The 55,396-nt window shown below is 73.1% G+C and carries 56 protein-coding genes and 1 tRNA gene (1 of these 57 cut by a window edge); 30 read left to right on the top strand and 27 right to left on the bottom strand.

Annotated features, from left to right (window positions below; genetic code table 11):
• The 4 genes from ACFY60_RS06815 to ACFY60_RS06800 all read left to right on the top strand — a co-directional run.
• Positions 1 to 10: the 3' end of an NADP-dependent oxidoreductase gene (locus tag ACFY60_RS06815; RefSeq protein ID WP_388608401.1), read on the top strand. 1,010 nt of this gene lie to the left of the window's left edge; 10 of the gene's 1,020 nt are visible here — the last part of the coding sequence; its start codon lies beyond the left edge, outside the window; it ends in the stop codon at positions 8 to 10.
• A gap of 64 nt (positions 11 to 74) precedes the next feature.
• Positions 75 to 506, top strand: a complete 432-nt coding sequence (locus ACFY60_RS06810; protein WP_345283565.1) for an organic hydroperoxide resistance protein — start codon at positions 75 to 77, stop codon at positions 504 to 506.
• A gap of 101 nt (positions 507 to 607) precedes the next feature.
• Complete coding sequence (locus ACFY60_RS06805) at positions 608 to 1,480, top strand: EI24 domain-containing protein (protein ID WP_388608399.1); 873 nt, start codon at positions 608 to 610, stop codon at positions 1,478 to 1,480.
• A gap of 8 nt (positions 1,481 to 1,488) precedes the next feature.
• Positions 1,489 to 2,358: a pectate lyase gene (locus tag ACFY60_RS06800; RefSeq protein ID WP_388608397.1), complete on the top strand. Its 870-nt coding sequence runs from the start codon at positions 1,489 to 1,491 to the stop codon at positions 2,356 to 2,358.
• Between the two features lie 100 nt (positions 2,359 to 2,458).
• Here the strand turns inward: ACFY60_RS06800 and ACFY60_RS06795 are convergent, their stop codons facing one another.
• Both ACFY60_RS06795 and ACFY60_RS06790 read right to left on the bottom strand, forming a co-directional pair.
• On the bottom strand, positions 2,459 to 3,172 hold the full coding sequence (locus ACFY60_RS06795) for a carbon-nitrogen hydrolase family protein (protein ID WP_388608395.1): 714 nt from the start codon (positions 3,170 to 3,172) through the stop codon (positions 2,459 to 2,461).
• Positions 3,173 to 3,224: 52 nt separating this feature from the next.
• Positions 3,225 to 4,145 carry a LysR family transcriptional regulator gene (locus tag ACFY60_RS06790; protein WP_388608393.1) on the bottom strand — a complete coding sequence of 307 codons (921 nt, stop codon included), beginning with the start codon at positions 4,143 to 4,145 and terminating at the stop codon, positions 3,225 to 3,227.
• A gap of 58 nt (positions 4,146 to 4,203) precedes the next feature.
• Here ACFY60_RS06790 and ACFY60_RS06785 point away from each other — a divergent pair, with 58 nt between their 5' ends.
• Positions 4,204 to 5,037: an NAD(P)-dependent oxidoreductase gene (locus tag ACFY60_RS06785; protein ID WP_388608391.1), complete on the top strand. Its 834-nt coding sequence runs from the start codon at positions 4,204 to 4,206 to the stop codon at positions 5,035 to 5,037.
• A gap of 16 nt (positions 5,038 to 5,053) precedes the next feature.
• Here the strand turns inward: ACFY60_RS06785 and ACFY60_RS06780 are convergent, their stop codons facing one another.
• Positions 5,054 to 5,635, bottom strand: a complete 582-nt coding sequence (locus tag ACFY60_RS06780) for a TetR/AcrR family transcriptional regulator (protein WP_388608390.1) — start codon at positions 5,633 to 5,635, stop codon at positions 5,054 to 5,056.
• Between the two features lie 141 nt (positions 5,636 to 5,776).
• Between ACFY60_RS06780 and ACFY60_RS06775 the strand changes: the two genes are divergently transcribed.
• Positions 5,777 to 8,254: a glycoside hydrolase family 3 protein gene (locus ACFY60_RS06775; protein WP_388608387.1), complete on the top strand. Its 2,478-nt coding sequence runs from the start codon at positions 5,777 to 5,779 to the stop codon at positions 8,252 to 8,254.
• Here the strand turns inward: ACFY60_RS06775 and ACFY60_RS06770 are convergent.
• Positions 8,251 to 9,189: an SGNH/GDSL hydrolase family protein gene (locus tag ACFY60_RS06770; protein WP_388608385.1), complete on the bottom strand. Its 939-nt coding sequence runs from the start codon at positions 9,187 to 9,189 to the stop codon at positions 8,251 to 8,253. The two genes, ACFY60_RS06775 and ACFY60_RS06770, sit on opposite strands and share 4 nt — an antisense overlap.
• Positions 9,190 to 9,448: 259 nt before the next feature.
• Here ACFY60_RS06770 and ACFY60_RS06765 point away from each other — a divergent pair, with 259 nt between their 5' ends.
• Positions 9,449 to 9,943, top strand: coding sequence for a DUF3145 domain-containing protein (locus tag ACFY60_RS06765; RefSeq protein ID WP_345283581.1), 495 nt, complete (start codon positions 9,449 to 9,451; stop codon positions 9,941 to 9,943).
• Positions 9,944 to 10,016: 73 nt separating this feature from the next.
• Here the strand turns inward: ACFY60_RS06765 and fabF are convergent, their stop codons facing one another.
• The 5 genes from fabF to fasR all read right to left on the bottom strand — a co-directional run bounded on the left by fabF (position 10,017) and on the right by fasR (position 14,920).
• Positions 10,017 to 11,279 (bottom strand): beta-ketoacyl-ACP synthase II, encoded by a 1,263-nt coding sequence (gene fabF, locus ACFY60_RS06760; RefSeq protein ID WP_388608383.1) that lies wholly within the window; start codon positions 11,277 to 11,279, stop codon positions 10,017 to 10,019.
• A gap of 79 nt (positions 11,280 to 11,358) precedes the next feature.
• Positions 11,359 to 11,625: an acyl carrier protein gene (locus ACFY60_RS06755; protein ID WP_309052053.1), complete on the bottom strand. Its 267-nt coding sequence runs from the start codon at positions 11,623 to 11,625 to the stop codon at positions 11,359 to 11,361.
• 56 nt (positions 11,626 to 11,681) lie between these two features.
• Positions 11,682 to 12,713, bottom strand: coding sequence for a ketoacyl-ACP synthase III (locus ACFY60_RS06750; protein WP_388608381.1), 1,032 nt, complete (start codon positions 12,711 to 12,713; stop codon positions 11,682 to 11,684).
• 18 nt (positions 12,714 to 12,731) lie between these two features.
• Positions 12,732 to 13,649: an ACP S-malonyltransferase gene (locus ACFY60_RS06745; protein ID WP_388608379.1), complete on the bottom strand. Its 918-nt coding sequence runs from the start codon at positions 13,647 to 13,649 to the stop codon at positions 12,732 to 12,734.
• 89 nt (positions 13,650 to 13,738) lie between these two features.
• Positions 13,739 to 14,920, bottom strand: a complete 1,182-nt coding sequence (gene fasR / locus ACFY60_RS06740; RefSeq protein ID WP_309053172.1) for a fatty acid biosynthesis transcriptional regulator FasR — start codon at positions 14,918 to 14,920, stop codon at positions 13,739 to 13,741.
• 228 nt (positions 14,921 to 15,148) lie between these two features.
• Here fasR and ACFY60_RS06735 point away from each other — a divergent pair, with 228 nt between their 5' ends.
• The 4 genes from ACFY60_RS06735 (at position 15,149) to ACFY60_RS06720 (ending at position 18,848) form a co-directional block, all read left to right on the top strand.
• Positions 15,149 to 15,823 (top strand): pirin family protein, encoded by a 675-nt coding sequence (locus ACFY60_RS06735; RefSeq protein WP_388608377.1) that lies wholly within the window; start codon positions 15,149 to 15,151, stop codon positions 15,821 to 15,823.
• A gap of 225 nt (positions 15,824 to 16,048) precedes the next feature.
• Positions 16,049 to 16,732: a response regulator gene (locus ACFY60_RS06730; RefSeq protein ID WP_388608375.1), complete on the top strand. Its 684-nt coding sequence runs from the start codon at positions 16,049 to 16,051 to the stop codon at positions 16,730 to 16,732.
• On the top strand, positions 16,729 to 18,225 hold the full coding sequence (locus tag ACFY60_RS06725) for an ATP-binding protein (protein ID WP_388608372.1): 1,497 nt from the start codon (positions 16,729 to 16,731) through the stop codon (positions 18,223 to 18,225). Before ACFY60_RS06730 ends, ACFY60_RS06725 begins: the two co-directional genes overlap by 4 nt.
• Entirely contained in the window at positions 18,222 to 18,848 is a 627-nt protein-coding gene (locus ACFY60_RS06720) for a hypothetical protein (RefSeq protein ID WP_388608370.1), read from the top strand. Before ACFY60_RS06725 ends, ACFY60_RS06720 begins: the two co-directional genes overlap by 4 nt.
• 35 nt (positions 18,849 to 18,883) lie before the next feature.
• Here the strand turns inward: ACFY60_RS06720 and ACFY60_RS06715 are convergent, their stop codons facing one another.
• Positions 18,884 to 19,717, bottom strand: coding sequence for a serine hydrolase domain-containing protein (locus ACFY60_RS06715; protein ID WP_388608368.1), 834 nt, complete (start codon positions 19,715 to 19,717; stop codon positions 18,884 to 18,886).
• Between the two features lie 52 nt (positions 19,718 to 19,769).
• Between ACFY60_RS06715 and ACFY60_RS06710 the strand changes: the two genes are divergently transcribed.
• Complete coding sequence (locus tag ACFY60_RS06710; protein ID WP_388608366.1) at positions 19,770 to 20,189, top strand: MerR family transcriptional regulator; 420 nt, start codon at positions 19,770 to 19,772, stop codon at positions 20,187 to 20,189.
• Entirely contained in the window at positions 20,186 to 21,265 is a 1,080-nt protein-coding gene (locus tag ACFY60_RS06705) for an aldo/keto reductase (protein ID WP_388608364.1), read from the top strand. Before ACFY60_RS06710 ends, ACFY60_RS06705 begins: the two co-directional genes overlap by 4 nt.
• 53 nt (positions 21,266 to 21,318) lie before the next feature.
• Here ACFY60_RS06705 and ACFY60_RS06700 read toward each other — a convergent pair whose 3' ends face one another.
• From ACFY60_RS06700 to ACFY60_RS06670, 7 genes are all read right to left on the bottom strand, one after another.
• Positions 21,319 to 22,515: an acyltransferase gene (locus tag ACFY60_RS06700; protein ID WP_388608361.1), complete on the bottom strand. Its 1,197-nt coding sequence runs from the start codon at positions 22,513 to 22,515 to the stop codon at positions 21,319 to 21,321.
• Positions 22,512 to 23,525, bottom strand: a complete 1,014-nt coding sequence (locus ACFY60_RS06695; RefSeq protein ID WP_388608359.1) for an alpha/beta hydrolase — start codon at positions 23,523 to 23,525, stop codon at positions 22,512 to 22,514. Before ACFY60_RS06695 ends, ACFY60_RS06700 begins: the two co-directional genes overlap by 4 nt.
• Positions 23,526 to 23,714: 189 nt before the next feature.
• Complete coding sequence (locus ACFY60_RS06690) at positions 23,715 to 24,398, bottom strand: response regulator (protein ID WP_388608357.1); 684 nt, start codon at positions 24,396 to 24,398, stop codon at positions 23,715 to 23,717.
• On the bottom strand, positions 24,395 to 25,762 hold the full coding sequence (locus ACFY60_RS06685; RefSeq protein WP_388608355.1) for a sensor histidine kinase: 1,368 nt from the start codon (positions 25,760 to 25,762) through the stop codon (positions 24,395 to 24,397). Before ACFY60_RS06685 ends, ACFY60_RS06690 begins: the two co-directional genes overlap by 4 nt.
• 178 nt (positions 25,763 to 25,940) lie before the next feature.
• Positions 25,941 to 26,822 carry a DUF4429 domain-containing protein gene (locus ACFY60_RS06680; protein WP_388608352.1) on the bottom strand — a complete coding sequence of 294 codons (882 nt, stop codon included), beginning with the start codon at positions 26,820 to 26,822 and terminating at the stop codon, positions 25,941 to 25,943.
• 74 nt (positions 26,823 to 26,896) lie between these two features.
• The gene (locus tag ACFY60_RS06675) at positions 26,897 to 28,078 is read right to left on the bottom strand and encodes an alpha/beta hydrolase (protein ID WP_388609198.1); all 1,182 of its coding nucleotides are present in this window, start codon (positions 28,076 to 28,078) and stop codon (positions 26,897 to 26,899) included.
• Between the two features lie 250 nt (positions 28,079 to 28,328).
• Complete coding sequence (locus ACFY60_RS06670; RefSeq protein ID WP_388609196.1) at positions 28,329 to 29,003, bottom strand: TetR family transcriptional regulator; 675 nt, start codon at positions 29,001 to 29,003, stop codon at positions 28,329 to 28,331.
• A 180-nt stretch (positions 29,004 to 29,183) separates the two neighbouring features.
• Here ACFY60_RS06670 and ACFY60_RS06665 point away from each other — a divergent pair, with 180 nt between their 5' ends.
• Together ACFY60_RS06665 and ACFY60_RS06660 are read left to right on the top strand one after the other, a co-directional pair.
• Positions 29,184 to 30,809 carry an MFS transporter gene (locus ACFY60_RS06665; RefSeq protein ID WP_388608349.1) on the top strand — a complete coding sequence of 542 codons (1,626 nt, stop codon included), beginning with the start codon at positions 29,184 to 29,186 and terminating at the stop codon, positions 30,807 to 30,809.
• Between the two features lie 156 nt (positions 30,810 to 30,965).
• Entirely contained in the window at positions 30,966 to 31,445 is a 480-nt protein-coding gene (locus tag ACFY60_RS06660; RefSeq protein WP_388608347.1) for a peptidase inhibitor family I36 protein, read from the top strand.
• Here ACFY60_RS06660 and ACFY60_RS06655 read toward each other — a convergent pair.
• Entirely contained in the window at positions 31,426 to 32,199 is a 774-nt protein-coding gene (locus tag ACFY60_RS06655) for a potassium channel family protein (RefSeq protein ID WP_388608345.1), read from the bottom strand. The two genes, ACFY60_RS06660 and ACFY60_RS06655, sit on opposite strands and share 20 nt — an antisense overlap.
• A gap of 219 nt (positions 32,200 to 32,418) precedes the next feature.
• A complete protein-coding gene (aceE, locus tag ACFY60_RS06650) occupies positions 32,419 to 35,151 on the bottom strand; it encodes a pyruvate dehydrogenase (acetyl-transferring), homodimeric type (protein ID WP_388608343.1) in 2,733 nt (910 codons plus the stop codon).
• A gap of 418 nt (positions 35,152 to 35,569) precedes the next feature.
• Here aceE and ACFY60_RS06645 point away from each other — a divergent pair, with 418 nt between their 5' ends.
• The 6 genes from ACFY60_RS06645 (at position 35,570) to ACFY60_RS06620 (ending at position 40,150) form a co-directional block, all read left to right on the top strand.
• Positions 35,570 to 35,992, top strand: coding sequence for a DUF3052 domain-containing protein (locus ACFY60_RS06645; protein ID WP_309051592.1), 423 nt, complete (start codon positions 35,570 to 35,572; stop codon positions 35,990 to 35,992).
• A 137-nt stretch (positions 35,993 to 36,129) separates the two neighbouring features.
• Positions 36,130 to 36,588 carry a peroxiredoxin gene (locus ACFY60_RS06640; protein WP_309051593.1) on the top strand — a complete coding sequence of 153 codons (459 nt, stop codon included), beginning with the start codon at positions 36,130 to 36,132 and terminating at the stop codon, positions 36,586 to 36,588.
• A gap of 172 nt (positions 36,589 to 36,760) precedes the next feature.
• Complete coding sequence (locus ACFY60_RS06635) at positions 36,761 to 37,336, top strand: TerD family protein (RefSeq protein WP_309051594.1); 576 nt, start codon at positions 36,761 to 36,763, stop codon at positions 37,334 to 37,336.
• Positions 37,337 to 37,553: 217 nt separating this feature from the next.
• Positions 37,554 to 38,129, top strand: coding sequence for a TerD family protein (locus ACFY60_RS06630; protein ID WP_388608341.1), 576 nt, complete (start codon positions 37,554 to 37,556; stop codon positions 38,127 to 38,129).
• A gap of 29 nt (positions 38,130 to 38,158) precedes the next feature.
• A complete protein-coding gene (locus ACFY60_RS06625; protein ID WP_388608339.1) occupies positions 38,159 to 39,307 on the top strand; it encodes a DUF475 domain-containing protein in 1,149 nt (382 codons plus the stop codon).
• Positions 39,308 to 39,412: 105 nt separating this feature from the next.
• A complete protein-coding gene (locus ACFY60_RS06620; protein ID WP_345283631.1) occupies positions 39,413 to 40,150 on the top strand; it encodes a Tellurium resistance in 738 nt (245 codons plus the stop codon).
• Between the two features lie 10 nt (positions 40,151 to 40,160).
• Here the strand turns inward: ACFY60_RS06620 and ACFY60_RS06615 are convergent, their stop codons facing one another.
• On the bottom strand, positions 40,161 to 41,069 hold the full coding sequence (locus ACFY60_RS06615) for a TerD family protein (RefSeq protein WP_388608337.1): 909 nt from the start codon (positions 41,067 to 41,069) through the stop codon (positions 40,161 to 40,163).
• Positions 41,070 to 41,277: 208 nt separating this feature from the next.
• Here ACFY60_RS06615 and ACFY60_RS06610 point away from each other — a divergent pair, with 208 nt between their 5' ends.
• From ACFY60_RS06610 to ACFY60_RS06600, 3 genes are read left to right on the top strand one after another with little or no spacing between them, the layout of a single operon-like run.
• Positions 41,278 to 42,483, top strand: coding sequence for an HpcH/HpaI aldolase/citrate lyase family protein (locus ACFY60_RS06610; protein ID WP_388608335.1), 1,206 nt, complete (start codon positions 41,278 to 41,280; stop codon positions 42,481 to 42,483).
• 18 nt (positions 42,484 to 42,501) lie between these two features.
• Entirely contained in the window at positions 42,502 to 45,255 is a 2,754-nt protein-coding gene (locus ACFY60_RS06605; protein WP_388608333.1) for a phosphoribosyltransferase domain-containing protein, read from the top strand.
• Positions 45,252 to 46,106, top strand: a complete 855-nt coding sequence (locus ACFY60_RS06600) for an HAD family hydrolase (RefSeq protein ID WP_388608331.1) — start codon at positions 45,252 to 45,254, stop codon at positions 46,104 to 46,106. Before ACFY60_RS06605 ends, ACFY60_RS06600 begins: the two co-directional genes overlap by 4 nt.
• A 29-nt stretch (positions 46,107 to 46,135) precedes the next feature.
• Here the strand turns inward: ACFY60_RS06600 and ACFY60_RS06595 are convergent, their stop codons facing one another.
• The 3 genes from ACFY60_RS06595 to ACFY60_RS06585 all read right to left on the bottom strand — a co-directional run bounded on the left by ACFY60_RS06595 (position 46,136) and on the right by ACFY60_RS06585 (position 48,571).
• Positions 46,136 to 46,351 (bottom strand): zinc ribbon domain-containing protein, encoded by a 216-nt coding sequence (locus tag ACFY60_RS06595; RefSeq protein WP_309052266.1) that lies wholly within the window; start codon positions 46,349 to 46,351, stop codon positions 46,136 to 46,138.
• 55 nt (positions 46,352 to 46,406) lie between these two features.
• Positions 46,407 to 47,711 (bottom strand): hypothetical protein, encoded by a 1,305-nt coding sequence (locus ACFY60_RS06590; protein ID WP_388608329.1) that lies wholly within the window; start codon positions 47,709 to 47,711, stop codon positions 46,407 to 46,409.
• A 197-nt stretch (positions 47,712 to 47,908) separates the two neighbouring features.
• On the bottom strand, positions 47,909 to 48,571 hold the full coding sequence (locus ACFY60_RS06585) for a DUF4097 family beta strand repeat-containing protein (protein WP_388608327.1): 663 nt from the start codon (positions 48,569 to 48,571) through the stop codon (positions 47,909 to 47,911).
• 262 nt (positions 48,572 to 48,833) lie between these two features.
• Here ACFY60_RS06585 and ACFY60_RS06580 point away from each other — a divergent pair.
• From ACFY60_RS06580 to ACFY60_RS06565, 4 genes are all read left to right on the top strand, one after another.
• Positions 48,834 to 48,908, top strand: a tRNA-Val gene (locus tag ACFY60_RS06580).
• A 214-nt stretch (positions 48,909 to 49,122) separates the two neighbouring features.
• The gene (locus tag ACFY60_RS06575) at positions 49,123 to 49,608 is read left to right on the top strand and encodes a DUF6650 family protein (protein ID WP_388608326.1); all 486 of its coding nucleotides are present in this window, start codon (positions 49,123 to 49,125) and stop codon (positions 49,606 to 49,608) included.
• 400 nt (positions 49,609 to 50,008) lie between these two features.
• Entirely contained in the window at positions 50,009 to 50,404 is a 396-nt protein-coding gene (locus ACFY60_RS06570) for a DUF6083 domain-containing protein (RefSeq protein WP_388608324.1), read from the top strand.
• Positions 50,405 to 50,435: 31 nt separating this feature from the next.
• Entirely contained in the window at positions 50,436 to 50,975 is a 540-nt protein-coding gene (locus tag ACFY60_RS06565) for a DUF4231 domain-containing protein (RefSeq protein ID WP_388608322.1), read from the top strand.
• An 80-nt stretch (positions 50,976 to 51,055) separates the two neighbouring features.
• On the opposite strand, the gene ACFY60_RS06560 is transcribed toward ACFY60_RS06565, so the two are convergent.
• Complete coding sequence (locus tag ACFY60_RS06560) at positions 51,056 to 51,505, bottom strand: lamin tail domain-containing protein (protein WP_388608320.1); 450 nt, start codon at positions 51,503 to 51,505, stop codon at positions 51,056 to 51,058.
• Positions 51,506 to 51,902: 397 nt separating this feature from the next.
• Here ACFY60_RS06560 and ACFY60_RS06555 point away from each other — a divergent pair, with 397 nt between their 5' ends.
• Complete coding sequence (locus ACFY60_RS06555) at positions 51,903 to 52,127, top strand: hypothetical protein (RefSeq protein ID WP_388608318.1); 225 nt, start codon at positions 51,903 to 51,905, stop codon at positions 52,125 to 52,127.
• A 262-nt stretch (positions 52,128 to 52,389) separates the two neighbouring features.
• A complete protein-coding gene (locus ACFY60_RS06550) occupies positions 52,390 to 52,650 on the top strand; it encodes a DUF2277 domain-containing protein (protein WP_388608316.1) in 261 nt (86 codons plus the stop codon).
• Here the strand turns inward: ACFY60_RS06550 and ACFY60_RS06545 are convergent.
• The 3 genes from ACFY60_RS06545 to ACFY60_RS06535 form a co-directional block, all read right to left on the bottom strand.
• Positions 52,610 to 53,224, bottom strand: a complete 615-nt coding sequence (locus ACFY60_RS06545) for a DedA family protein (protein ID WP_388609195.1) — start codon at positions 53,222 to 53,224, stop codon at positions 52,610 to 52,612. The genes ACFY60_RS06550 and ACFY60_RS06545 overlap by 41 nt on opposite strands.
• Positions 53,225 to 53,600: 376 nt before the next feature.
• Positions 53,601 to 54,017: a DoxX family protein gene (locus ACFY60_RS06540; RefSeq protein WP_388609193.1), complete on the bottom strand. Its 417-nt coding sequence runs from the start codon at positions 54,015 to 54,017 to the stop codon at positions 53,601 to 53,603.
• Between the two features lie 345 nt (positions 54,018 to 54,362).
• A complete protein-coding gene (locus tag ACFY60_RS06535) occupies positions 54,363 to 55,013 on the bottom strand; it encodes an HNH endonuclease family protein (protein WP_388608314.1) in 651 nt (216 codons plus the stop codon).
• Between the last annotated feature and the right edge of the window lie 383 nt (positions 55,014 to 55,396).

Genomic DNA, 55,396 nt, shown 5'->3' with positions numbered 1-55,396 from the left:
GACCCGCTAGTCTTCCCTCAGCCGCCGCGATCGTGGGCGCGAGTCGCGGCGAACCGAAGAAGGAAGACATCCGTATGTCCAGCACTGCCATCAGCCGTTCCGACGTCCTCTACACCGCCGTGGCCACCGCCGAGAACGGCCGTGACGGCCGGGTCGCCACCGACGACGGCAAGCTCGACGTCGTGGTCAACCCGCCCAAGGAGATGGGCGGCTCCGGTGAGGGCACCAACCCCGAGCAGCTGTTCGCGGCCGGCTACAGCGCCTGCTTCCAGGGCGCGCTCGGCGTCGTGGCCCGCAACGAGAACGCCGACATCTCCGGCTCGACGGTCACCGCCGAGGTCGGCATCGGCAAGAACGACGACGGTTTCGGCCTCATCGTGAAGATCTCGGCGACCATCCCCAACGTGGACGCCGAGACCGCCAAGAGCCTGATCGAGAAGGCGCACCAGGTCTGCCCGTACTCCAAGGCGACCCGGGGCAACATCACGGTCGAGCTCGCCGTCTGAGTCACGGACGGGCAGACTGGTGAAGGGCCGCACCCCGACCGACCGGGGTGCGGCCCTTCGCCGTTCCGGCGCACGGCGGGCCCCCGGATAGGGTGACCCCCATGCGTGATCTCGGGGTGGGTTTCAAGTACCTGGTACAGGGCCAGAAGTGGGTCGGCCGGCACGGACGGTGGTTCGGATTCGGGCTGCTGCCCGGACTGGTGACGCTCGTCCTCTACGCGGGCGCGCTCGTCGGACTCGGCTACGGAGCCGACGACCTCGCCGCCTGGGCGACCCCGTTCGCCGACGACTGGGGCTCCCCCTGGCAGGGCTTCTTCCGGGGCACCCTCACCGCCCTGGTGTTCGTCTTCGGCCTCTTCCTCGCCGTCGTCACCTTCACCGCCGTGACCCTCCTGGTCGGCCAGCCCTTCTACGAGTCGCTCTCCGAGGAGGTCGACCGCAGCCAGGGCGGTGAGGTGCCCGAGTCCGGGCTGCCCCTCTGGCGCGAACTGTGGATCTCGGCGCGTGACAGCCTGCGGATCGTCCTGCGCGTCGCCTTCTACGGTGTGCTGCTGTTCGCCTGCGGGTTCATCCCCGTCGTCGGCCAGACCGTCGTCCCCGTCGTCGGCTTCTGCGTGTCCGGCTTCTTCCTCGCCGAGGAGCTCACCGCCGTCGCGCTCCAGCGCCGGGGCGTCGAGGTGAAGGAACGGCTCACGCTGCTGCGCGGCCGCCGCCTCGCCACCCTCGGCTTCGGCGTGCCGCTGACCCTCGCCTTCCTCGTCCCCTTCGTGGCCGTCTTCCTGATGCCGGGAGCCGTCGCCGGCGCCACGCTCATGGTCCGCGACCTGCGCGGCGAGACCGGTGGCCCCGACGGGGCGGGCCGCACCGGCGAGCCCGGGGACACGCACGCCCGGCAGAACGACCGGCACGGCGGCAACCTTTCCTCCTCCGGCGGCGACCAGGGGGTGCACGACATCCCCCACCTGAGGAAGTAAGAAACGCGATGACCTCCCACAAGCGGAAGACGGGGCGCCGGCGGGCGATCGCCGGCGCCCTGAGCGCCCTCGGCATCACCGGCGCGGCCGTGCTCACCACCAGCCTGCTGGCCCCGGCCGGCGCCGCCACGCACAGCGGCTCCGGTACGGGCGCGGCCCCGGCGACGGCGCGGGCCGCGGCGGCGCCCGCCGCCTGGCCCCGCGCCAAGGGCACCGAGCCGGTCCCGGCCTCCATCCCGGTCTCCGGGACCTACGACGGCAAGCTCAAGCGCTTCCACGGCACCGGCGAGCTGGGTTCGGACGGGCAGGACGAGAGCCAGAAGCCGCTGTTCGTCCTCGCGGACGGCGCCGTCCTCAAGAACGTGATCATCGGCACCCCGGCGGCCGACGGCGTCCACTGCCTGGGCAGCTGCACCCTTCAGAACGTCTGGTGGGAGAACGTCGGTGAGGACGCCGCCAGCTTCAAGGGCACGTCGAAGTCGGCCGTGTACGCGGTGTACGGCGGTGGCGCGCGCGGCGCCTCCGACAAGGTCTTCCAGTTCAACGGCGCCGGCAAGCTCGTCGTGACCAAGTTCCAGGTCGCCGACTTCGGCAAGCTGGTCCGCTCCTGCGGCAACTGCAAGAAGCAGTACCCCCGCACGATCCTCGTCAACGACGTCGACATCACCGCCCCCGGTACGTCGATCGTCGGCGTGAACGCCAACTACGGCGACACCGCGACCCTGCGGAACGTCCGGATCCACGGGGACGCCAAGAAGAAGATCAAGCCGTGCGTCCGCTTCACCGGCAACAACACCGGCAAGGAGCCCAAGGAGATCGGCACCGGTCCCGACGGCACCACCTGCCGCTACTCCGCCGGGGACCTCTCCTACGACTGACCCCTGACACCGAGGCCGGGCGGCTCCCCGCCGCCCGGCCTACCGCGGAACCCGCCGACCGCGTGACCCGCCGACCGTGTGACCCGGTCCGCTCCGCCCCTCAGGCCACCGCGGCGAGCGCGAACCCCGGCTTGTCCGGGCCCGCGTCCGCGATCCGCTCGCCGTCCGGGCCCCAGGCGCCCGCCCGTCCGCCGCCCGTGCCGTCCTCGTTGGGCCCCAGGACGTTGCCCAGCACCACCGTGAGGCCGAACTCCCCGGCCCGTACCGGATACACCGTCTCGAAGGAATCGTTGTCCGCCGCCAGCACCGAACTGGCCAGGTACACCGCGCAGTCGTCGGCCGCCGCGCGTCGCGCGAGGGCCGGGAAGCGGTTGTCGTAGCAGGTGGCCAGGGCGAAGCGGACCCCGTCGAGAACGAACCGCCCGTCGGCGGTGCCCGGCGCGAAGACCTCCGCCTCGATCCCGTACAGGTGCTGCTTGTCGTAGCGGGTGAGGAGCGAGCCGTCCGGGCCGATCACCAGCGTGGTGATGCCGGGGCGTGCGCCGCCGGCCGCCACCGGCCCGTTGACCACGGCCGCGATGCCGGCCGCGCGGCACGCCTCCCGTACGGGGTCGAGCCGGGGATCGTCCTCGGTGAGGACCAGGTGGGGGACGTCCCGGATCAGGCTCGGCTCGTAGCCGGTCAGGCAGAGCTCGGCGAAGACGGCGACCCGCGCCCCCGCCGCCCCGGCCTCCCGGAGGAGCCCCGCGACCGTACGGACGTTGGCGTGGACGTCCCCGGCGACCGGGGCGAACTGGGTGGCGGCGACGATCATGACGGCCATCATCCCCCGCCCGGGGGTGAGGGGGAAGGGGCGGGTGGAGTCCTCAGCTGTCCGGGCGGGCGGGCCAGGCGGCGGACAGCTCCGCCGCCGTCACCCGCAACAGCTGGAGGAAGGCGCCCGCCGCCACGGTCGGCGTCGCGGGCGCGGCCCCGTGCACCGCCCGGCAGGGCACGTCCCCGGGATCGACCGCCACCAGCGCCACGTCCGGCCGCACCGCCGCCGCCGCGAGCGCCGGCACCAGGGTGACCCCGAGCCCGGCGGCCACCGCCCCCAGCTTGGCGATCCAGTCGTGCGCCAGGAGCCCCGTACGCGGGCGGAAACCGGCGGCCACCACCGGCCGGAACAGCGTGTCCTCCAGGCGCTCCCGCCCCACGATCCACTCCTCCTCCGCCAGCTCCGCGAGCCGTACCGCCGGCCGCCCCGCGCACGGGTGGTCCCGGCCGAGGGCCACGAGCATCGGCTCGTCGAGCAGGTGGTGGAGCGTCACGCCCGGCGGCGGGGGAGTGCCGGGCGGCGGGCTCACCACCGCCAGGTCCTCCTCCCCGGCCCCGACCAGCCCCAGGTGCTTGACCGAGGGCCCCTCGATCCGGGTCACCACCACACCCGGGTGCCGCTCCCGGAACACCGCCTGCGCCCGGGGGACCAGGGCGGCGGTCGCGCTGGAGAAGGCCCCGAGCCGCAGCAGCCCCCCGTCCAGGGTGCGCAGCGCCTCCAGTTCGGCCCGCGCGGCGGACAGCCGGTCCCGTACGGCCTCGGCGTGCGGGAGCAGTACCCGGCCCGCCTCGCTCAGCCGCACCCCGCGCGGCAGCCGCTCGAACAGCTCCGCGCCGACCTCCGCCTCCAGCGCCTGGACCTGCCGGGAGACGGCCGACTGCGTGTAGCCGAGCGCCTGGGCGGCGGCCGTGAACGACCCGGCACGGGCGACGGCGAGGAACACCTCGTACAAGCCATGAGGGAACGGCATGACGGTCATGCTAGACATTCGCTGGTGGCATGCCGGGGGCGGCCCTAGCGTCGGGGGCATGGACCTCACCGCCACCAACGGCCCCACCGACCAGCCCTCTTCGCAGCGGATCGCCTTCCTCGGCACCGGCTCCATGGGCCTGCCCATGGCCCGTCGCCTGCTCGACGCCGGACACGCCCTCACCGTCTGGAACCGTACGGCCGACAAGGCCGACGACCTGGTCACCGCGGGCGCCGTCCGCGCCGCCGGTCCCGCCGAGGCCGTGCGGGACGCCGACGTCGTCCTGACCATGCTGGCGGACCCGGCCGCGGCCCTCGCCGTCGCCGACGCCTTCGTGCCGGCGCTGCGTCCGGGCACGATCTGGGTCGACACCTCCACCATCGGCCCCGGGGCGGTCCGCGAACTCGCCGGCCGCCTCCCCACCGGGGTCACCCTGATCGACGCCCCGGTGATGGGCAGCGTCGACCGGGCCGCCTCCGGTGACCTGCTCATCCTCGCCGGCGGCGACACCACGCCGGTCGCGGGGATCCTGGAGCGGCTCGGCACGGTCACCGCCTGCGGCGGGCCCGGCACCGGCGCCGCGCTCAAGCTGGTCCTCATCAACGCCGCGATCGGCGGGGTCGCCCTGGTCGGCGAGGCCCTCGCGCTCGCGGGAGCGCTCTCCCTGCCCCGGGACCTGGCCCTGCGGACGCTCGGTCAGGGCCCCCTGGCGGGCGCGGTCGCCCGGGCCACCGCCACCGGCTCGTACTTCCCGGTCGCGCTCGCGGCCAAGGACGTCGCCCTCGCCACCGGCGCCACCGCGGCGGAGCTTCCGCTCCTGGAGGCCGTCCACGCCGCCCTGACCGCCGACCAGGCCCTCCTCGCGGAGGACCTCGCCGCCGTCGTCCGCTGACCCGCCCCGGGGCGCGTCACCCGTGTCCGCCGCGCCCCTTCCCGTACAGCAGCCCCAGGAAGTCCCGGAAGGCGGCGGGCATGTCGACGGCCGAGGGGTCCAGGAGCCACTGGTACTGGAGTCCGTCCATCACGGCCGTCAGGAGAGGGGCGGCGCGCTCGGGGGTCAGGCCGCCCGGCAGGCGCTCGCCGAACTCCAGGCGCAGCACCCGGGCCATGTTCTCCCGCACCTGCGCGTACCGCTCGGTGAAGAACTCCCGGGCCGGGTGGCCGTCCGTCACGCTCTCCCCGAGCAGCGCGGAGAAGGTCTGCACGATGCCCGGCCGCATCGCGTTGTACTCGACCAGCGAGTCCAGCAGTTCGAGCCGCCAGCCGTCCCGCCCCGGCCCGCCGCTGGTGTCCCAGCGGTCGCGCTCCGCCAGGACGGCGACGAGCAGCGTGTCCTTGGTCGGGAAGTAGTGCAGCAGCCCCTGCTGGGTCAGGCCGACGCGCTCGGCCACCGCCCCGAGGGTGGCGCCCCGGTAGCCCCGCTCGGCGATCACTTCGAGCGTGGCGCGCAGGATCTCCGCGCGCCGCTCCTCGCTCCTGGCCCGCACCATCGTCCCGGCCCCCTCTCGCAGCTCCGTCGACAGGACCGTACTCCCCTCCCGGAAGGTAACGAAAAGGTCTCATCGCCTACCGGTTCACCGGTCGCCGGGTGCACCATGACGCCACCGGTACGTCGACGAGGAGGTACGGCCATGGCGCGGACCGACACAGGGGCCCCCGCGGACGCGGAGGAGCCGGACGCGGCGGCGGAAGCCGCGCGGGAGGCGGCCGTCGACGCCGCCCTGGGAAAGCTCGACCTGGACACCAAGGCCCGGCTGCTCGCCGGGCAGGACATGTGGTCCCTGCCCGCCGTCCCCGGCATCGGACTGCGCTCCCTGGTCATGTCCGACGGACCCGTCGGCGTCCGCGGCGTCCGCTGGACCGCCGACGACCCCTCCGTCGCCCTGCCCTCGCCGACCGCGCTCGCCGCCGCCTGGGACCCCGGCCTCGCCCGCCGCGCCGGCCGCCTCCTCGCCCAGGAGGCCCGCCGCAAGGGCGTCCACGTCCTCCTCGCCCCCACCGTCAACCTCCACCGCTCCCCGCTCGGCGGACGCCACTTCGAGGCCTACAGCGAGGACCCCCACCTCACCGGGGCGATCGGCACCGGCTACGTCCTGGGCGTCCAGGACGGCGGCGTCGCCGCCACCGTCAAACACTTCGTCGCCAACGACGCCGAGTCCGACCGCTTCACCGTGGACAACCGGGTCGCCCCGCGGCCACTGCGCGAGCTCTACCTCGCGCCCTTCGAAGCCATCGTCGAGCAGGCCCGCCCCTGGGCCCTCATGACCGCCTACAACCAGGTCAACGGCGTGACCATGACGGAGCACGGCCCTCTCGTCGACGGCGTCCTGCGCGGGGAGTGGGGCTTCGACGGCGTCAACGTCTCCGACTGGCTGGCCGCCCGCTCCACCGCCGGAGGCATCACCGGCGGCCTCGACGTCGCCATGCCCGGCCCCGCCACCGTCCACGGCGAGGCCCTCGCCGCCGCCGTCCGGGCCGGCGAGGTCCCCGAATCCACCGTCGACAGGGCCGTACGGAACGTCCTGCGGCTCGCCGCACGCGTCGGCGCCCTCGACGGCGTCCCCCCGGCCGTCACCACCCACCCGGCCCCGGTCGACGGTGCCGCCCTCGCCCGCGAGATCGCCCGCCGTGGTTTCGTCCTCGTACGGAACGAGAACGACGCCCTGCCGCTCGCACCCGGCACCACCGTCGCCCTCTGCGGCGCCGCCGCCCGCGACGCCCGCGTCCTCGGCGGCGGCTCCGCCCAGGTCTTCCCCGACCACGTGGTCTCCCCGCTCGACGGACTCACCGCCGCCCTCCCCGAGGGGACGCTCACCTTCTCGATCGGCGCCGACCCGGGCGACGAACCCGCCCCGGCCGGGGCGGGCTTCACCCTCCGCGCGGTGTGCCGCGACGCCTCGGGCACCGTCATCGGCGAGGGCGGCCTGCCCACCGGCCAGGTCCAGTGGATCGGTGACGACCTGCCCGCCGGCGTCACCCACGAGAACCTCGCCTCCGTCGAGATCACCGGCACCTTCACCCCGCGCGAGAGCGGTGCGCACTCCTTCGGGACCAGGGGACTCGGCGCCTTCACCCTCACCGTCGCCGGCCGCGTCCTCTTCGAGGGCGTCCAGGGCATGGGCCCCGAGACCGACCCCTTCGAGGCCTTCCTCGGCTCCCCGGTCGAGCGCGGCACCGTCGCCCTCACCGAGGGCGGGACGGTCGACGTGTCCCTCCTGCACACCCTCGACAAGGAGTTCGCCGCCCCTCTCCCGGCGGTCATGTTCTCCCTCGTCCACCTCGGTCCCCGCCGCGACCCCGGCGAACTGATCACCGAAGCGGCCGAGGCCGCCCGCACCGCCGACACCGCCGTCGTGGTCGTCGCCACCACCGAACGCGTCGAGTCCGAGGGCTTCGACCGCCGGGACCTGGCCCTCCCGGGCCGCCAGGACGACCTCGTCCGGGCCGTCGCCGCCGCCAACCCGAACACCGTCGTGGTCGTCAACTCCGGCGCCCCCGTGGAGATGCCGTGGCGCGAGGACGTGGCCGCGATCCTGCTCACCTGGTTCCCCGGTCAGGAGGGCGGCGCCGCCCTCGCCGACGTCCTCACCGGCGCCGTGGAGCCCGGCGGCCGGCTCCCCACCACCTGGCCCGCCACCCTCGCCGACGCCCCCGTCACCGAGGTCACCCCCACCGGCGGGACCCTCCCCTACCGCGAGGGCCTCTTCATCGGCTACCGCGCCTGGGACCGGGCCGGCACCGCCCCCGCGTACCCCTTCGGCCACGGCCTCGGCTACACCACCTGGTCGTACGACTCCCTCGACGCCACCCCGGACCGCGCCACCGTCCGCCTCACCAACACCGGCGACCGCCCCGGCCGCGAGACCGTCCAGCTCTACCTGGCGCCCGAGGACGACCCGGCCGAGCGCCCGGCGCGCTGGCTCGCCGCCTTCACGAGCGTCGAGGCCGCCCCCGGCCGGACCGTCGAGACGAGCGTCCCGCTGCCGCGCCGCGCCTACGAGGTCTGGGACGAGGAGCGGCACGCGTGGACGGTGGTGCCCGGCACCTACCGGCTGCTCGCCGCGCACTCCCTCACGGACATCCGGCTGACCGCGGTCCTGAAGCTCTAGCCGGCCGTGATCCGCCGGTACGCCAGCTCGGCCAGCCGCGCCTGGCCGTCACGGCTGGGGTGGAACCAGTCCCAGGGGCTCAACTGGCCGCCGTCGAAACGGAATGCGTGGACCGCCCCGCCGTCGTACCGGCAGAGGCGGTCCTTCGCGCACACCTCCGCCAGGACCTCGTTGTAGGCCCGTACCCGCTCCTGGACGCGGGCCCTGCGGCGCTCCGCCGCCGGGCTGTCGTCCTGCGGCGCCGCCAGCATCGACCCGCAGACGCCCAGCTTCCACACCTCGCGGGCCATCGGGCTGAGCCGGCCCGTCGACCACAGCCGCATCAGATCCGGCACACTCGCCACGTACACCCGCGACGCGGGGGACTCCTCCCGGAGCCGGGCGAGTGCCGTCTCGAAGAAGAAGCGGAAGTCCTCGACGGGCGTCATCAGATCGGGGGTCTTCCGGCAGGCGTCGTTGGCGCCCGTCATCACCGTCACGAGGGCGGGCCGGTGCGCGGCGGCGCGGGCCATCTGCTCGGGGAGCTCCACCATCCGCGAGCCCGACCGGGCCAGGTTCCAGCTGTGGGTGGCCACCCGTCCGGGCCCGAGCAGCCGCAGCGCCAGGCTGTTCACGGCCGGGTCCGTCCCGGTCGCCCAGGAGGCCTCCGGGCAGTCGGAGAGCACCCCGCAGGCGTCGTAGGCGCGCGTGACGGAGTCCCCGACGGCGGCCACGGAGGCGGGGGAACCTAGCCAGGGCGCCGCCACCGGCGTGGAGGGCGCGGCCGCGGCGGAGGAGGCCGCGCGGGGCGCCGGGGCCGTACCGGTGGAGGGCGCGGCGGTGGCCGCCGGCGGCCGTTCGGCACCGGCGGAGCAGCCGGCCGACGTGCCCGCGCCGAGCAGCGTCACCGCCGCGACGGCGACGGCGGTGGTGCGGAAACGGCGTCGGCCGTGCATCCGAGGGCCCCTCCTCCGGCGTCCTGGTGGGTGAAAGCTTCGTGTTCACCCGCTCCCGGACCGACCGTACGTCACCCCGATGACGGTGCGGCACGGTAGCTTTTCCCCCGTCGAACCAGAGGCACCTTGCCGACCGGCTCCGGTAAATTACATCACGTCACATGCTGTCCTAATTTTGATGGTTTGCGAAGCTTCGCGCCTGATGCTGTTTACCGAGGCCGCTGGGAAAGGCGAACCTCGTCCCACACTGGAGGTCCCGGTGACGACACGTGGAGTTCTGTACGTTCACTCCGCACCGCGCGCGCTGTGCCCGCACGTCGAATGGGCGGTGGCGGGCGTCCTCGGTGCGAGGGTCCAGCTCGACTGGATCCGTCAGCCGGCGTCCCCCGGCACCTGGAGAGCCGAGTTCTCCTGGCAGGGCGAGACCGGCACCGCCTCCAAGCTGGCCTCCGCGCTGCGCGGCTGGCAGATGCTCCGCTTCGAGGTCACCGCGGAGCCCTGCCCCACCGCCGAGGGCGAGCGCTACAGCGCCACCCCCGACCTGGGCATCTTCCACGCCGTCACGGGCATGCACGGCGACATCCTGATCCCCGAGGACCGGCTGCGGGCCGCCCTCGCCCGCGCCGCGCAGGGCGAGACCCAGCTGGAGGCGGAGATCGCCAAGCTGCTCGGCAAGCCCTGGGACGACGAGCTGGAGCCCTTCCGGTACGCGGGCGAGGGCGCCCCGGTCCGCTGGCTGCACCAGGTCGTCTGACCCGGCCCCCTCGACGCCGAAGGCCCGCTCCCCGGCAGGGGAGCGGGCCTCTCACGCGTGGGCGTGCCGTGCGTCAGACGGTCCGGAAGGCGAGGACCACGTTGTGGCCGCCGAAGCCGAACGAGTTGTTGATCGCGGCGATGGTGCCCTGCGGCAGCTCACGGGGCTCGTCGCGGACGATGTCCGCGTCGACCTCCGGGTCGAGCTGGTCGACGTTGATCGTCGGCGGGGCCAGCCGGTGGTGGAGCGCCAGGACCGTCGCGACGGTCTCGATGCCGCCCGCGCCACCGAGGAGGTGACCGGTCATCGACTTCGTCGCGGAGACCGCGACGTGGTCCAGGTCGTCGCCCAGGACCTTGCGCAGCGCCTTGATCTCGGCGACGTCGCCCTGCGGCGTCGACGTGGCGTGCGCGTTCAGGTGGACGACCTCGGCCGGCTTCAGGTCCGTCGCGTCCAGCAGGTTCTGCAGGGCGGCGGCGATGCCCCGGCCGGTCGGCTCGGGCTGCGCGATGTGGTGGCTGTCGGCCGACAGGCCCTGGCCGAGCACCTCGCAGTAGACGCGGGCGCCGCGCGCCTTCGCGTGCTCCTCGGACTCCAGGACGACGACACCGGCACCCTCGCCGAGCACGAAGCCGTCACGGTCGGTGTCGTACGGGCGCGAGGCCTTCGCCGGGTCGTCGTTGCTCTTCGACATCGCCATCATGTTGGCGAAGGCGGCGACCGGCAGCGGGTGGATCGCGGCCTCGGTACCGCCGGCCACGACCACGTCGGCCCGGCCGGTGCGGATCATCTCGACCGCGTAACCGATCGCCTCGGCACCCGACGCGCAGGCGGAGACCGGGGTGTGGACGCCCGCCCGGGCGTTCACCTCCAGGCCCACGTTGGCGGAGGGGCTGTTGGGCATGAGCATGGGCACGGTGTGCGGGGAGACGCGGCGGACGCCCTTCTCCTTCAGCACGTCGTACTGGTCGAGCAGGGTGGTGACACCGCCGATGCCGGAGGCGATGACGGAGCCGAGCCGCTCGGGCACGACCTTCTCGTCCTCGCCGGCGGGGGCGGTGAAGCCCGCGTCGGCCCACGCCTCACGGGCCGCGATCAGCGCGAACTGCGCCGAGCGGTCCAGCTTGCGGGCCAGCGGGCGGGGCAGGACGTCGGCCGGGTCGACGGCGGCCGTCGCGGCGATCCGGACGGGCAGTTCGGCGAAGCGCTCGCCCTCCAGGGGCCGGACGCCGGAGCGCCCCGCGATCAGACCCTCCCAGGTCGATGCGGAGTCGCCACCCAGCGGTGTGGTTGCGCCGATACCGGTGACGACCACGGTGCGATTGGTCGAGCTCACAGGAATTCGTTCTCCATGTGTGTGATGGTCGGAATACGGCGCCACCGCCGGGTGGCTGGCCGGGTCAGCGAGGGCTGGTTCAGCCCTTGGAGATGCCGCCGTCCTGGTGCTTCAGGATGTAGTCGACGGCGTCGCCCACGGTCTTGAGGTTCTTGACGTCCTCGTCCGGGATCTTGACGCCGAAGCGCTCCTCGGCGGCGACGACGACCTCGACCATGGACAGCGAGTCGACGTCCAGGTCGTCGGTGAAGGACTTGTCCAGCTTCACGTCCTCGGTCGGGATGCCGGCGATCTCGTTGACGATCTCGGCGAGACCTTCGACGAGCTGGTCCTGGGTGAAGGCCATGGTGGCGCTCCTTCTGTGGGTTGCTTCGGTAAGGGGCTTCCGGGGATCCGGTGTGCCTAGGGGAGGGTAACGACCGTCGCGGCGAACACGAGACCCGCCCCGAAGCCGATGACGAGCGCGGTGTCGCCGCTCCTCGCCTGCCCGGTCGCCAGGAGCCGCTCCATCGCGAGCGGGATCGAGGCGGCCGAGGTGTTGCCCGTGGTCTCGACGTCACGTGCGACCGTGACGTGCTCCGGCAGCTTGAGCGTCTTCACCATCGAGTCGATGATCCGCATGTTCGCCTGGTGCGGGATGAAGACGTCCAGGTCGTCCGGCGAGATGCCGGCGGCGTCCAGGGCCTGCTGGGCGACCTTCGCCATCTCGAAGACGGCCCAGCGGAAGACCGCCTGGCCCTCCTGCGTGATGGCCGGGAACTTGATCTCGCCCTGGTCGTTCAGCGGCAGCTTCGACACGTCGCCGACGTGGAACTCGTTCCACGGCACGGTCTGCTTGATCGTCTCGGACTTGTCGCCCTCGGAACCCCACACCGTGGGGCCGATGTGCGGCTCGTCGGACGGGCCCACGACCACGGCGCCGGCGCCGTCGCCGAAGAGGAAGGCCGTGGCGCGGTCCTCCAGATCCGTCAGGTCGCTGAGCCGCTCGACGCCGATCACGAGCACGTACTCCGCCGAACCCTCGACGATCATGCCCTTGGCGAGCGTCAGGCCGTAGCCGAAGCCCGCGCAGCCGGCGGAGATGTCGAACGCGGCCGGCTTGCCGGCGCCGATCTTGTCGGCGATCTCGGTGGCGACGGCCGGGGTCTGCTTGAAGTGCGAGACCGTGGAGACGACCACGGCCCCGATCTGCTCCGGGGTGATCCCGGCGTCCGCGATGGCCTTGCCGGAGGCCTCCACCGACATGGCGGTGACGGTCTCCTCCGGGGACGCCCAGTGACGCGTGGCGATGCCGGAGCGCGAACGGATCCACTCGTCGGACGAGTCGATCCTCTCGAGGATCACCTCGTTCGGCACGACCCTGGTGGGCCGGTAGCCACCGACTCCCAGGATCCGCGCGTACGGGGCGCCCTTGCTGGGCTTGATCTTCGACATGGTTCTCGACACTCCTCGTCAGACGGCCGCGTGCTCGGCGATGAGCGTACGGGCCGCGTCCAGGTCGTCGGGAGTCTTCAGGGCCACCGTGGCCACGCCCGGCAGGGCGCGCTTGGCCAGACCGGTCAGGGTGCCACCGGGGCACACCTCGACCAGCGCGGTCGCTCCGAGCTCCTTGAAGGTCTCCATGCACAGGTCCCAGCGGACCGGGTTGGCGACCTGGCCGACGAGACGGGAGAGGACCTCGGCGCCGGTGGCGACGGCCTGCCCGTCCTTGTTGGAGACGTACGTCACGGCCGGGTCGGCGGGGGACAGCTCGGCCGCCGCCCGCTCCAGCTTCTCCACGGCCGGGGCCATGTGGTGCGTGTGGAACGCGCCGGCCACGGTCAGCGGGACGACCCGGCGGACACCCTCGGGCTTGTCCGCCTCCAGGGCGGCCAGCTGCTCCAGGGTGCCGGCCGCGACGATCTGGCCCGCGCCGTTCACGTTGGCCGGGGTCAGGCCCAGCTTCTCCAGGTGCGGGACGGTCACCTCGGGGTCGCCGCCGAGCAGCGCCGACATGCCGGTCGGGGTGATGGCGGCGGCCTCGGCCATCGCCAGACCACGGGTCCGTACGAGGCGCAGCGCGGCGGTGTCGTCGAGGACGCCCGCGAGCGCGGCGGCGGTGAGCTCGCCGACGCTGTGACCGGCGACCGCGCCGGGCGTCACGTCACCGAGGGCGGCGGCGGAGAGCAGACCGGCCGCGACCAGCAGCGGCTGGGCCACGGAGGTGTCGCGGATCTCGTCCGCGCCCGCCTTCGTGCCGTAGTGGGCGAGGTCGAGCCCGATGGCGTCGGACCAGGCCGCGAGGCGGTCGGCGGCACCGGGGAGTTCGAGCCAGGGAGTCAGGAAGCCGGGCGTCTGGGCGCCTTGGCCAGGAGCGACGAGTACGAGCACCCTCACACTCTCTCTTGGGGACGGCTCCGGACGCCCGTGGGGACAGGGACGAAGAACCGTCGGGGGAATTGTTGGTGTTCCACAAAAGTCTAGGACTGCTGATCGGCGTCGGCCAAGCGCCCGAGGATGAGCGCGATCCGCAGAGTGAAGGCGGAGCGCACGTCGGAGGGTGACCAGCCGGTGACATCGGTCACACGTCGAAGCCGGTAGCGCACGGTGTTCGGGTGCACGAACAGCATCCGCGCGGCGCCTTCGAGGCTGCTCGCCTGCTCCAGGTAGACACTCAGCGTTTCCAGGAGCGCCGAGCCTGCTTCCTCCAGCGGTCTGTAGATCTCCTCCACCAGCTGCTCGCGCGCGGACGGGTCGGAGGCGATGGCGCGCTCCGGGAGGAGATCGTCCGCCAGAACGGGCCGTGGCGCGTCCTGCCACGCCGAACACGCCTTGAGTCCGGCCGCCGCGGCCTGCGCGGAGCGCGTCGCCGCCAGCAGGTCGGGAACCACGGGGCCCGCCACCACCGGGCCCTGCGCGTACGGCCCGATCAGGGCCTTCGCCACGGCCAGCGGGTTGTCGTTGCCGCCCGCGATGACCACGAGCCGGTCGCCGAGGACCCCGGTCAGGACCTGGAGCTTGGCGTGCCGGGCGGCCCGCCGGATCGCCTCCACCGTCAGTTCGCTGTCGCCGTCGGGCGCGGTGCCGAGGACCACGCAGACGTGCTCGGGCGAGTTCCAGCCGAGGGCCGCCGCCCGCGAGACGGCGCCCTCGTCGGCCTCCCCGGACAGGACCGCGTTCACCACCAGCGACTCCAGGCGCGCGTCCCACGCGCCCCGGGCCTCGGCGGCCTGCGCGTACACCTGGGCGGTGGCGAAGGCGATCTCCCGGGCGTACACGAGGAGCGCCTCGCGGAGCACCGACTCGTCGCCGGGGGCCGCGACCTCCTCGATCGCCGTCTCCATGACCTCGATCGTGGTGCGGACCATCTCGACGGTCTGCCGCAGGGTGATCGCCCGGGTCAGCTCGCGCGGGGCGGTGCCGAAGACGTCCGTCGAGATCGCCTGCGGCGTCTCCGGGTGCCGGAACCACTCGGTGAACGCCGCGATACCGGCCTGGGCGACCAGGCCGATCCACGACCGGTTCTCGGGCGGCATCGCCCGGTACCACGGCAGCGTCTCGTCCATGCGGGCAATGGCGTTGGCGGCGAGCCGCCCGGAGGACTGTTCGAGGCGCTTCAGCGTCGCGGCGTGCGGGTGAGGGGCGTTCACGGGATCAGACACGGGGACAAGACTGCCTTATCGGGACGCCCCCGTGCGGTGGCGGGGCGCCTTCCCCGCCCGCACACCGGCGCGGGACCGGCCGGCGGGGCCCCGGGGGTGGTACGGCGGGGAGCCGGCCGGCCGCCCCGCGGAAGCGGTACGGGGCCGGGCGTTCCGTCCGTGGACGTGCCCCGGCGACCGGGCCCCGGCCGCGCCGCCGCCGGGTGCCCGGCCCGCTACCGTGGCCCCGTGATACGCATCCAGCGCGCCGGCGAGCGGTACCCGGGCGGTGATCCCGGGGCCGGGATCGAGACCCGCCACGCCCTGTCCTTCGGGCCGTACTACGACCCCGGCAACCTCCGCTTCGGCGCGCTCCTCGCCGTGAACGAGGAGCGCCTCGCGCCCGGCGCCGGCTTCGACGAGCACCCGCACAGCCACACCGAGATCGTCACCTGGGTCGTCGAGGGCGAGCTGACCCACCGGGACACGACGGGCCACGAGACCGTGATCCGCCCCGGCGACCTCCAGCACCTCAGCTCCGCCGCCGGCGTCCGCCACGTCGAGCGCAACGACGGCGACGCCCCGCTGGTCTTCGTCCAGATGTGGCTCGCCCCCCGCGAACCCGGCGGCACCCCCGCGTACCGCGTGGTGCGCGGGCTGGGCCCCGCCGGCGCGTACGACCTGCCCCGGGCCGGCGCCCGGCTGCGCGCCCTCCGCCCGGCGCCGGGCGAACACGTGAGCGTCCCGGCCGCGGACCACGTGTACGTCCACGTGGTGCGGGGCGCGGTCCGGATCGGCCCGGAGGAGCTGGGCCCGGGCGACGCGGCCCGGATCAGCGCGGGGGAGGAACAGCGCCTGTCCGCGCCGGACGGCGCCGAGCTGCTCGTCTGGGAGATGACGGACCCGGCCCGGACGACCGCGTAGAAGGTGCCGGCCGGACCGGGAGGGGCCCGGTCCGGCCGGCGCGCTCTTGGCCCGCCACGCCGGCCACGGCACGTTCCACGCCCCGTAGCCGTTGCCTTCCGCGATCACGCCCTCGGTGAACCGGGCGACCGGCCGCCTCCGCCGCTGACCCCGCGGGGAGGAGAACGCGCCGCCCTCCGCCCGCCCCCCGACATCCCCTCCTCACCCCCTTGGGATACTGCGCAGATGCCCCGCGTGCTCCTCATAGAAGACGACCCCTCCGTCCGCGAGGGGGTCGAGCTCGGTCTCCGCCGCCGCGGTCACACCGTCCGCACCGCCCCCACCGGCGAGGCGGGGCTCGCCGCGCTCGGGGAGTTCCGCCCGGATCTGGTGCTGCTCGACCTCATGCTGCCCGGGATGAACGGTGTGCAGGTCTGCCACCGGGTCCGGGAGACCAGCCAGCTCCCGATCATCATGCTCACGGCCCGGGGCGACGACTTCGACGTCGTCATCGGCCTGGAGGCCGGCGCCGACGACTACATCGTCAAGCCCGCCCGCACCGAGGTCATCGAGGCCCGCATCCGCGCCGTGCTGCGCCGCATCGAGGAGCCCTCCGGCGGCCGGCCCGGCATCGAGTTCCACGGTGAACTCGCCATCGACCGCGCCGGCCTGACCGTCGCCAAGGCGGGGGAGCGGCTCGCCCTCGCCCCCTCCGAGATGAAGCTGCTGCTCCACCTCTCGGCCGCGCCCGAGCAGGTCTTCAGCCGCCAGCAGCTCCTCGAACACGTCTGGGAGCACAGCTACCACGGCGACGCGCGGCTGGTCGACGCCTGCGTCCGCCGCCTCCGCAACAAGATCGAGGACATCCCCGGCGAACCCTGCTACATCCAGACCCTGCGCGGCTTCGGCTACCGCTTCGGGCCGCTGTGAGAGCCTGCCCGGCCCCGGCGGAGGACACGGCGCCCCGCCGTGCCCGGCGCCCCCGCGCGCCCCGCCCGCACCCCTTCGGCCTGCGGACCCGGCTCGTCCTCGCCTTCCTCCTCGTCGCGGCCGTCGGCTGCGGCACCACCGCCGCCCTCACCTACCGTGCCGCCCGCAACGCGATCCTCGAACAGACCCAGAACACCGCCGTGTCCGCACTCCGCGACCAGGTCGACCCGCTCCGCATCGACCTGCCCGTCGAGACCGGCACCCTGCGGGACGCGCTCCTGAACATCGCCCGCCAGGGCAAGCCCCGCCCCTGGCGGGTCTACGCCGAGTACGGCTCGCTCCGCGTCTCCTCCACCGACCGCCCCACCTCCAGCGTCATCACCCCCGAACTGCGGGCCCGCGCCCTCGGTCGCGGCACCACCCCGCACAGCAGCTTCCAGCGGGTCGTCAAGGACGGCACCCCCTATCTGACCGTCGCCGTCCCGGCCGTCTTCCGCACCCACGCCACCCAGGGAACCGCCCAGCCCACCGGGCTCGTCCTCTACGCCGTCATGGAGCTGGACGAGGAGGAGGCGAACATCGAGGCCATGGTCACCGCCGCCCGCGACGGTGCCCTCCCGGCCCTCGCCGTCGCCCTGATCCCCGCGCTGCTCGCCGCCCGGGGCGTCCTCCGTCCGGTACGGGAGTTGCGGCGGGCCGCCCGCAGCATGGGCCGGGGCCGGCTCGACACCCGCATCCACGCCAAGGGCAGTGACGAACTCGCCGACCTCGCCCGCACGTTCAACGAGTCCGCCGCCGAGCTGGAACGTTCCGTCGCCGAACTGCGCCGGGCCGAGGCCCGCGCCCGCCGCTTCGCCTCCGACGTCTCGCACGAACTGCGCACCCCGCTCGCCGGCATGCTCGCCGTCACCGAGGTCCTCGACGAGGACGCCGGCACCCTCGACAGCGACACCGCCCGCGCCGTGCGCCTGATCAGCGCCGAGACCGGCCGGCTCGCCGTGCTCGTCGAGGACCTGATGGAGATCTCCCGCTTCGACGCCCGCGCCGCCGAGCTGCACACCGACGAGGTCGACGCCGCCGACTGCGTCCGCAAGACCCTCCAGAACCGGCACTGGACCGACCCGGCCCGCGTCGTCGCCGACCTGGCCGAGGGCATCCGCGCCCGCCTCGACCCGCGCCGCTTCGACGTCGTCGTCGCCAACCTCGTCGGCAACGCGCTGCGCCACGGCGGCGCCCCCGTCACGGTCCGGGTGTACGCGGAGGGGGACACGCTCGTGACGGAGGTCGCCGACCAGGGGCCGGGCATCCACCCGGACGTCCTGCCGCACGTCTTCGACCGCTTCTACAAGGCCGACCCGGCCCGGACCCGCTCGGCGGGCAGCGGCCTCGGCCTGGCGATCACCCTGGAGAACGTACGGCTCCACGGCGGCACCGTCGAGGCCGCCAACCGGCCCGGTGGCGGGGCCGTCTTCACCGTCAGGATGCCCCGGTGACCCGGCGCGCGAAGGCCGTCGCCGCCGCCCTGTCCGGCCTCGCGGCGCTCTCCCTCACCGGCTGCGGCGTCCGGGACAGCGACGTCGTGGAGGCGGGGGCCGCCGCGACCGTCGCCGTCGCGCCGGCCCCGGAGTTCCGCATGCTGGTCTACTTCCTCGGGCCCGACGGCCGCCCCATGCCGGTGTCCCGCGACATCGCGCGCCCCTTCCCGGCCTCCACCGCCCTGCCGGTCCGGAACGCCGACGGTTCGTTGCCGTACGAGGGCTTCGGTACCGGCTACGAGATCTCCCCCGACACCGCGCGCCGCGCCGGCGTCGTGACGGACATGGCGCTCGGCGTGCTGCTGAGCGGCCCGAGCCCGGCCGAGGCCGCCGCCGGTCTGCGGACGGAGCTGCCGAGGACGGGCGGGCGCCCGCACGTCGAGGAGGAGAGGACGGGCGCCCCGGACGGCGGCAGGCGCCTGCGGCTGCGGGCCCCCTTCCCCGTCACCGGTCTGACCCCTCGGGCCGTGCACCAGCTGGTGTGCACGGTGGCGTTCGCGGAGGACCCGGCGGCCCGTCCCCAGGTGGTCGTGACGGGCCCCGACGGCGCCCTGCCCCCGGCCCGCTGCGACGGACTCTGACGGAGCGGGACCGGAGCAACCGGGGGAACGGGGGCTCAGGCCCCCGCGTGCAGGTCGGCCAGGACCGCGTCCGTGAACGCCGGCCAGGCCTCCACCGCCCACGGTCCGAAGGGCCGGTCGGTGAGCGCCACGCACGCGGCGCGCGCGTCCGGGTCGATCCACAGGAAGGTGCCCGCCTGGCCGAAGTGCCCGAAGGTGCGGGGCGAGGAGGAAGCGCCGGTCCAGTGCGGCGACTTGGCGCCCCGGATCTCGAAGCCGAGGCCCCAGTCGTTGGGCCTCTGGTGCCCGTACCCGGGCAGGATGCCGGTGAGCCCCGGGTACGTCACGGTCATCGCGTCCAGCACCGTCCGCGCGTCGAGCAGCCGCGGCGCCTGCACCTCGGCGGCGAACCGCACCAGGTCGTCCACGGTCGACACCCCGTCCTTGGCGGGCGAACCCTCCAGGGTGGTCGAGGTCATGCCGAGCGGCTCCAGGACCGCCTGGTGCAGATACTCGGCGAAGGGGATGTCGGTCGCCTTGGCGACGTGGTCGCCGAGCACCTCGAAGCCGGTGTTGGAGTAGATCCGGCGGGTGCCGGGCGCGGCCATGACCCGGTTCTCGTCGAAGGCGAGACCGGAGGTGTGGGCGAGGAGGTGGCGGACGGTCGCGCCCTCCGGCCCGGCCGGCTCGTCCAGGTCGACCGCCCCCTCCTCGTACGCGACGAGCACCGCGTACGCGACCAGCGGCTTGGTGACGGAGGCGAGGGCGAACCGCTGCCCGGTGGGGCCGCGGGTCCCGGCCAGGGTGCCGTCCGCGCGGACGACGGCCGCCGCGGCGGTGGGGACGGGCCAGTTCTCGATCGACGCCAGGCTCGGCACGCTGCTCTCCATGGCGCCGAGCCTACTTGCTTCGAGTGCACTCCAAGGTCCTAGCGTGGGGCCCATGAGCGTGATCGCGGACACGAGCACCCGGGCCCTCCCGGCCCACTACACCATCAGCGAGGTCGCCGCCCTGACCGGTCTCTCCGCGCACACCCTGCGCTGGTACGAGCGGATCGGGCTCATGCCGCACGTCGACCGTTCGCACACCGGCCAGCGGCGCTTCACCGAGCGCGACCTGACCTGGCTGGCCTTCGTCGGCAAGCTGCGGCTCACCGGCATGCCGGTCGCGGACATGGTCCGGTACGCCGAGCTCGTACGGGCCGGCGAGCACACCCATCCGGAGCGGCGGGAGCTCCTGGAGACCACCCGGCGCGACGTCCTGGCCCGGATCGCCGAGCTGCAGGACACCCTCGCCGTGCTCGACCACAAGATCGGCTTCTACTCCCACAACGGCACCACCTGCGGGGAAGGGACCTCATGACCGACAGGACCGACAGGACCGACACGACCGACACGACCGACACGACCGGAGCCACGAAGGCGACCGGCAGGATCGACACCGTACGGCTCGGGCAGGACGGCCCCCGGATCGGCGTCCAGGGCTTCGGCGCCATGGGCATCAGCGAGTTCTACGGCGCGACGGACGAGGCCGCCGCCCGCGACACCCTCGACGCGGCCCTGGAGGCGGGCGTCACCCTCATCGACACCGCCGACATCTACGGCAACGGCGCCAACGAGGAGTTCCTCGCCCCGTTCGTCGCCGCCCACCGCGACGAGATCACCCTCGCCACCAAGTTCGCCATCGAGCGGCGCCCCGACGAGCCGTCCCACCGGGGGATCAACAACGACCCGGCGTACATCAGGAAGGTCGCCGAGGCCAGCCTGCGCCGCCTCGGCGTCGAGACGATCGACCTCTACTACATGCACCGCCGCGACCCGTCCGTCCCCTTCGAGGAGTCGGTCGGCGCCATGGCCGAGCTGGTGAAGGAGGGCAAGGTCCGGTACCTCGGCCTGAGCGAGGTGACCGGCCCGGAGCTGCGCGAGGCGCACGCGGTGCACCCGATCGCGGCGCTGCAGTCGGAGTGGTCGCTGTTCTCCCGGGACGTGGAGCGCAGCGCCGTCGGGGCCGCCGCCGAACTCGGCGTGACCTTCGTCCCGTACTCGCCGCTCGGCCGGGGCTTCCTGACCGGGGCCTTCGCGGACGCCTCCCGCGACCTGGCCGACGGCGACTTCCGCGTCCACCAGCCCCGCTTCACCGGCGAGAACGCGCGGCGCAACGCGGCCCTGCTCGAACCGGTCCGCGCGATCGCCGCCGCGCACGGGGCGACGCCCGCCCAGATCGCCCTCGCCTGGGTGCAGCAGCGGTCCGCCGTGCACGGCCTGACGGTCGTCCCGATCCCCGGCACCCGCAAGCGCGCCCGCCTGGAGGAGAACGCCGCCGCCACCCGCATCACCCTCACGGACGCCGAACTGGCCGCCCTCGAACCGATCGCCGCCCAGGTGGCGGGCGACCGCTACCCGGACATGCGGTTCACCTCCCTGGCCCGCGAGGTCTGAGACGCCGGGCGCGGGGCGGGGGCGGGGACGGGGGGAGACCGCCACCCCCGCCCTCACCCCGTCCCCAGGGCGAAGACCGCGAAGCCCGCCGCCAGCACCCCCGCCAGGGCGCGGCGGCCGGGACCGGTCCGCGTCCACGGGGACTCGAAGGCCCGCGCGTACCGGCCGACGGCGACCAGCAGCACGGCGAAGACCGGCATCCAGGCGAGGCGGGCCAGGATCCAGCCGGCCGAGTCCGGCGCGCCGACCAGTCCGGCGACCTCACCCGCGTACGCGGCGGGGACCGCCGCCGCCAGCATCGCCGTCTGGTGCCAGCACAGGATCGTCATCGCGGACAGGTTGACCACCACCACCGGCGCCCACAGCGCAGGCCGGGCGAGGAGCCGGCCGAGCCGCTCCCGCAGCAGGATCGCGGCGCCGCCCTGCGTGGCCGCGAGGGCCAGGACGAGCAGCGACGGCGGATGCGAGTTGGTGCGCGCCTCCCCGGGCACACCGACCATCGACATCGGGTAGCCGAAGGCGAGGAGCAGCGTCGCGAACAGCGCGGCCCCGCCCAGCAGCAGCGCCCACGCGTGCCGCCGGCCGATCCGGCCCTCGCCCCACGAGACGCCCAGCTGATACGCGAACAGCCAGCCCGGCAGGATGGTCAGCAGCCCCAGCCAGGACGGCACGGCGTCCGCGTACGGCCCGTACCGCAGCAGGTCCACGACGGCCACCGAACCCAGCAGCGGCGCCGCCGCCCACGCCCCGAGCCGGCGGGCGGCCCGCACGCACAGCGGGGTCAGGGCCGTGACCACCGTGTACACCCCGACGAACCAGAGCGGCTGGATCACCAGCGTCGACGCCGTCCGCAGCGTGTCCACCGGCACCCCGGCGCCGAAGTGCAGCAGCGGCAGCAGCACCGCCCACACCGCCGTCACCCCGAGCACCGGGCGGCCGAGCCGGGCGAGCCTCCCCCCGAGCCACGCGCGCGTGGAACCCGTGCGCCGCCGGTAGGAGAGGACGGAGGCGTACCCGCCGACCAGGAAGAAGATCCCGAGCATCTGCAGGACCCAGCTGACCGGCGCGAGGCCGGGGAAGGCGGACAGCGGGCTGGCGTTGTGGATCGCGCCGTCCGCGGAGAGCGTGAAACCGCCGAGCAGCCAGTGCCCGGTGGGCACGGCCAGCAGCGCGAGGGCGCGCAGCCCGTCGACGGCCCGGTCGCGGTGGGCGGGGGTACGGGCCTCGATCCGCTCCACGAGCCGGTTCACCGCGCACCTCCCGCCTGCTCGGCGACGCCGGTGTCCCGCCCCTGGGCGATGGCCGCGAAGGCCCGCAGGGAACGGCTGCCGGGCGCGCAGTAGCCGCCGTGGCCCCCGCCGTCACCGGCCGGGACGGGCCGGGCGCCGAACTCCGGATCGGTCGGGTCGGCCCCGTGCCCGAGCCCCGCGAACTCCACGTTCGGCACCCGGTCGATCCAGTCCGCCGGATCCTTCGCCGCCCACACACGGGCGGAGGTGCCGAGAGCGGCCACGTTCGCCGCGCGCATCCCGGGCGAACCGAACACCACCAGGTCCTTCGCCTTCAGCCGGTGCGCCGCCAGACCGCACACCACGGAGCCGTAGCTGTGGCAGAAGACGGACGGCTCGGCGGCCCCGACGGCGGCGAGCCCGTCCGTGAACCGGGCCAGCCGGTCCGCGCCCGCCTCGGCCAGCCGGCCGGTCGCCGCGTCCACGCCCACCCCGACGGGCGTCGTGTACCCGGCCCAGGCGATCACCGCCGTACGCCCGCCGGTCGCCCGGTGCAGGGCCCGCGCCATGTCGGCCAGCGGCCGCACCCGGCCCGCGTCCACGTCGGAGCCCGGCACCACCACCGCCACGTGCGCGGCCCGCAGGAGATCCCCGTACACCAGGACGACCTGGCCCCGGCCGCGCGGGTCGTGCGCGAGGACCCGCGCCCCCTCGTACCGGCCCGCCGCCGTGGACCGGGCGTTCGCCTCGTACCGCAGCTCCGGCGGCACCCCGTCGAGGTTCCCGACGACCGTGGGGTACCTCCGGGCCAACTCCCGCTGCCGTACGGGGCTCAGACCCGCGAAGTAGCGCGCGATCTCGGCCGGGCCCGTCCGCTCGGGGTCCGGCAGCCCCGCCGCCCGCCACGCCCCCGTCCCGGGCGGCGCCCCGGTCACCGGCACCTGCCCCTCCCCGGACGCCCATCCGGCCGTCCCCGCGACCACCGCCCCCACCAGGGCCGTGGTGATCAGGGTCCTCGTCAAGCGGCGCATCGGCCCGCCCTCCCTCGTTCGCGTCGTGAACGGGAGGAAGGTAGGAAGGGGACGGGCGGCGGCACGTCACGCCGGAGAGCCAACTCCCCGGCGATACCGGGGTAGGGGGTGGACGAGCGGCCAACCCCCGCCGGGGGGTGGGGCTTTCCCCCGGGCCCGCGCGCCGGGGCGCGACGTCACGGGCGCCGCCTAGTGCGGTGCTCCGGGGGTGATGAGCCCCGACTCGTACGCGAAGATCACCGCCTGCGCCCGGTCGCGCAGGTCCAGCTTGGCGAGGACCCGGCCGATGTGGGTCTTCACCGTCTGCTCGGCCAGGACCAGGCGGGCCGCGATCTCCTGGTTGGACAGGCCCCGGGCGATCAGCTCCAGGACCTCCGTCTCGCGCGGGGTGAGACCGTTCAGGCGCAGCGCCGTCGTGTCCCGGCGCGGGGCCGGCCGGGAGGCGGCGAAGTCGGCGATCAGGCGGCGGGTGACGGACGGCGCCAGCAGGGCCTCGCCGGCGGCCACCACCCGCACCGCCCCGATCAGATCGGCCGGCGGCGCGTCCTTGAGGAGGAAACCGGACGCGCCGGCGCGCAGCGCCTCGTACACGTAGTCGTCCACGTCGAAGGTCGTGAGCATGAGCACCTTGGGACGGTGGACCACGCCCGCCGGCGGGTGCAGGATCTCCCGGGCCGCCGCGAGCCCGTCCAGCTCCGGCATCCGGACGTCCATGAGCACCACGTCGGGGTGGGTGGAGCGGGCCACCTCGATGCCCTGGCGGCCGTCCGGGGCCTCGCCCACGACGTCGATGTCGGACTGGGCGGAGAGCAGCGCGGCGAACCCCGCGCGCACCATGGCCTGGTCGTCGACGATGATCACGCGGATCGTCACGCGGTGTCCTCGCTGTCGGTGAGGGGGGTCGGTGCCGTGCCGCCTCCCGGGGCGGCGCCGGGGGGACGGAGGGGCAGCCGGGCCGCGACCCGGAAACCGCCGTCCGGCAGCGGCCCCGTGTCCAGGGAACCGCCCGTCAACCGTACGCGCTCCCGCATGCCGACCAGACCGTGCCCGGTCCCCGTCGCACCCCGCTCCACCGCCGAACCCGGCTCCGCCGACGGTCCGTTGACGACGAGGACGGAAAGCCACCCGTCGTCCGGGGCCCGCACGGACACGCGGGTCGCGGCGCCCGGCGCGTGCCGGACCACGTTGGCGAGGGCCTCCTGCACGATCCGGTACGCGGACAGGTCCACGGCCTGGGGGATGTCCCCGAGGCCGGCGGAGAGCGCCAGTTCGGCCGGCACCCCCGCCCGTACCGTCGCCTCCACCAGCTGCTGGAGCCGGTCCAGCCCCGGCTGCGGGGTCAGCTCGCCGCCCTCGCCTCCGTCGCTGCGCAGTACCGAGAGCAGCCGCCGCATCTCGGCCAGCGACTCCCGCGCGCTCGCCGCGATCGACCCGAACTCCTCGCGGGCCGCCTCCGGGAGGCCGGGGATGCGGTACGGCGCCGAGTCGGCCTGCACGGTGATCACGGACATGTGGTGGGCGACCACGTCGTGCAGCTCCCGCGCGATTCGCGCCCGCTCCTCCAGGAGCGTGCGCCGCGAACGTTCCGCCTCGCTGATCGTCTCCTGCTCGACGAGCCGCCGCTGCGCGTCGCTTCGGGCCCTGATCGCGGAGGTGAGCAGCAGCAGGACACCGCTCAGCACGAGGAGCAGCGTGTGCAGGGTGGTCCGGCCGCCGGGCCTGAGGGCCTCCAGCGCGTACCCGGCCGCCCCGGTCGCCAGCCACACGCCGAACAGCGCGCGCCGGGACTCGCGCAGCCCGAGCGCGATCATCAGCGCGCAGTAGCCGATGACCAGCGGCGGGGTCCAGGGCCAGAGGTGCGCGCGTGACCCGTCCGAGGCGAGGGTCACGAGGGCGCCGAGCACCGCGCCCGGGAAGACCACCCACCAGGCCTGGAGGGGCCGGGCGACCGCGAGCAGCAGCGGCGCGGTCTGCGCGGTGGCCACCGCCCCGGCCAGTGCGCCGTTCACCCCGTAGTCCTGCGTCAGGAGGTGGACGGTGACGGGCAGCAGCGAGGCCACGAGGGCGACCCCGACGGCGTACGGCAGCAGACGCACCCACCGGGACCCGGCCGCGCCGAGCAGCGGTTCCCCGGGCGCCGTGGGCGTGGTGAGCGCGGCCCCGAGCCCCCGCAGCACCTCCCGCGCCTCGGCACCGAACCGTCGTGGAGGCGACTTCCGCCGCGTTTCGTTCCCCATGACGCGCCAGCCTAGGCAGCTTGCCGCCCCGGAACGTCATACCGGGGAGCGGGGTCCGGCCTGCTACCGGGGTATGAGCGCGGGGGCCGAGCGGGCCCACCGGTCGTCCCGGCCACCGGGCCTGGCCGCCGGTTGTCCCGGCCACCGGTCCCGCCCGGGCCCACCGGCCCGGCCGCTGTCAGAGCTCCGCCAGGAGTTCCGCTTTCTTCGCCGTGAATTCCTCGTCCGTCACCAGTCCCGCCCGGTGCAGTTCCCCCAGGTGCCGAATCCTTTCGGCGACGGCCCCGGGGTCACCGGAGGCCCCGGCCCTGCCGAGGGCGGGCGCGGCGGCGGTCACGGGGGCGCGGTCCGGGCTGGTGCGGATCGCCGCGAGGACCGCCGCGGCGAAGGGGAGGGACTCGTGGACCGGCCCGTAGCCGAGGCCGAAGACGACGGACGCCGGGTCGTGGTCGGGCTGGGCGGCCCGGGGGGCGCCGTCGCGGGGCAGCAGCCGCAGGTAGCCGTCGAGGACGTCGGGGGAGCGCCACTCGACCCCGCTGAGCTCCCGTACCGAGAAGGTCTGGTCGCCGGCCTTCCACTTCTCCGACGACGCGCCCGTCCAGAACCAGCGGAAGGCGACCTCCGCGCGCCCGTCGAAGCTGGCTTTGCCGTCGTACGCCTTGAAGGACTGCGGTCCCGAGGGCGCCGCCACCAGGAAGCGCTCGGCGGGCTCGCGCTCCGCGTCCGGCGCGAGGACACCGCGCAGCTCGTCGCGGTAGTACTCGGCGAGCGTCTCACGGTCCGCCGGCAGCACCAGCCGGTACGGGTCGCTGCCCTCCTTGAGCTGACCGGCCGCGGCCTCCATCAGCGGATCGGCCCCCGGCCGCGGCACGGCGCGCAGCACGACGGTGCCGCGCCTGCCGGGCGTGAGCGTCACGGAGGCCAGCGCCTCGTGCGGTACGCGCCGTTCGCGCAGTGCCTGGAACAGCTTCGGCGTGCGGATCCCCCGTTCGAATCGGATGACGAGGGCGTCGCTCTCGAACTCCCAGGTGGCATGAATTCCGGCCAGCACATCACCCATACGCCTCATCGTATGCGGCGCGTGCCCGCGCGTCGCCCCTCCGAAAGGTCCCGAAATTCTGTGATCTACGCGCGTCAGTGCCCTTCCGCGTCGAAGATTCCGTCGTGGCAAGCGCGGTCGGCATGTGCGCAGACCAGCCGTTCGTACGCCCCCACCCCTATGGCCGCCAGGTTGCCGAGGCTCTCCGTACCGGGCTCGAAATAGCCGTTGTGTCCGGCCGCGCCCGCCGCCGACAGGAGCCGCGCGCCGAACTCCGGCTCCGCCGGATCCGCGCCGTGCCCGATGCCGCCGACCTCCAGATGCGGCACGTCCGCGATCCAGTCGTCCGGGTCCCGCATCGCCCAGACCCGCGCCGGGGTGCCCAGGTCCGCGGCCCGCTCGGCCCGCATGCCCGGGCTGCCGGCCACGGCCAGGTCGGTCACCCGGCCGGGCAGCCGGGGCGCGGCGATCCCGCAGAGGACGGAGCCGTAGCTGTGGCAGAACAGCGCCACGCGCGCGTGCCCCGGCAGCGCCGCGGTCAGGGCCACCAGCCGTTCGGCCCCGTGGGCGGCGAGGCGGCCGGTGGCGGCGTCGACGTTGACGGCGGCGGGGGCGGTGTAGTCGGCCCAGGCGATGACCGCGATCCGGGCGCCGGGCGCGGTGCGGCGCTCCGCCTCGTACAGGGCGCGGGCCATCCCGGCCGGGGCTCCGTACCGGTTGTGGGTCTTCTGGAAGGTGAGGAGGTTGGTGTCGACGCCCGGGACGATCACCGATATCCGCTCGGCCCGCTCCAGGTCGCCGAGGACCTCGGCGGTGCGTCCCGTACCCGTCGGGTCGAAGGCGAGGACCTGGCGGTCCGCTCGCAGGAGGGACGTGAACCGGTGGACCCGCCGCAGGGCTTCGTGCCGCCCGTCGGCGGTCAGCCGGGGGTCGTCCACCCGGCCCCGTTCGGCGGCGAGCGCGCGGGAGAGGGAGATCCGGTTGGCCCGGTAGCGCAGGGCGGCGGGGGCGCCGTTGAGGTTGCCGACGACGAGGGGGTGCCGGGCGGCGAGCAGCTCGGCCCGGTTCGGCCCGAGCCGGGCGAAGAAGGCGGCGACGGCCCGGGGCGGGGCGCCGGCCGGGTCCGGCAGCGGCCGGCCGTCGATCCGCTCCCGCTCCCAGGCGGCGAGTGCGGCCTCGCGCGGCGGACCCGGCAGCGGCCGCTGCCGGACCGCGGTCCATCCGCTCGTCGCGAGGAGTAGCAGGACGACCCCGAGCGCGAGGACCGCCCGCGTCACGCGGGTCGCGGCACAGGCCCCCGGTGCCTCCCGTGTCCCCGGCACCGACTGCCGTGCGCCGGCGGACGCGAAAGGGGTCCGCGAGGGACGCTCCCGTCCGTCGGTGAACAGGAGCGGTGGCGGTACGCGTACGGCGGCGGCGTGCCAGGAGGAGACGTCGGCGGAGGTCACGGGCCGAAACCCTACGGGGTGAGGCAGGCCCGCCCGCCGCCCGCCCGCCGTCGCTGCGGAGGACCCGGGCGCCGCCGGGTCAGGTGGTGGAGCCGTCCCGCCAGCGGAGCGCCAGGGCCGGGTTCAGGTGGTCGAGGTACCGCTCGGTGAGTTCCCGGATGGCGGCCAGGCTCTGGTCCGTACCCCGGCCCCACATCTGGGCGGTGACGCGCATCGCGGCGCTGAAGGTGGCCACCGCGATCCTCGGACGCGGGTCCTCGTCGACGTCGAGGCCCTCGCGTTCGGCGACGATCCGGGAGATGGTCTCCTCCATCTCGGCGGACCGGCGCAGATGGGCGGCGAGCAGCGCGGGCGTGGACTCGATCATTTGGAAGGTGCGCAGGTGCAGCTCGACGGGGACGACCTCGGCGATCGCCTCGCCGATGGTGTCCCACGCGCACAGCACCGCGTTCCGCATCGCGTCGAAGGGACCTTCCTGCGGGGGGCGCTGCGCGAGGGCGTGGACGAACCGCTCCTCGACCATCCGCTGGACGGCGAAGGCGACCTCCTCCTTGGACGCGAAGTACCGGAAGAAGGTGCGCTGGGAGACCTCGACGGCGTCGGCGATCTCGTCGACGGTGGTCCGCTCGTACCCCTGGGTCGTGAAGAGTTCCAGGGCCTCGCGGATCAGCGCGTCACGGGTGCGCCGCTTCTTGCGCTCGCGCAGCCCGGGCGAGGACGCGGGGGCGGGTGTGCGCGGGGCGGGATCGCGCAGGCCGGGGTCGTCCGGGCCGGGAGTCTTCGTTCCCGGGTCGTCCAGGCCGGGTGCGGGCGCGGTCAAAGAGCGTCCTTTCGGGGGTTTTCTTCCCTCTCAGCCTACCTGTGAGCTACGTGACAGTTACCGACGCATGAATCGCTTTGTCAATTGTCAGCGACTGACACTAGCGTGGTCGGTATGACTAGTCAGACCACCGTGGAAAAGGCCTCGCAGGGTCAGGGGGGCGACGGCCGGGACCCCGCGTCGGGGCCGGCGAAAGGCCTGCGTGGCCACCCCTGGCTGACCCTGTTCGCCGTCGCGGCCGGCGTGATGATGGTCGCGCTCGACGGCACGATCGTCGCCATCGCCAACCCCGCCATCAAGGAGGACCTCGGCGCCACCCTCGCCCAGGTCCAGTGGATCACCAACGGGTACCTGCTCGCGCTCGCCGTCGCCCTGATCACCGCCGGCAAGCTCGGTGACCGCTTCGGTCACCGCCAGACCTTCCTCATCGGCATCGCCGGCTTCGCCGCCGCCTCCGGTGCCATCGGCCTCTCCGACTCGATCGCGGCCGTCATCGGCTTCCGCGTCCTGCAGGGCCTCTTCGGCGCCCTGCTGATGCCGGCGGCGCTCGGCCTGCTGCGCGCCACCTTCCCCGCCGAGAAGCTGAACATGGCCATCGGCATCTGGGGCATGGTCATCGGCGCCTCGACGGCCGGCGGCCCGATCGTGGGCGGCCTGCTCGTCGAGCACGTCAGCTGGCAGTCCGTCTTCTTCATCAACGTGCCGGTCGGCGTCCTCGCGCTCGTTCTCGGCCTGGTGATCCTCAAGGACCACCGCGCCGAGAACGCGCCGCGTTCGTTCGACATCCCCGGCATCGTGCTGCTCTCCGGCGCGATGGCCTCCCTGATCTGGGGCATCATCAAGGCCGGTGAGTCCTGGGGCTGGGCGAGCGGCAAGACCTGGGGCTGCCTGCTCGGCGCCGTCGTCCTCTTCGCCGTCTTCGCCGTCTGGGAGACCAAGGTCAAGGAGCCGCTGGTCCCGCTGGGCATGTTCCGCTCCGTGCCGCTCTCGGCCGGTGTGATCCTCATGGTCCTGATGGCCTTCGCCTTCATGGGCGGCCTCTTCTTCGTGACCTTCTACCTCCAGGGCGTCAAGGGCCTCAGCCCGGTCGACAGCGGTCTGCACCTGCTGCCGCTGACCGCGATGATGATCGTCTCCTCGCCGCTCGCGGGCGCGCTGATCACCAAGTTCGGTCCCCGGGTACCGCTGGTCGGCGGCATGGTCTGCACCGCCGTCGCCATGTTCGGCATGATCTCGCTCTCGGCCGGTACGGGCACGTTCGTGATGTCCCTGTGGTTCGCGCTGCTCGGCCTGGGCCTCGCCCCGGTCATGGTCGGCGCCACCGAGGTCATCGTCGGCAACGCGCCGCTGGAGCTGTCCGGTGTCGCGGGCGGTCTGCAGCAGGCCGCCATGCAGGTCGGCGGCGCGCTCGGCACGGCGGTGCTCGGTGCCGTCATGTCCTCCAAGGTCTCCAGCGCCTTCGCGGAGAACTGGAAGGCGGCCGGGATCCCGGTCCCGGCGGACCCGGCGCTGGAGCAGGCCGCCGAGTTCGGCATGGTGCCGCCGCAGATGGCGCAGGCCCCGGGCATGACGCCCGAACTGTTCCAGCAGATCGGCGCCGTCATCCACAAGACCTTCCTGGACGGGATGGGTCTGGCCTTCACCGTGGCCGGTGCCGTGGCGGTGCTCGCGGCGCTCGTCGCCACGCTCACCAAGCGCGGCGAGAACGCGGAGGCGGGTGCGGGCGCGGCCCACATCTGAGCTGGTCACAGCCCTTTTCCACAAAGGCCCCGCCGGACCTGGTCCGGCGGGGCCTTCCCTCGTTCGGGTGAAGAAGCTCTGGCCCTCTTCTCAACGCCCTGTGACATCCTCCAGAGTGATGATTACAGAGAGTGACGACATGGGGGTACGAGAGACATGCGAAACCTTGCGGTGAAGCGCCGCGCCCTGCCGACGGGAACGGCCCTGGCGGCCCTGCTCCTCCTCCTGGCCCTCCCGGCCACGGCGGACGCGGCGGGTACGGCGGCCGCGCCGGGTACGGCGGAGGTGTCCGGCCCGGCGACGGCGTCGGGCCCAGCGGCCGGGCCACGGCCCGGGGCCTCCGGCGGGACCGTCCTCGGTCCCTGCGGGCCCGGCCGGCTGTGCCTCTGGCCGAAGCCCGACTTCAAGGGCCGGGTGCGGACCCACGAGCTGGCGACCACGGACGTCGACAGCTGTGTCGCCCTGCCGGCCGGCACCTCGGCGCAGTCCCTGGTCAACCGGACCGGCCGCCCGGTGACGACCTACCAGTCCGCCGAGTGCGCGGAGACGGGGGAGTTCGAGACCTACCCGGGACGCGGCATCTGGGTGCCGCAGTCGCCCTACGAGGTCAGAGCGTTCAAGATCTGGGAGCGCTAGGAGCCGGGAACGCCTGGAGGTCCGGCGGGGAGAGGCGCGCGACTTCGGCGCGCAGCTCCCGGACCTCCTGGGTCAGCGCCTCCAGGAGTTCGGTCTGGCGGCGTTCCACGGCGTCGTCGCGCTCGAAGCGCGAGATGAACCAGGCCGCGATGTTGGCGGTGACGACACCGAGCAGCGCGATCCCCGAGAGCATCAGGCCGACCGCGAGGACCCGGCCGAGGCCCGTGGTGGGGGCGTGGTCGCCGTAGCCGACGGTGGTCATCGTGGTGAAGGACCACCAGACCGCGTCGCCGAGGGTCTTGATGTTCCCGTCCGGGGCGTCCCGCTCCACGTGCAGCACGGCCAGCGAGCCGAACATCATCAGGCCCACCACCGCGCCCGCCACATAGGTGGTGAGCGTGATCTGCGGGGCCATCCGGGCCCGCCGGCCCACGAGGAGGAGGGTGGAGACGAGACGCAGCAGCCGCAGCGGCTGCACCAGCGGCAGCAGGACGGCGAGCAGATCGAGGGGGTGGGAGCGGACGAACGCCCAGCGGGCCCGGGCGAGCGAGAACCGGACGGCGTAGTCCAGGGCGAAGGCGGCCCACACCGCCCACTCGACCAAGCCGCACACCCGGTGCACCCAGGGCGCCGCCCCGGGGGCGACGATCGGCACGGCGTACGCCACGGCGAACGCCACGGCCAGCACCAGCAGGGGCGCCCGGGTGCTCTCTTCCCAGCGCACCCTGAGGGGCCGCTCCTTCATGACGGACATGACGGGCATCGTAAGGAATGCCGAAGGGCGGCGGGACCACCGGTCCCACCGCCCTCCTCGCCGGCCACGACGGCCGGCCGCGCTTCCCGGGCCGGCACTCCGCGCCCACGGGGACCGCCCCGGCCGCTCAACAGCGGCGGTTCCGTCCCTCCGCGGAGCCGCACCCCGCCCGCGGGGTACGGGTACGGCCCGGGCGGCCGCGCCCGGGCGCGCCCACCGTCAGGCGTCGCCCCCGGCGGTGCCCGGGTCGGCGGCCGCCACGTCGAGCAGCTGGTAGCGGTCGACGGCCTGCTTCAGGGCCGAGCGGTCGACCTTGCCCGCACGGGCCAGCTCGGTCAGCACGGCCAGGACGATCGACTGGGCATCGATGTGGAAGTAGCGGCGGGCCGCGCCGCGCGTGTCGGCGAAGCCGAAGCCGTCCGCGCCGAGCGAGGTGTACGGACCCGGGACCCACCGGGAGATCTGGTCCGGCACCGACCGCATCCAGTCCGAGACCGCCACGAACGGACCCTCGGCGCCCTGGAGCTTCCGCGTCACGTACGGGACGCGCTGCTCCTCGTCGGGGTGCAGCAGGTTGTGCTCCTCGACGGCCACGGCGTCGCGGCGCAGCTCGTTCCAGGAGGTCGCGGACCAGACGTCGGCCCGCACGTTCCACTCCTCGGCGAGGATCCGCTGCGCCTCGATCGCCCACGGCACGGCGACACCGGAGGCCATGATCTGCGCCGGGATCGCACCGGCCTCGCCGGCCTTGTAGCGGTGGATGCCGTGGAGGATGCCCTCCACGTCCACGTCCTCCGGCTCCGCCGGGTGCTGGATCGGCTCGTTGTAGACGGTGAGGTAGTAGAAGACGTCCTCGGCCTCGGGGCCGTACATCCGGCGCAGGCCGTCCTTGACGATGTGCGCGATCTCGAAGCCGAAGGCCGGGTCGTAGGCGACACAGGCCGGGTTGGTCGAGGCCAGCAGGTGCGAGTGGCCGTCCGCGTGCTGGAGGCCCTCACCGGTCAGCGTGGTGCGGCCGGCGGTGGCACCGAGCACGAAGCCGCGTGCCAGCTGGTCGGCCATCTGCCAGAACTGGTCGCCGGTCCGCTGGAAACCGAACATCGAGTAGAAGACGTACACCGGGATGAGCGGCTCGCCGTGGGTGGCGTAGGCCGACCCGGCGGCGATCAGCGAGGCCGTGCAGCCGGCCTCGGAGATCCCGTCGTGCAGCATCTGGCCCGTCGGCGACTCCTTGTAGGCGAGGAGGAGTTCGCGGTCCACCGCCTCGTACTGCTGCCCCAGCGGGTTGTAGATCTTGGCGCTCGGGAAGAAGGAGTCCATGCCGAAGGTCCGGTACTCGTCCGGCGCGATCAGCACGAAGCGCTTGCCGATCTCCTTGTCCCGCATCAGGTCCTTCAGCAGCCGGACGAAGGCCATCGTCGTGGCGATCGACTGCTGGCCCGAACCCTTCTTCACGGCCGCGTAGGCCTTGTCGTCGGGCAGGGTCAGGGGCTTGGCCCGCACCACCCGGGTCGGCACGTACCCGCCGAGCGCCTTGCGGCGGTCGTGCATGTACTGGATCTCCTCGGAGTCCGGGCCGGGGTGGTAGTACGGCGGCAGGCCGCTCTCCAGGTCCTTGTCCGCGATCGGGATGTGCAGCCGGTCGCGGAAGCGCTTGAGGTCGTCGACCGTCAGCTTCTTCATCTGGTGGGTCGCGTTGCGGCCCTCGAAGTTCGGGCCCAGCGTCCAGCCCTTGACCGTCTGCGCGAGGATCACCGTCGGCTGGCCCTTGTGCGCCTTGGCCGCCGCGTACGCCGCGTAGATCTTCTTGTGGTCGTGCCCGCCGCGGCCCAGGTGCAGGATCTGCTGGTCCGACATGTTCTCGACCATCGCCCGCAGCCGGTGGTCGCCCCCGAAGAAGTGCTCGCGGATGTAGCCGCCGGTCTCCGTGGCGTACGTCTGGAACTGGCCGTCGGGCGTGGTGTTCAGCTTGTTGACGAGGACCCCGTCGCGGTCCTGGGCGAGCAGCGGGTCCCAGGAGCGGTCCCAGATCAGCTTGATGACGTTCCAGCCGTTGCCCCGGAAGATCGACTCCAGCTCCTGGATGATCTTTCCGTTGCCGCGCACCGGGCCGTCGAGCCGCTGGAGGTTGCAGTTGACGACGAAGGTGAGGTTGTCGAGCCCCTCCCGGGCCGCGATGGACAGCTGGCCCAGCGACTCGACCTCGTCCATCTCGCCGTCGCCGAGGAAGGCCCAGACGTGTGAGGCGGAGGTGTCGGCGATGCCGCGCGCCTCCATGTAACGGTTCATCCGCGCCTGGTAGATCGCGCCGAGCGGGCCGAGACCCATCGACACGGTCGGGAACTCCCAGAAGTCCGGCATCAGCCGCGGGTGCGGATAGGACGAGAGGCCGTCGGGGAACTTCGACTTCTCCTGCCGGAAGCCGTCGAGCTGCGTCTCGGTCAGCCGGTCGAGCAGGAAGGCACGGGCGTAGATACCGGGGGAGGCGTGCCCCTGGAAGAAGATCTGGTCGCCGCCGTCGCCCTCGTCCTTGCCGCGGAAGAAGTGGTTGAAGCCGACGTCGTACAGCGAGGCGGACGAGGCGAAGGTGGCGATGTGACCGCCGACGCCGATCCCCGGGCGCTGCGCGCGCGAGACCATGACGGCGGCGTTCCAGCGGGTGGCGTTCAGGACCTTGCGCTCGATCTCCTCGTTGCCGGGGAAGAACGGCTCGTCCTTGGTGGCGATGGTGTTGACGTAGTCCGTGCTGCGCATCTCGGGCACGGCCACGCGCTTCTCACGGGCCCGCTCGATCAGCCGCAGCATGAGGTAGCGGGCCCGCTCCCGGCCCCGCTCGTCGACGGCGGCGTCGAGGGAGTCGAGCCACTCCTGGGTCTCTTCCGGGTCGAAATCCGGGACCTGGCTGGGAAGGCCGCCAATGATGATCGGGTTGCGATCGGATCCGGGAGCCACACTGTTCCTTCGCTGGTCGGGAGGGACCCCCACGAGGAGCGGGAGCCCCACTGAAGCCGGGATGACCATCGTGTACCCCACCGACCGCAAACGTCATCTTTACCGAGGGGTAACCCAGGGGGCGCGTCCGGTGTGGTCAAATCGCAACCTTACGCCCAACCCGCGCATGCGTTTCGTCCGGGTGTTCGGCAGACTGAAACCACACAAGCCCGCAGAGCGGGACGAATCGAGTGTGCCTGATCGCGGAGCCGGGTAGGTACGAGCCGGAAGTTGCGGCGAGACGGCCCCAAACGTCACCGTTTCGGCGGTCTCGACGGCCGGGTACTTGCGCGATCCGCCCCGGCACGTGTGGACTACGGCCAGCGCCGCGCGCACGCGTGGCCCGAGCATTTTCCGTTACATGATCAGGAGGCAAGCCGTGAGCGCGACCGCGGACCACGCGGAGGAGCGGACCAACCCAGCCGCAAGGCTGGGGTTCGAGCCCGGACAGGTGGTCCAGGAGATCGGCTACGACGACGACGTCGACCAGGATCTCCGTGAAGGCATCGAGTCCATCATCGGCCAGGACCTCGTGGACGAGGACTACGACGACGTCGCCGACGTCGTCGTCCTCTGGTTCCGCGACGAGGACGGCGATCTCACCGACGCCCTGGTGGACACCATCGGTCTCCTCGAGGACGGCGGCATGATCTGGCTGCTGACCCCGAAGACCGGCCGTGACGGCTACATCGAGCCGTCCGACATCAACGATGCCGCGCAGACAGCTGGTCTCTCCCAGACCAAGAGCATCAGCGTCGCCAAGGACTGGACGGGCACCCGCCTGGCCACCCCCAAGCGCTGATCCCCAACGCTGCGAGAAGCCCCCGCCGGACCGCCCGGCGGGGGCTTTCGTGCGCACCCCGTAGGGTGGGGCCACCGGTTCGGCCCAACGGGTCCGACGGAACGGACGGACACCCGCAGCGAAGGGATGCGCACGCGATGGCGATCGAGGTCGGCACCAAGGCCCCGGATTTCGAGCTCAAGGACAACCACGGCCGGACCGTGCGGCTCTCCGACTTCCGCGGCGAGAAGAACGTGGTCCTCCTCTTCTACCCCTTCGCCTTCACCGGGGTCTGCACCGGCGAGCTGTGCGAGCTCCGCGACAACCTGCCGAAGTTCGTCAACGACGACGTCCAGCTCCTCGCCGTCTCCAACGACTCCATCCACACCCTGCGCGTCTTCGCCGAGCAGGAAGGCCTGACCTACCCGCTGCTCTCCGACTTCTGGAAGCACGGCGAGGCCTCCCGCGCCTACGGCGTCTTCGACGAGGACAAGGGCTGCGCCGTCCGCGGCACCTTCATCATCGACAAGGAGGGCGTCGTCCGCTGGACCGTCGTCAACGCCCTCCCCGACGCCCGCGACCTGGGCGAGTACATCAAGGCGCTCGACACCCTCTGACCCGCCGGCGGCGTTCCCTCGGGGTCCCGCCGGAACCGGCCGGATCCGACACCCGACGATTCTCCGGGCGAATCGTCTGTTTCGACGGGGAACCCGTCACTAGGATCCAGACGTTGATCCGATGCCAACGCACGACTGGGGGCGCTGCCCCTGGAAACCTATGGAGGGACTCGTGGGAGTCAGCCTCAGCAAGGGCGGCAACGTCTCGCTGACCAAGGAGGCCCCTGGCCTCACCGCCGTGACCGTCGGTCTGGGCTGGGACGTCCGCACCACCACCGGGACGGACTTCGACCTCGACGCCAGCGCCATCCTGGTGAACGAGGCGGGCAAGGTCCGCAACGACCAGGACTTCGTCTTCTTCAACAACCTCAAGAGCGCCGACGGCTCCGTCGAGCACACCGGCGACAACCTCACCGGTGAGGGCGAGGGCGACGACGAGCAGGTCAAGGTCAACCTGGCCGCGGTCCCGGCCGACGTCTCCAAGATCGTCTTCCCGGTGTCGATCTACGACGCCGAGAACCGCCAGCAGTCCTTCGGCCAGGTGCGCAACGCCTTCATCCGCGTCGTGAACCAGGCCGGCGGCGCCGAGATCGCCCGGTACGACCTCTCCGAGGACGCCTCCACCGAGACCGCCATGGTCTTCGGTGAGCTGTACCGCCACGGCACCGAGTGGAAGTTCCGCGCGGTCGGCCAGGGCTACGCCTCCGGCCTGCGCGGCATCGCGCAGGACTTCGGCGTCAACGTCTGAGCCGAGCCGCCCGTCCCGTCCGGCGCCGCACACCACGTGCGGCGCCGGACGTGCCTCGGCGGACCGCACCCCGCCGGCCCGCCGCGCCCGGGGGAGGGGACCCGTACGGACGGCCCCGCCGAAGGTGCCGTACGGCCTGAGGTGCCGCACCGGCCGCGCGGGGGAACAACAGCAGCACCGCAGGACAGCGGGACCAACCGGGGAGGAACCGATCATCATGGGCGTCACGCTCGCCAAGGGAGGCAACGTCTCCCTCTCCAAGGCCGCACCCGACCTCACCCAGGTCCTCGTGGGACTCGGCTGGGACGCGCGCTCCACCACCGGAGCCCCCTTCGACCTCGACGCCAGCGCGCTCATGTGCCAGGCGGGCCGTGTGCTCGGCGACGAGTACTTCATCTTCTACAACCAGCTCCGCAGCCCCGAGGGCTCCGTCGCGCACACGGGTGACAACCTCACCGGTGAGGGCGACGGCGACGACGAGTCCCTGATCGTCGACCTCACCCAGGTGCCGGCCCACTGCGACAAGATCGTCTTCCCGGTCTCCATCCACGAGGCCGATCAGCGCGGACAGACCTTCGGCCAGGTCGGCAACGCCTTCATCCGGGTCGTCAACCAGGCCGACGGCCAGGAACTCGCCCGCTACGACCTCTCCGAGGACGCCTCCACCGAAACCGCGATGATCTTCGGTGAGCTCTACCGCTACAACGGCGAATGGAAGTTCCGGGCCGTCGGTCAGGGGTACGCGTCGGGTCTGCGCGGCATCGCTCTAGACTTCGGGGTCAACGTTTCGTAAAGCCGCGTTATTACACGATGGGGTAGACAGTGGTTCTGAAAACCTTCGGCTGGTCGTTCGCGATCACTGCGCTCGGCCTGGTCGCCGCGGTGTTCTACGGGGGGTGGGAGGCGTTCGGGATCGTCGCGATCCTCTGCATCCTCGAGATCTCGCTCTCCTTCGACAACGCGGTGGTCAACGCCGGAATCCTGAAGAAGATGAATGCCTTCTGGCAGAAGATCTTCCTCACGATCGGCATCCTGATCGCCGTCTTCGGCATGCGCCTGGTCTTCCCCGTCGTCATCGTCGCCATCAGTGCCAAGATCGGGCCCATCGAGGCCGTCGATCTGGCCATGACCGACAAGGAGCGCTACCAGGAGCTGGTGACCGACGCGCACCCGTCGATCGCCGCCTTCGGTGGCATGTTCCTGCTCATGATCTTCCTCGACTTCATCTTCGAGGACCGTGACATCAAGTGGCTCGGCTGGCTGGAGCGCCCGCTGGCCAAGCTCGGCAAGATCGACATGCTGTCGGTCTGCATCGCCCTGATCGTCCTGATGATCAGCGCCATGACCTTCGCGACCCAGGCCCACCAGCACGGCGGCACCCACGTCGACAAGGCGCAGACCGTCCTCATCTCCGGTATCGCCGGTCTGATCACGTACCTGGTCGTCGGCGGTCTCTCCGGCTTCTTCGAGAACAAGCTGGAGGAGGAAGAGGAGCGCGAGCACGAGGCCGAGGAAGCGGCCCGGCGCAGCGGCAGGAAGCCGTCCGCGGTCCAGCTCGCAGGCAAGGCCGCCTTCTTCATGTTCCTCTACCTGGAGGTCCTCGACGCCTCCTTCTCCTTCGACGGGGTCATCGGCGCCTTCGCCGTCACCAACGACATCGTCCTGATGGCCCTCGGCCTGGGCGTCGGCGCCATGTACGTCCGTTCGCTCACGGTCTACCTGGTCCGTGAGGGCACCCTCGACGACTACGTCTACCTGGAGCACGGCGCCCACTACGCCATCGGCGCCCTGGCCGTGGTCCTCATGATCAGCATCCAGTACCAGATCCCCGAGGTCGTCACCGGCGGCATCGGCGTCGCCCTGATCGGCTGGTCCTTCTGGTCCTCCGTCCGGCGCAACAAGGCCCTCGCGGCCGCCGGCGGCGGTTCGGGCTCCCCGGGCGACAAGACAGAGGTGACGTCCGGGGTGTGACGCCCCCGCCGACGAGGAACGCTTCACTGCGGGGCGGCCGGAGCACCCGGCCGCCCCGCAGGCATGTGTGCGGTACAGGCGACGAGTGTGGGGGGTGAAGGCGTCATGGCCTTCTGGGACAACCTGTTTCCGGGCAGGGCGGCGCGGTACGACTTCGGCAGCGCCACCGCCAACGCGATCGACCTGACGAAACGGCGCCCGTCGGTCTCGCTCGCCAAGCAGGGCGCCGACACCGGCAACCTCCGCGTCAACCTCTCGTGGCGCATGCGCACCTCCGACCTCGAAGGCCGCACCCGCCAGAGCGGACAGCTGCTGCGCCACCCGTCCCGGCTGTTCAAACCCGAGGTCGTCCAGGCCCACACCCAGGGCGTCGTCAACGTGGACCTCGACCTGGGCTGCCTCTACGAGCTCACCGACGGCAGCAAGGGCGTCGTCCAGCCGCTCGGCGACTTCTTCGGCGACCTCAACGCCGCCCCGTACGTCAAGCTCAGCGGCGACGACCGCTTCGGCGGCTCCTCCGGAGAGACGATCTTCGTCAATCTGGACCACAAGGACGAGATCAAGCGCCTGCTGTTCTTCGCGTACATCTACGACCAGACCCCGGCCTTCGACCGCACCCACGCCACGGTCACGCTCTACCCGAGCAGCGGCCCCCGGATCGAGATCGAGCTGGACGAACGCGCCCCGCAGGCCCGGTCCTGCGCCGTCTTCTCCGTCGACAACACCAAGGGCGAGCTGACGGTCCGCCGTGAGGTCCGGTTCGTGTACGGCTTCCAGGCCGAACTGGACCGGCTCTACGGCTGGGGGCTCCAGTGGGGACGCGGCTACAAGACCAAGGCCTGAGGCCGTGCCGTCACGGGCGGAGGAACTGCGGTCCCATCGGCGGCATCCGGAACTCCGGCCCGCCGTGCGGGTCGTGCGCGGGCACCGGCTGCGGATAGCCGTAGGCGGGCGCGGGCGAGTTCACCGGCTGCTGCGGATACCCGTAGGCGGGCGCCCGGTCCGGCATCGGCGGGGGCGCGACGGGCTGCGGGGGGACGGCCGGCAGCGGCGGTACGGGGGCGTGGACCACGGTCGCGTCGGGATCGGGGTCCCCGGCGGCCGTCCCGGCTCCGGCCTCCGACGGCGCCCCGTCTCCCGTCACCGCACCGGCACCCGCGCCGTTCCCCCCGTCCGTACCGGCGCCGTCGGCACCGGTACCGGCGTTCTCGGCGGCGTCCTCGTCGACGGAGATGCCGAAGTCGGTGGCCAGCCCGACCAGACCCGTCAGGTAGCCCTGCCCGACCGCGCGGAACTTCCAGCCCTCGCCACGACGGTACAGCTCACCGCAGATGACCGCGGTCTCCTCGCCCGTCTCCGCCGTCACGTCGAACAGGGCGAGCGGCTCCCCTTCGGACCCGCCCGCCGCGTCGTAGACCAGAATCCGCAGGTCGGAGACGGAACGGAAGGTCCCGCCGTCCGAGGAGGCGGCGACGACCACCCGGTCGACGGACGGGTCGAGTCCGCCGAGATCGGCCTCGACCGTATCCGTCAGCCCCTCGGCCACCCGCTTCTTCGGCAGCCGGCGGACGCACCCGGACGGATGCCGCGGCTGGTTGTAGAAGACGAAGTCCTCGTCGGAGCGCACGCGCCCGTCCGGGCCGAGGAGCAGGGCCGAGGCGTCCACGTCGGGGACCCCGGGGCCCGGGGTCCAGCGGAGCACGGCCCGTACGGCCGCGGTGTCGAGAGGGACGTTGGAGCCCTTCAGCATCGCGTGCGTCATGACCGCAATCCTGCCCTCCCGGCCGTCCGGTGGACAACGCGGGGGCACCACGGACGGCGCGGACCCCGCGAACGGGCGAGGGAGCGAGGTGACGGATGCAGACGAGTTACCTGAATTTCATGCAGGCTGGGAACTGCGGACACCCGCACCTACGTACTATTACCGGCCACGTGTCGTCCGGGCTCGGAGAGCCAGACGGGGGAGTTACATGCGTCATTTCGGGCACATCCCGTCCGCTTCGCGGGCCGGGCTGTTCCACTGCGAGCCGGCCGCCTTCACGGCCGACTCGCCCGCGCGCACGCTCGCCGTGGCCCTCGGCGCCACGCTCTACAGCCCGGCCACCCGGCCGCGGCTGGCCGAGGACATCCGCAAACAGGTGGCCCGCGGAGTGACGTCCATGGTCCTCTGCCTGGAGGATTCCATCGGCGACGGCGAAGTGGAGGCCGGCGAGGAGAACCTCGTCCGCCAGTTCGCCGCCCTCGCCGACGAGGAGGACTCCCGCGGCCACGCGGCCGGGGAGGACGATTCCACCCCCGGCGACCTGCCCCTCCTCTTCATCCGCGTCCGCCGGCCCCACCAGATCACCGACCTCGTCTCCCGCCTCGGAGAAACGGTCCGCCTGCTGTCCGGATTTGTACTTCCCAAATTCACCGAGGCCCGTGGCCAGGCCTTCCTCGAAGCCCTCACCGAGGCCGAGCGGGCGGGCGGCCGCCGCCTCTTCGCCATGCCCGTCCTCGAATCGCCCGAGCTCCTGCACCTGGAGACCCGGGCCGAGACCCTCGCCGGCATCGCCGCCCTCACCGAGAAGTACCGCGAGCGCGTCCTCGCCCTCCGCCTCGGCGTCACCGACTTCTGCTCCGCCTACGGCCTGCGCCGCTCGCCCGACATGACCGCCTACGACGTCAAGATCGTCGCCCACGTCATCGCCGACGTCGTCAACGTCCTCGGCCGCGCCGACGGCACCGGCTTCACCATCACCGGCCCCGTCTGGGAGTACTTCCGGCCCGGCGAGCGCATGTTCAAGCCCCAGCTCCGCCGCAGCCCCTTCCTGGAGGGCCGCGCCGAGGACCTGCGCACCGCCCTCATCGAACACGCCATGGACGGCCTGCTCCGCGAGATCGAACTCGACCGCGCCAACGGCCTCCTCGGCAAGACCTGCATCCACCCCACCCACGTGCTGCCGGTCCACGCCCTCTCGGTCGTCAGCCACGAGGAGTGGAGCGACGCCCAGGACATCCTGCGGCCCGAACAGTGCGGCGGCGGCGTGCTCCGCTCCGCGTACACCAACAAGATGAACGAAGTGAAACCGCACCGCGCCTGGGCCGAGCGCACCCTCCTGCGCGCCGAGGTCTTCGGCGTCGCCAAGGAGGACGTCGGTTTCGTGGAACTGCTCACCGCCGGCCTGGCCGGCTGACGAAGGGACGTCGACGACGTGGTGTGGACCGGAACGTGGGTCGCGGAGCGACTGGGCGTCGAACTGATCGGCGACGAGGCGCTACCGGCCCTGTTGGGCCTCGCACTGCGCCGTAACCCCAAGCGGGCGCATCTGCTCGTCTCCAGCGTGCTCGGCAAGCACGTGCCGCAGCGCCCTTCCGTCGTGTACGGCTCCGGCCTGGACCTCGGGCGGCGGGTACGGGACCTCCTCGGCGACGAGGAGGCGGCCCGCGCCGTCGTCCTCGGCTACGCGGAGACCGCCACCGCCCTGGGCCACGCCGTCGCCGACGGCCTCGGCCTCGCCCCGTACCTCCACTCGACCCGCCGCCCGGTGCCCGGTGCGGCCCGCGCCGGCGGCTTCGAGGAGTCCCACTCCCACGCCACCTCCCACCTGCTGCTGCCCGAGGACCCGGGGCTGCTGGCCGGCGACGGCCCGCTGGTCCTCGTCGACGACGAGTTCTCCACCGGGAACACCGTCCTCAACACCGTCCGCGCCCTGCACGAGCGCTACCCGCGCGAGCGGTACGTCGTCGTCGCCCTCGTCGACATGCGCGGCCCAGCCGACCGCGACCGGCTCACCGCCTTCGCCGCCGAGCTCGGCGCCCGCGTCGACCTCGTCACCCTGGCGGCCGGCACGGTCCGCCTCCCGGCCGGCGTCCTGGAGAAGGGCCAGGCGCTGGTGGCCCGGTACGAGAGCGGCGAGGGCGCGGCGGCAGGTACGGAGTCGGGCGCGGCCCCGGAAGCCCCCGGCGCGGATCCCGGTACGGCCGCCGGGCGCGCGCCCGCCACCGGTGCGGGCCCGGCGGGTACGGGTGCCGGCCTCGTCCGCACGGCCGGCGCGGGCCGCGTCGGCGGGAGCGGCGCCGGTGCGCGCGCGGGCGGTACGAGCCCGGCCGGCGCGGGAGCCGGCCCCCTCACCCCGGAGGCCGTACCCACCACCCCGGAGGCCGTACCCGCCGCCCCGCAGGTCGTACGGGTCGCGCTCGACTGGCCGGCCGGGGTCCCGGACGGCGGCCGGCACGGGTTCACGCCCGAGCACCGCGCCCGCCTGGAGGCCGCCCTGCCGGCCATGGCCGCCCGGATCGCCGAGGCCCTGCCCGAGCCGGCGCCCACGGTCCCGGGCACCGCGCAGGCGCGGGGAACGGGCGCCCGCGTCCTCGTCCTCGGCTTCGAGGAGCTGATGTACACACCGCTGCGCCTCGCCACCGCCCTGGAGGACGCGGGCCACGACGTGCGCTCCTCCACCACCACCCGCTCGCCCGTCCTCGCGGTCGACGACCCCGGCTACGCCATCCGCACCCGGCTCGTCTTCCCCGCCCACGACGACCCGGCCGACGGCCCCGGCGAGCGGTACGCCTACAACGTCGCGGGCGCCGGCTTCGACGCGGTCGTCGTCGTGGTCGACTCCGCCGCCGACACCCCCCTGCTCCACGCCGCCGACGGCCTCCTCGCCCGCCTCGCGGCCCACATACCGAGGGTGGTCCTCGCCGTGGTCCCGTCCTACGTACCACCCGCCGCGACCGCCCGTCCCCCGGCGTCCGCACGCTCGTCCGCGTCCGCCCTCCCGTCGTCCGTTCCCGCCCGCACCGCAGCTCCCGAAAGGAGCTCCATGCTGCCCGAGCCCCTCCGCGGCCCCGCCTTCTCCTCGTACGCCCCCGAGGAGGTCGGCTGGCTGCTCCAGGACCTCTCGGACGTCGAACTGGAGGCGCCCACCGAGGAACGCGAGGAAGCCATCCAGAGCGGCGGCGCCCACTACGCCGAATCGCTCCCCGTCGAGTACCAGCCCAGCGCCCGCTACCAGGACCTGTTCCACAGCGCCCTGGAGACCTCCGCCGCCCGGATCGCCCGTGCCGTGGGCACCGTCACCGAAACCGTCCTCGCCGAGCGTGCCGGCCGCCCGGTGCTCGTCTCGCTGGCCCGCGCCGGCACCCCCGTCGGCGTCCTCATGCGCCGCTGGGCCGAGGCCCGGCACGGCCTCGACCTGCCGCACTACGCCGTCTCCATCGTGCGCGGCCGGGGCATCGACGCCAACGCGCTGCGCTGGCTCGCCGCCCACCACGACCCGGCGGACGTCGTCTTCGTGGACGGCTGGACCGGCAAGGGCGCCATCACCCGGGAACTCGCCGCCGCGCTCGCCGGCTTCCCCGGCTTCGACCCGGAGATCGCGGTCCTCGCCGACCCCGGCTCCTGCGTCCGCACCTACGGCACGCGCGAGGACTTCCTCATCCCGTCCGCCTGCCTCAACTCCACGGTCTCCGGCCTCATATCCCGCACCGTGCTCCGCTCCGACCTGGTCGGCCCGGACGACTTCCACGGCGCGAAGTTCTACCGCGACCTGGCCGGCGCCGACGTCTCCGGTCTCTTCCTCGACGCCGTGGCGGCCCGCTTCGACGAGGTCGCCGAGGACGTCGGCACCGACGTCAAGGAACTCCTCTCCACGGACCGCACCCCCACCTGGGAGGGCTGGGCCGCCGTCGAGCGGATCAGCGAGGAGTACGGCATCCACGACGTGAACCTGGTCAAGCCCGGCGTCGGCGAGACCACCCGCGTCCTGCTCCGCCGCGTCCCGTGGAAGATCCTCGCCAAGCGCGGCGCGGGCGACGACCTCGCGCACGTCCGCCTGCTCGCCGAACAGCGCGGCGTACCGGTCGAGGAGGTGGACGAACTCCCGTACACCTGCGTGGGACTGATCCACCCCCAGTACACGCGGGGCGCCACCGGCGCCGACGGCAAGGCGGTGGCGTCCCGATGACCGCCACCCCCGTCGTGCCCGTGTCCGCACCCACTCCCGGCGGTGCGACGAGCCTCGTCGCGAGCGACCTCGACCGGACCCTCATCTACTCGTCCGCGGCCCTCGCCCTCGGCATGCCCGACCCCCAGGCGCCACGGCTGCTCTGCGTCGAGGTCCACGAGTCCAAACCGCTCTCCTACATGACGGAGGCCGCAGCCGACCTGCTCGCACGGCTCACCGCGGAGACCGTCTTCGTCCCCACCACCACCCGGACGCGCAAGCAGTACCAGCGCATCCGCCTCCCCGGCCGCGCCCCGGCGTACGCGATCTGCGCCAACGGCGGGCACCTCCTGGTCGACGGCGTGACCGACCACGACTGGCACGCCTCCGTCCTGCGCAGACTCGCGGACGAATGCGCGCCGCTCTCGGAGATCCGCGCCTACCTCACCGCCACCACCGACCTGTCCTGGGTGCGCAAGCACCGGGTGGCGGAAGACCTCTTCGCCTACCTGGTCGTCGACCGGGAGCGGCTGCCCGCCGACTGGCTGGCACGGTTCGGGGCCTGGGCGGGGGAGCGCGGCTGGACCGTCTCCCTCCAGGGCCGCAAGGTGTACGCCGTGCCGAAGCCGCTCACCAAGAGCGCCGCCGTCCGCGAGGTCGCCCGCCGCACCGGCGCGACGCTGACCCTGGCGGCCGGCGACTCGCTCCTCGACGCCGACCTGCTGCTCGCCGCGGACCGGGCGTGGCGCCCGGGCCACGGCGAACTCGCCGACACCCGGTGGACCGCCCCCCACCTCGACGTCCTCACCCAGCGAGGCGTCGAGGCGGGCGAGGAGATCCTGCGCCGCTTCCGGGCGGCGGTCCGTTCCTGAGCCGAGCCCGGGCGGCGGCCCTCAGGGGGTCAGCCGCAGCAGCCCCCACCGCAGCAGCCGCCGCCCCCGCCCCCGGCGGGGGCGGGCCCGGCCGAGGCCGAACCGCCGACGGCCACGGCCGACAGCAGCTTCACGGTGTCGTCGTGCCCGGCCGGGCAGGCGGCGGGAGCGGAGGACTCGGCCATGGGCCGACTGACTTCGAAGGTGTCGCCGCAGCTGCGGCAGCGGTATTCGTAACGAGGCATGCCCCCAGGCTAGCCGCGGCGCCGCGCCCGCGGTGCGCCGTCCGGCCCGGCGGCGTCAGTGCTGCTGCCCGGCGGCGCGCTCGTCGCGGATGAGGCCGACGACCCGCGCGGCCGACGCCCGTACCTCCTCCAGCTCGGTCAGGAAGTGCCAGTAGTCGGGGTGCCGGCCCTCCAGGCCCGCCACCGCCCGGTCGAGCCGGACCACGGCCTCGTCCAGGGGCCGCGCGTGCCGGGGGTCGGGCGTGGTCCGCCCCTCCATCGCGAGCCGCTGGGCGTCCCGTACCGCGAACCGGGCCCGCTCGATGTCCGCCCTCGGATCCTTCGCCACCGCGTCGAGGCGCCGCAGCCGCTCCCCGGCGGCCGAGACGGCCTCGTCGGTGGAGTCGAGCAGCGCACGCACCGTCGACAGGATCGCCGTCGCGTCCGGCCAGCGCTGCTCCTCCCGCGCCTTCGTCGCCTCCCGCAACCGCTCCTCCGCCTGCCGTACGGTGCCGGCCGCCTGCTCCGGTACGTGCTGGAGGTCCTGCCAGCAGGCGAGCGAGTACCGCCGCCGCAGCTCGGAGAGGACCGGCTCGACGGCCCCGGCCCGGGTGGTCAGCGCCTCGGCCCGGGTACGGAGGGAGACGAGCCGCTTGTCGATCTCGGCGGCCCGCTGGGGCAGCCGCTCGGCCTCCGCCCGTACCGCCTCGGCGTCCCGCAGGATCCGGTCGGCGCGCTGCAGGGTGTCCGGCACGCCGTGCCGGCCCGCACCCTCGTTGAGCCGGGTGAGTTCGGGCCCGAGCGCCGCGAGGCGGGCGGCCAGATCGTCGGCGCGCAGCCCCGCCCCCCGTACGGAGTCCAGGGCGCCACTCGCCTCGCGCAGCGCCTGCCGCGCGCGCTCGGCGGCGGGGGCGAGGCGGGCGAGCTGGTTCTCGGCCGTCGCCAGGAGGGGACCGAGCCCCTGCTCGAACCGCTCCAGTTCACCCCGGACCCGGTCGAGCTCCTCCTTGGCACGGGTCAGCTCACCCCGTGCCCGGCTCGCGGTCGCCGCGTCCAGCTCGTCCCGGTCCAGATCGTGCGCGTCGACGGCGGTGATGTACACGAGGGAGACCTCGTCGATCCGGCGCCCCAGGGCCTCGAAACCCTCGACCGCCCGCCGCGCCTCCGGCGAACCGTCCACGGCGGTGATCGTCTCGATGGAGATCCGCAGCCCGCGCTGCGCGGTGTCGAGCTCGTAGAAGGAGGCCGCCGCGGCGTCCTTCGCCGCCTGCGCCTCGGCCCGCTGCCCCTCCCCGCGCCCGCCGAACCACCGGCGCGTGCCACCGCCCGCGAAGGCGTGCGGCAACAGGGCGGCGACCAGCAGCGGCAACGCGATCCCCACGCGGAGGACGGACGCGCCTCCCGACCCCCGGGCCCGCTCCGGTGTTCCGGACGCCCCGGCCCACTCCGGTGTCCCGGACGTCGCGGACGCCGCCCTGCCCCTGGCTTCGCTCGCCGCCACGTCCCTCTCCCGTGCTGTGTCCGCCGTGCCCGGTCCGGTTCATTGTCCCACCCGGTAAGGACGAACACACAGGGCGTTCAGTTCACCGTACGGACCACGACATCACCGTTGTCGCTGCGCACGCTCACGGCGTGCCCGCTGCCCTGACGCACCGGCACGTCGATCACACGGTCACCGTTGTCGGTCCCTCCCGTGACGTCGTACGCGGCGCGGGGCAGCGAGACGGTCAGGTCACCGTTCTCCCCGGCGAGGTCCACCCGGCGCGGTACGGCGCCGAGCGTGACGTCCATGTCCCCGTTGGACGACCGGGCGACGACCTCGGCCGAGGTGGTGCCGCCCTCCACGACCACGTCCCCGTTCTCACTCCCGAGATCCAGCGGCCGGGACGCCTCGCGCACCCGCACGTCCCCGTTGTCGGACCGCACGCGCAGCGGGGTGCCGAAGCCCTCGGCCGTCACGTCCCCGTTCTCGCTCTCCACGCTCACCGCCACCCGCCGCGGCACCTGGATCCGGTGCAGCGCCCCGCACCCGGACGCCACCCCGTCGCAGTCCACCCGCAACGTGAGCCGCCCGTCCACGAGCTTCCACTCCGCCTCGGGCCCGCTCCCCAGGAACACCCACCCGTCGACCTGCCGCTCCACCCGTACGTCCTCGACATCGGCGGGCGTGATCACCAGATCGGAGTCGTCGGAGTCCACGACCAGCGCGCCCCCGGAGAACGCGAACGCCTTCTTCTCCACCGGAGCCCCCTCCACATCCCCGGCCCCGCACCCCACGACCGCCCCCATGGCCACGAGCACACCACCGAACGCAGCCACCCCCCGCACACACCGACGCGCACCCATCAACCCACCCCCGGTCCGATCCCCAGCAAGACCCCCCGAAGCTACGCCCCCTACCCCCACCTCCACGATCAGGCCCCCACCCCACCCCTGGTAGGGCTGTCCCCCTACCGGTTTGCCCCACCCACCGGTCCGCCATGTACGCTGTTGCTTCCTCCACGGGTGCGTAGCTCAGGGGTAGAGCGCTGCTCTTACAAAGCAGATGTCGGCGGTTCGAAACCGTCCGCGCCCACCAGCCCGAAACCCCCAGACGATAACGTCTGGGGGTTTCGTGTCAGTGCTGGGCGGCAAGGGTGCTCAGAATCCCCAGTGGCTCTCGGCCTGGCAATCAGGACAGTGCGATGTGGTGTTGGTGGTCCTCTCACGACCGATGGACGGACCCTGGGTGTGTGCAAAGAGCGGCTGAAAAACGCGGCTGGAGGCGCTGGCGGCGCCTCTAGGATGCCGCCGTGAAGATCTCAGGTGTTATGCGACGCATCACGGGCTTCAGCACGCCTTTCGGCGGCTTGGACTGGGAAGCGTCCGTCCCGCAACAAGAGGTCGCCCAAAGGCTTCTGGTGTACCTGGAGGATCGAAGGGTTCTGACGACGCCCCGACCAGTGATCGAGGCAGTGGAGGTGCCGCAGCACTGCGTGGCGTCGGTGTTGCAGATCCGGGAAACGCTCACGCAGTTCCTCATGGACCCTGACACGGGTGACGAGCTTGCTCAGCAGATGAAGACGTTGCGGGCTGCTTGCCGTCGATTTCTCGACGAGGTGGGACCCGATCACTCTTCGTCCTCGGCGATGAATGCCTGGGCAGCTGCCCGGTTCGGAAACGCTCTCGGCGAGCTCCGTACTCTCTTCGGGATTCAGTTGGCCCTCATCGCGGCCCAGCACAAACTTGAGCTCCCCGACGAGCTGCGTCACATCATTCCGGTGGAGGACGGGGAATGACGGGAGGGACGTCGACCGGGGTGGTCTGAAGGCCCACGGACGTTCGCCGTCGCGGTTTGTCCGTCGGCTGTTTGCAGTTCGCTGTGCGGAGGGGCCGGGTTCATGCAGGCCCTGCCTGCCCCTGACGGCTCGTAGGGAGGAAGCGGTCTTAGGCGTCTCACCGACGCACGGGTTCGCCCGTGGGCACCCCTGAGGGTGCGGGAGTCGGAGCCGGGGGCGGCCAGGGCCGGTCCGGGCATGGGGCAGGACGGCGAGGTCCGGTGGCGGGTCGCGTGGGGGGACGACGGCCGAAAGGCGACCTGTCGAAGTGTGTGACGGTGCGGTCACACTCGGACACATGGGGGCGACAGGGGCGGACCGCCCGGAGCGGTGCGAGGGGTGTGGGGAGGGGCGTCCCTGCGTGCGGGCGCGGGGGCGGGTCCGGGTGGTGGCCGTGCTGTGCGAGGAGTGCTGGAACAGGGCCGCCAACGACTTCGCGCTGGACGAGGGGGCGACGGCCGCGCCGCCCGGGGAGCCGGGGCCGGACGATCCTGGCTGGATCGAGGCGGCCGTCTGCCCCCGGTGCGGGCGGGAGGTGCGGGCGTACCGGACCAACTACGACCGGTGGGTGCACCTGGACGACGAGGAGCGGCCGGCGGGGGAGGTGCCGGCGCGGTACCGGTGGCGGTTGAAGCGGCGGTACGCCCGTCATACGGAGGTGGTCGTCGAGACCGTGGCCGTACGCGTGCGGGCCGTCGATCCGTGGCTGGGCGAGTGGGTGGTGCCCGCGCACGGCATGCGGTGCGAGCCGGTTTGACGTGAACACGGGGGCAGGGTGTACTCCCGGCATGGCTGAGCTGGGGGACGCGCCCGACACGGACGTGCAGAGCGGTGAGATGACGCCGCAGAAGTACATCGAGAGCAGACTCGGGCAGTACCAGGAGTGGTACGACACCAAAGCGGCCCATATGAAGGCCATGCACCTGCGGATGCGGACCGTCTCCGTGGTCGGCGGCGCACTGGTCCCCGTCTTCGTCAACCTCGACCTGGGGTTCGCGCGGGTCACGGCGACCGTACTCAGTGTGGTGGTCGTCGCGGCGGTGTCCCTGGAGAGCGTGTACCGCTATCGGGAGCAGTGGAAGAACTACCGGTCCACCGAGCAGCTCCTCGGGCACGAGCGGATCTACTTCGAGACCCGGGTCGGGCCGTACCACGGGCTGACCAAGCGGGAGGCGTTCTCCCTGCTCGTCGCCCGTGTGGAGAAGGCCATCGCGGGGGAGAACTCCGCCACGCTGAATGTGATGACCCTGGGCGGACAGGTCTTTGCCGACGTGCAGCAGCACGGCGTCGTCCCCTCGCCCCGGCGGTCGCCCGAGGCCGTGGCCTGAGGGAAGGGGCCCGAGCGAGTTCAGGGGCAGGGGCCTCCGCGTGCGCGAAGGCCCCTGTGGAACTTAGAAATGACGGAGCGTCAGCACCACACGTAGTCGTAGCGCGTCGAGTTGTACGAGCAGACGTCCGCGCGGGTGCCGTTCGACTTGCGGAGGGTCGCCGTGTCCTTGTCGTTGTTCCAGACGTACCAGCCGCGGTTCTGGTAGACGTTCGCGGAGGTGTTGGTGCCGCGGCCCGTGCGCAGGGTCACGATCTTGCCCTTGCCCAGGACGAAGTTGCCGAAGGTGTACTTGTGGTTGGCGGCGTCCGTGACCGTCCAGCCCCGCAGGTTGACCGCCGCGCCGGTCGTGTTGCGTATCTGGACGTACTCGGCGTTGATGCTGGTGTTGCCGCCCCGGTCGGTGCCCGGGCTGTCGTAGTAGATCTTGTAGAGGTGGACCGAGCCGGCGGCCTGTGCCTGCGAGGGCAGGAGCAGAACACCGGAGGCGGCGGCCGCGGTCACGGCCGCGAGCGTGCGTACGCGAAGCATGAATGTCCCTCAGTTTCCGTCCGGGCTCCCGCCGATGGGGCCCGGCGCGCACACAGGATACGCACGTTCTTCACGCTTTCCGCATGACTTCCGGAGAGTGGGCGTCCGTTCCTTCGGAAGCCCGTTTCGCGATCGACCGCGAGCGGGGGAGGGGGTGGTGCCGGGGGCGGGGTGGCCCCGGCGCACGACGGTGGTGGGCCGCTCCCGGTGTCGGACCGGTCACCTGCCGTCACGGCTTGTGGGCCGGGTGATGCGGCGGCTCGCGCGCACTGGTGTGCGCTGCCCCGATGCCCCGAGCCGTCCATCGGAGGGGCATCCGCAGGGATACGTTGACAGGGCGCGAGCTCCGGGTTTCCCTAGGGGTCCCCAAGGATCAGGAACGGGACGGAGGGGACGCGTGCAGCCACTGCCCGAGGTCGGTGACCTCGTCCGTGACACCGCCACCGGGCGGGTCGGCTTCTACGTGCGGAGCGTCTCCGGTCGCTACCTGATCCGCGCCGTCCACGGCGGCGCCGAGTGGGATGCCGAACCCACCGACGTGCAGCTCGCCACGCCCCTGCGGGAGCTCCGCGCCCGCGCCGCCGAGATCAACGCGCGCAGCCGGCGGGCCTTCGGGACGTGACGCGCCGGTCGGCCCCGGCGGGCCGGCCCGGACGCGAGGATCCGGTGGGCCCCGCCGGCGGGGATGGCTCGGCGGGCCGGTCGGAGTGGCCGGTGTCAGGCGCGGTGGCCCGGGGCCTGGTCGAGGCGAGTGGCCCGCCTGCCTCGGACGGTGAGGGGTCGGCCGGATGGGCCGGTGCGGCCGGTCCCTTGCCGCGAGCGCGGCGCCCGTCCGGGCCGGGCGGGGCGGGGCGATTGTCAGTGGTGCGCGTCACACTGGAGGCATGTGCCGAAGCATCAAGACGCTGCGACCGCCCGCGCTGCCCGAAGAGGCCACCGCGGACGACATCCACGCCGCCGCCCTGCAGTACGTACGCAAGGTGTCCGGTTTCCGTGCGCCCGCCGCGCACAACCGTGAGGTCTTCGACAGGGCCGTACAGGAGATAGCGGAGGCGACCGCCCGGCTGCTCGACGGACTCGAGGTCCGCGGGGCGCACCCGGGCGTCAGGCGGCGGGCGCCGGAGCCGCAGCCGGACGCCGTATGAGGTACGCGGCGAGACCGCCCGCCAGGAACAGGGCCAGCGTCGACACGCCCGCGCTGAACCAGGTCGCGCCCAGCCACTGGCCGCCCAGCCAGCCCAGCCCCACGCTGTAGGACGCCCAGGTCACGCCCGCCAGCGCCGACCACGGCAGGAACTCCTCCACCCGTCGCTTCGCCGCGCCCGCGCCCAGGGACACGACGGAACGCCCGGCCGGTGCGAAACGCGCCAGGACCACCAGCAGGCCGCCACCCCGGGCGAGGGCGGTGCCGAGACGTTCCTGCGCCAGCGTGAGGCGGCGTGAGCGGGCGATGGCCCGGTCGAGGCGCGCCCCACCCCGCCGGGCGAGGCGGTACGCGAGGAAATCGCCCAGGACCGAGGCGGAGGCCGCGCAGAGCAGAAGGGGCAGCAGCGAGGGCACGCCGGCGGTGGCGGTCGCGGCGGCCGTCGCCGCGGTGATCACGAGGAAGCCGCTCGGCAGCACGGGCAGGAAGACGTCGAGCAGGATCGACGTCGCCACCACCGGGTAGATCCACGGGCCCGCGGTCAGCGACCTCAGCGAGCCCAGGCTGTCGAGCAGATTCACGCGCCTGAGACTACGCGGCGGCGCCGACCGGTCGCGGAGAGGGGCCGACGATCGCCGGGTATGGCCGGATACGGGGGCGGGGGCGGGCCGCAGGCAGGTGTGAGGCGGCCCGTATCGCGGGGGCCTCGACGGTCCGGACACCCCGGAGGCGTCGGCGGGTGCGGCCGGATCGCGGGGACCGGGGCGGTCCGGGGGACGGCAGGGGTGGGGCCGGGAGGTACGTGTGGGGCGGCCCGGATCACGAGGGCGTACGGGCGCGGCGCGGGGCGGGGGGAGGGGAGTGGTCGGTACGGGGCGGTTTGCACGGGTACGGCGGTGGCCGGAAACCGTTGCTCGGGTTCCGGCCACCGCCGCGTGCGGAGCGCTCGGGTCAGACCTGGGCCGTCACCGGGGCGGTCTGCTGGTCGCCCTTTCCGCGGGCGCCCGAGCCGGCGGCGTCACGGGAGCCGAAGAGACGGTCCAGGGCCAGGGCGCCCGGGCCGGTGAAGACGAGCAGGGCGAAGGACCAGCAGAACAGGGCCGCGATCTCGCCGCCGTTCTGGAGCGGGAACAGCGCCTCCGGCTGGTGGACCTTGAAGTACGCGTACGCCATCGAGCCGGACGCGAGGAAGGCCGCGCTGCGCGTGCCCACGCCGACCAGGACCAGGACGCCCGCGACCAGCTGGATCGCGGCCGCGTACCAGCCGGGCCAGGCGCCCGTGGGAACCGCCCCACCGCCCACGGCCCCGCCCAGGACGCCGAAGAGGGAAGCGGCACCGTGGCAGGCGAACAGCAGGCCCACGACGATCCGGAAGAGGCCGAGCGCGTAAGGCTGGGCCCGGTTGAGGCGGCCGGCGAGGCTGTCCGGCGCCTCCGGGGTGCCGGTGGTGCCCGCGGGGGCGGTGGTGCCCGCGGGGGCGGTGGTGCCCGCGGGGGCGGTGGTGCCCGGGGTGTTCGGGGTGCTCAAGGGGGACTCCTTCGGTCTGGCCCGCTCGGGATGACGAGCGGACCGTGGGGGACGGGAACCGATGAGGCCGTCAGGTTAGGCACCCCTGATTAATACTTGCAAGTTCAACATTCGGCCGTCGGGGAGTCTGTGGCGCGGCTCACTCCCCGACGTCCGCATCGTGAGACCCCGTCAAGGGGAAAGGTTTCAGCAGGCGTTGAGAACCGACTGCAGGGCGCTCTTCTCCGCCGAGTCGACGCTGAGGTTCCAGTGGTACTTCACGTGCACCCAGGCGCGGGCGTAGGTGCAGCGGTAGGCGGTGCGCGGCGGCAGCCACTCGGCCGGGTCGAGGTCGCTCTTGGCCTGGTTCACGTTGTCGGTGACGGCGATGAGCTGCGGCCGGGTGAGGTCGTTCGCGAAGGCCTGGCGCTGCGAGGTGGTCCAGCTGCTGGCGCCGGAGCGCCAGGCCTCGGCGAGGGCGACGACGTGGTCGATGTCCAGGTCGGAGGCGGCGGTCCAGGTGGCGCCGTCGTACTCGGAGTACCAGCTGCCGCTGACGGAGGCGCAGTTGGAGTCGGTGACGACGTTCACGCCGTCGCGCTTCAGGACGGTCTCGCGGGTGTTGCAGGCGCCGGACTGGGTGATCCAGTGCGGGAAGAGGTCCCGGCTGTAACCGGTGGAGGAACCTTCCGCCTTCACCGTCAGGCCGGCCAGGTAGCTGCGCGCCGTGGCGGCGCTCACCGGGGTGGGCATCGCGGCCTGCGCGGCCGGCGCGGTCGCGAGGAAGCCGGTGACGGTGAGGGCGGCGGAGGTGGCGAGCACGGCGACTCGACGCGCGTAGACGTTACGGAGGGGCATGTGAACTCCCTTGAGGGGGCGGGGTCATGGCCGTGTGCCGTCCCCGCGAGACGGGTGCCGGGCGACGGCCCGGTCATCGTGGCGGCGCCAGGTTTCGGTGAGGGGTGCGCCAGGTAACAGGGTGGCGACATGAGCACGTCACATCAAGGGGTGTGACGGGATTGGCGGAGCGTCAGATTCCGCCCGGCGCGTATGGGTTGGTTCGGGCGGCGACGCCCCTTCTGTCTTCAGAGGGTGGAGGTCGCGCCCCTAGGCCGTGTCTTTCGGGTCTTGCCGGGCTCGCGGCGTCTGGCACCGCGCCTCTCCCCCGTGGCCCTTCGGGCACGGGAGGTGCCCCCAGCGTCGTCGTCGGTCGCCGATGCTCCGCATGGACTCCCTCCTCC

It is taken from the genome of Streptomyces sp. NPDC012827 (assembly GCF_042900905.1).
Taxonomy (GTDB): Bacteria; Actinomycetota; Actinomycetes; order Streptomycetales; family Streptomycetaceae; genus Streptomyces; species Streptomyces gulbargensis.
The sequence above is the reverse complement of the archived record's forward strand: the minus strand, read 5'-3'. Positions and strand labels throughout refer to the sequence as shown.

Excerpts from the sequence above, each read along its gene's own strand:
- ACFY60_RS06550 (WP_388608316.1), top strand. The coding sequence starts at position 52,390 with ATGTGCCGAAGCATCAAGACGCTGCGACCGCCCGCGCTGCCCGAAGAG.
- ACFY60_RS06785 (WP_388608391.1), top strand. The coding sequence starts at position 4,204 with ATGGACCTCACCGCCACCAACGGCCCCACCGACCAGCCCTCTTCGCAG.
- ACFY60_RS06680 (WP_388608352.1), bottom strand. The coding sequence starts at position 26,822 with ATGGGTGATGTGCTGGCCGGAATTCATGCCACCTGGGAGTTCGAGAGC.
- ACFY60_RS06565 (WP_388608322.1), top strand. The coding sequence starts at position 50,436 with ATGGCTGAGCTGGGGGACGCGCCCGACACGGACGTGCAGAGCGGTGAG.
- ACFY60_RS06610 (WP_388608335.1), top strand. The coding sequence starts at position 41,278 with ATGCGTCATTTCGGGCACATCCCGTCCGCTTCGCGGGCCGGGCTGTTC.
- ACFY60_RS06655 (WP_388608345.1), bottom strand. The coding sequence starts at position 32,199 with ATGTCCGTCATGAAGGAGCGGCCCCTCAGGGTGCGCTGGGAAGAGAGC.
- ACFY60_RS06800 (WP_388608397.1), top strand. The coding sequence starts at position 1,489 with ATGACCTCCCACAAGCGGAAGACGGGGCGCCGGCGGGCGATCGCCGGC.
- ACFY60_RS06640 (WP_309051593.1), top strand. The coding sequence starts at position 36,130 with ATGGCGATCGAGGTCGGCACCAAGGCCCCGGATTTCGAGCTCAAGGAC.
- ACFY60_RS06595 (WP_309052266.1), bottom strand. The coding sequence starts at position 46,351 with ATGCCTCGTTACGAATACCGCTGCCGCAGCTGCGGCGACACCTTCGAA.
- ACFY60_RS06750 (WP_388608381.1), bottom strand. The coding sequence starts at position 12,713 with ATGTCGAAGATCAAGCCCAGCAAGGGCGCCCCGTACGCGCGGATCCTG.
- ACFY60_RS06705 (WP_388608364.1), top strand. The coding sequence starts at position 20,186 with ATGACCGACAGGACCGACAGGACCGACACGACCGACACGACCGACACG.
- ACFY60_RS06780 (WP_388608390.1), bottom strand. The coding sequence starts at position 5,635 with ATGGTGCGGGCCAGGAGCGAGGAGCGGCGCGCGGAGATCCTGCGCGCC.
- ACFY60_RS06795 (WP_388608395.1), bottom strand. The coding sequence starts at position 3,172 with ATGATCGTCGCCGCCACCCAGTTCGCCCCGGTCGCCGGGGACGTCCAC.
- ACFY60_RS06730 (WP_388608375.1), top strand. The coding sequence starts at position 16,049 with ATGCCCCGCGTGCTCCTCATAGAAGACGACCCCTCCGTCCGCGAGGGG.
- ACFY60_RS06560 (WP_388608320.1), bottom strand. The coding sequence starts at position 51,505 with ATGCTTCGCGTACGCACGCTCGCGGCCGTGACCGCGGCCGCCGCCTCC.
- ACFY60_RS06710 (WP_388608366.1), top strand. The coding sequence starts at position 19,770 with ATGAGCGTGATCGCGGACACGAGCACCCGGGCCCTCCCGGCCCACTAC.
- ACFY60_RS06770 (WP_388608385.1), bottom strand. The coding sequence starts at position 9,189 with ATGCACGGCCGACGCCGTTTCCGCACCACCGCCGTCGCCGTCGCGGCG.
- ACFY60_RS06615 (WP_388608337.1), bottom strand. The coding sequence starts at position 41,069 with ATGACGCACGCGATGCTGAAGGGCTCCAACGTCCCTCTCGACACCGCG.
- ACFY60_RS06695 (WP_388608359.1), bottom strand. The coding sequence starts at position 23,525 with ATGCGCCGCTTGACGAGGACCCTGATCACCACGGCCCTGGTGGGGGCG.
- ACFY60_RS06775 (WP_388608387.1), top strand. The coding sequence starts at position 5,777 with ATGGCGCGGACCGACACAGGGGCCCCCGCGGACGCGGAGGAGCCGGAC.
- ACFY60_RS06715 (WP_388608368.1), bottom strand. The coding sequence starts at position 19,717 with ATGGAGAGCAGCGTGCCGAGCCTGGCGTCGATCGAGAACTGGCCCGTC.
- ACFY60_RS06630 (WP_388608341.1), top strand. The coding sequence starts at position 37,554 with ATGGGCGTCACGCTCGCCAAGGGAGGCAACGTCTCCCTCTCCAAGGCC.
- ACFY60_RS06810 (WP_345283565.1), top strand. The coding sequence starts at position 75 with ATGTCCAGCACTGCCATCAGCCGTTCCGACGTCCTCTACACCGCCGTG.
- ACFY60_RS06755 (WP_309052053.1), bottom strand. The coding sequence starts at position 11,625 with ATGGCCTTCACCCAGGACCAGCTCGTCGAAGGTCTCGCCGAGATCGTC.
- ACFY60_RS06665 (WP_388608349.1), top strand. The coding sequence starts at position 29,184 with ATGACTAGTCAGACCACCGTGGAAAAGGCCTCGCAGGGTCAGGGGGGC.
- ACFY60_RS06685 (WP_388608355.1), bottom strand. The coding sequence starts at position 25,762 with ATGGGGAACGAAACGCGGCGGAAGTCGCCTCCACGACGGTTCGGTGCC.
- ACFY60_RS06600 (WP_388608331.1), top strand. The coding sequence starts at position 45,252 with ATGACCGCCACCCCCGTCGTGCCCGTGTCCGCACCCACTCCCGGCGGT.
- ACFY60_RS06790 (WP_388608393.1), bottom strand. The coding sequence starts at position 4,145 with ATGCCGTTCCCTCATGGCTTGTACGAGGTGTTCCTCGCCGTCGCCCGT.
- ACFY60_RS06660 (WP_388608347.1), top strand. The coding sequence starts at position 30,966 with ATGCGAAACCTTGCGGTGAAGCGCCGCGCCCTGCCGACGGGAACGGCC.
- ACFY60_RS06535 (WP_388608314.1), bottom strand. The coding sequence starts at position 55,013 with ATGCCCCTCCGTAACGTCTACGCGCGTCGAGTCGCCGTGCTCGCCACC.
- ACFY60_RS06620 (WP_345283631.1), top strand. The coding sequence starts at position 39,413 with ATGGCCTTCTGGGACAACCTGTTTCCGGGCAGGGCGGCGCGGTACGAC.
- ACFY60_RS06805 (WP_388608399.1), top strand. The coding sequence starts at position 608 with ATGCGTGATCTCGGGGTGGGTTTCAAGTACCTGGTACAGGGCCAGAAG.